This window comes from Haliscomenobacter sp. (assembly GCF_041740695.1).
In the GTDB taxonomy this organism is placed as follows: Bacteria; Bacteroidota; Bacteroidia; order Chitinophagales; family Saprospiraceae; genus Haliscomenobacter.
On the sequence record NZ_JBGSLK010000037.1, the window covers coordinates 1 to 57,671 of the forward strand.

Sequence of the window (57,671 nt, forward strand, 5' to 3'; positions counted from 1 at the left end):
CGAGAGGACGATTTCTTGGCTCATGTGGTCAAGAAGGCTCTCCCTTGATTACGAAGCCGACACCAGAACTAGTGAGACTTTTGTTTTGATTGCTAACATTCATCTCATATTGAGAAAAACGTAATTTTTTACAGGCTCTAAAAGACATCATGGGTAGCAATATTTCCAAGGCTTTGGGAACTCAAATTGCAGAGGGAAGCCTTTCTGAAGAAGATGGAGTAAACGGAGAAATGGAACGGCTGGGACATTTCTCTCATCATTCTTCTAGTTCAGCCTCTTATGTTGAAAAGTTCACCATCATACAAAAAATGTGATCATGGAGCAGGTTCAAAGTGTTGAAATATCAAAGTTGGGTTTTGTTCCCCAAAAATTAGGAGACTTACTTGAACACGAAGGTCCATTGTTGAGCCTGTACGTTGATCGCGATAACCCAGAGAATTATTTTCTGTACAAATGGGTGGACAGTAATGAAGAATGCAATCGTTGGGCAATCTTACCTTGCACAAGTAAAGATTTACTAGCGTTTTTTGAAGGTGAAAAGCCTTTAAGGGAACTGTTTTTGAATAAACCCTTTTGCTTCGTTATCGATTTGGATGAGCATTTGCAAATTCAGTCTATCCAGATTATTGCAACGGAAGCCTTACCGGAAGAATTTTTGCCTAGCGAAAAATCATTTTTCAAAGCAGAAGCTTTTTCAGTTTTTGCAACTTCATACCATAATATTCTCAAGCAAAAAGCTAATGATCCAATGGGGAATGTTTTGAAAGAATTGTCAGAATTAAAAGCCTCTCAAGCTGAAACGACAAGAGCTTTGTACGATTTGATAAAACAAAGAGAGGTAACTCATTGAATTACTCTACTCTCAAATCTTCAAGCGACTTTATCTTGTAATTACGTTAGCCATTTTAATGAAAAAAGAAGACTTTCAAGAAATAAAAAAACTAATTGCAAGTGGAAAGGAAAACTTAGCAATCGAGCATCTATTAAGAAAAAGTGCTAGAACAAAAATAGAAAACGATGTGATCCGCCTTTCAAATCGCTATCAAAAATTGAATAAAGAGTTTTTGAATGGACTAATTACTAAGGAAAGCAGGGATGTAGAACTAAATACGATAAACAGTGCCATATTAAACATTGAAGGAAGGCTTTGGAGTACTAAAAAAAGATCTAAGTCTGGCCGTTTCGCTTTGCTTCTTTTGGTGGTTTTTTTAATTGTTTTCCTGATCTCCAAATCTTTATTTGATGATTCTGATTTGCTAGACTTTAGAGATGGAAAGCGCTATAAGACTACGATAATCAATGACCTTGAATGGCTATCAGAAAACATTAGTTTTAAGATTAATGATGATTCTTGGTGCTACAACAACATGTGCAAAACCTCAAACAGATATGGCAGATTGTACAATTTCGAAGGAGCTTTGTATGCGTGTACTGGCTTAGGTGAAGGTTGGCGCCTACCTACAAAACAAGAGTTAGTTTCACTAAAATCATACCTTGAGAAAGAGCAAAACTCAATGAATTTTGACAATTTTTTAGGGGGAGAAATGGGCTTGGATGGTACATTTTTATACTTGAAGGAAAATGGTATTTTATGGTCTAGCACCCGAAGTAAAGGTGATTACATCTGGGCGATGTACTTACATGGTGATTCCAAGCTCATAGAAATTATTGATCATGGAGCAAAAACTTACGGCTATTCATGCCGATGTGTCAAAAATATAAAGAACTAAGCTATTTTAATGATGAAATCTGTCCCTTTATACTTTTCCAAATTCACTCATACCACCAAAAATCACCCACATGCAACGTCGCAAATTCATCGCTCAAAGCACCCTCGCCACCGCCTCCTTACTCGCACCCGCCAGCCTTGGCTGTTGGCCACACCCCGAAAAAAAACTGGGCGTAGCCCTGGTCGGGCTCGGCAACTACGCCACCCGCCAACTGGCACCCGCCCTCCAACAAACCCAACATTGCCGTCTCGCAGGCATCGTCACGGGCACCCCCAGCAAGGCCGAAAGCTGGAAAGCCCAATACCAGATTCCCGATAAGAATAGTTACAACTACGACAACTTTGACGAAATCCGCAACAACCCCGATATCGATATCGTGTATGTCGTTTTACCCAACTCGATGCACGCCGAGTTCAGCATCCGGGCGGCCAAGGCGGGCAAACACGTCATTTGTGAAAAACCCATGGCACTCAATGTCAAGGAATGTGAACAAATGATTGCCGCTTGTCGGGCTGCCAAAGTGCAGCTGGGCGTCGGCTACCGCTTGTATTACGACCCCTATCACCTGGAAATCCGCCGCCTGGGCACACAAAAAGTACACGGAGCCGTAAAAACCATCGAAAGTAGCCTGGGCTTTTCGATGGCCGACCCCAAAGTATGGCGACTCAACAAAGCCCTCGGTGGAGGTGGCGCCATCATGGACTTGGGCGTCTACTGCATCCAAGGCGCGCGGCGGACAGCAGGGGAGTTGCCCACTGCGGTTACAGCGCAAGGCTTTGTGCGTGACGAAAAGGTGTTCAAAGATATTTATGAAATGGTGATGTTCCAGATGGAATTCCCTGGCGGCGCGGTCTCCAACTCGACCACGACGTATTCTTCCTACGTCGATCGATTGCACGTCACCTCCGGTTACCAGTGGTATGGGCTGCAACCTTCCTACAATGCAACAGGTGCAAGTGGTGAAACTTTTGAAACTAAACTGAATTTTCAGACCCCGGAATTTCAACAAATCGCCCAGTTGGACGCTTTTGCCCAGGATGTACTCAATAACCGTACCCCAGAAGCGTCTGGACAGGAAGGTTTGATTGATTTAAAAATTATTGAAGCCGTTGTTAAGGCTGCAAATACGGGGAAAAGAGTGGTGTTGGATTGGAAGGGGTTTTAGGTGTTTCCGGGATTAATTATTATTGTACGGACTCTCATCCACAGCACCACTATCTTCCTGATCTTCGAGGTCGTAAACATCCTCCGTCTCCGTTTTTTGCGTCAAGTTCTGGATGTCATCCATTACATCCACGGAGTAATCCCAAAAGTCGAGCAGGACGGGTTGAGCTTCTTTCAAAAGCCCCCACACCGTTTTGGGGTAATCTTTCAAATAAGGATAGGTTCGAGATTCGGCCACTGCGTCATTGGTTGTGGCAGAGGAAATCAGCACAAACCACAACAAACTGCTATAAATCAGCACCGAAAAGGCCGCGGATACTACTCCCCCGATGATTTGGTTGATAAAGTTGATGTTGATGGTTTGTAGTACCCCTTCGAGCCCTCGCCCCACGGTACGCAATAAAAACATCGTGAGAAACAAGGTGAGTAAAAACCCAGCCAAAAACATCAGCGGGTTTTGGTAACCCGTAACGTCCTGCAGGAAATTGGTCATCATGGGCGAGAAGCGCAAAGAAGCCATGATCCCTAAGAGGATGGAAACGTATTTGAACACCGTCTCAATGATCCCCCGGGAATAGCCGAACCAAAATCCAGCCGCAGCAACGATCAAAAAAATTACGTCGATGATCATATTTTTTGCTTTCCTTTTGCTTTCAATAGTTTAGAACTTGTACCTTGCTAAGGTGTTGAATAGTTTAATCAACTTCCTTTAGATACAAATGTGCAGTAAAAAGTCACAAGATGGAAATTTTTTCCGACGCAAGCCGTTGATTATCGGATGTATCTCATTAGCTCCTTCTGCGTCATAATCACTACAAGCCGATTAAATTTAAGCAGGGTATCCTTTAATTTCATCATAAATCCTTGAACATGCGTTTAATTCCAATAACTATTTTATTTGCACTGGCTTTGGCCTGTGCACCAGCCTTTATTTTTGGCCAAAGCCAACAACTACCGGTTGTTTTCCTTTTGGGCCAGGATGAAGCTGCTTACGAAAAATTGAGTGTTGACCATCCACGAAATCTTTTGGTGATTTCGGGCAACGATACGGGTAAAGCTTTGAACAATTGGCTGGAATTCATCAAATCCATCCAGGAACACGCCGAAACGGTTAAGTTTGACATCAACGGGTTGAAAGTTTTTTTGCACGTGTTTTGGAATGAAGATGGTACCATCCGGCACATCGGTTATTTCGTAAAACCAGACTCCCGGAATTTTAAACCAGAAGAATTGCGCGCCTTCTTTGGCACTTTTACGCGGTCGTACAAGCCTAAATTCACCAGTGATAAAAAATTCTCACATTATACTTCAGCTACTTTCCCCACGCTGATCGAGCGGAAACAGTAAGCTTACATAAGTAGTAACGAAAGAAAAGTGACGTGTGATAGGTAAATCGCACGTCACTTTTTTTTTGTGTGTAGTAGAATCCACATTTTATTTGATGGTTTTTCTATTTTGTAAGCGCTTAAAAAATTGTCCTGGTCCAATCTCAAAAAACCACCGCATGAAAAAGGGGCTTCTCTGCTTATTGTTACTGCTTACGGCTTTTTATTCCTTTACTCAAAAAAAGCCACTCGTCGTATTTGTTACTGGCGATCATGAATACGGTGGCGAACAGACCCTGCCCTTGATCGCCGCTGAGTTGGAGAAAAATTATGGAATCCAAACCAAAGTATTAAAGGCTTATCCCAATCAAAACGCTGAAAAAAACATTCCCGGACTGGAAAGCCTGAAAGAGGCCGACCTGGCCATATTCTATCTGCGTTGGCGGCAGTTGCCTCCTGAACAATTGGCCTTAATCGAAGACTACCTCAAGTCGGCCAAGCCCTTGATGGGATTTCGCACCACTACGCATGCCTTCAATTTCCCCAAAGACGACCCCTCCGTACGTTGGAATGCCTTTGGCGAATTTGCCCTCAATGCGCCTCCGGGCTGGGGTGGTAAAGCCGGGCACACTCACTACGGGCACGAGAGTACCACTGAAGTTTCGGTCATTGAGGCGGCTAAAAAACATCCTATTTTACGCGGTGTTGCGCCCAATTTCAGGGTAAGTTCCTGGTTGTATCGTCTTTTGCCTGATTATCCCACGAAGGGTTCCGAGTGGTTGTTGATGGGCAAATCCATCAATCCTGACAAAGCAGCGATTGACAATCCAGTAGCCTGGGTTGGGACCAACTCGTACGGGGCAAAAATCTTTACCACTACCCTCGGGCACCCCGAAGATTTTCAAGTTGAATCCGTTCAACGTTTGATCATCAATGCCATCCACTGGGAACTAGGTAAAAAAGTGCCTAAAAAATGGAAGGGAAAAATTGACATCAATGTGCCTTACCGAGGGATTGTGAAATGATCTAAATGCTCAACTAGTTGCATTTTTCACCATTATAAACAACTCAACAGATGCTCTTCAAGCGCAAGTCTTTCTATTCTGTTTTTGTGCTCGTTTTTATGCTATTTAGCGTTTTACAGTTCCAACAACCAGTCAAACTTGAGCTCAAACAAGATGCACATATCGCCCTGATTGGAGGCAACCTGGGTTCCAGAATGATGCACTACGGCCATTTTGAAACTGAAATGCATATCCGTTATCCTGAAAAATCGCTGTTCATCCGCAACATGTGTGATCCTGGCGAGACGCCCGGATTCAGGCCCCACGCTTCCCGTTTTTCACCCTGGGCTTTTCCGGGTGCGGAAAAATTCCAAACCGAGTATGCCAACAACTCCGACAGTGAGGGGCATTTCGATAGCCCGGATCAATGGTTGACCAAACTCAATACCGATATCATCATTGCTTTTTTCGGCTACAGTGAGTCCTTTCAAGGCGAGGCAGGTCTGGAAAGCTACAAGCAGGAACTGGACGCGTTTATCAAACATACGCTTAGTCAAAAATACAATGGCAGCTCCGCGCCTCAATTGGCCCTGGTTTCCCCCACTGCCTTTGAAGATTTAACCAGCATTCACGACTTGCCGAATGGTGAAAAAGAGAACAAAAACCTCTTGCTTTACACCAACGCCATGAAGGCAGTGGCCCAACAAAACAAAGTCCAATTTGTGGATGCCTTTACCCCATCTAAACAATGGTACGAAACCACCGCCGAACCCTTGACCATCGATGGCGCACAACTCAATGAAGCCGGGTATAAAAAACTAGCCAAACTGCTGAGCGATGAAGTTTTTGGCAATGCCCCCACCAAAGCCGAATCGAATCGCAACCTGATCCGTGAAATGGTGATGGAAAAAAACTGGATGTGGCACAACGACTACAAAATCCCCAACGGCGTACACGTGTATGGCCGTAGATATGACCCCTTTGGCCCCGATAACTACCCCGCTGAAATCGAAAAAATCCGCCAAATGACGGCGATTCGCGATAAGGCAATTTGGCTGGCTGCACAAAAAGGAGAAAAAACCGATCTGGCCACTACGGATAAAACCACCCGCAGTTTGCCCGAAATCAAAACCAATTTTAACCCCGAAAAAAATGGCAGCCTGAAGTACCTCTACGGCAAAGATGCAATGGAGAAACTCAAAGTGCCGAATGGGTACAAAATTGAACTTTTTGCCTCCGAGGCAGAGTTTGCCGACCTGGCCAATCCGGTACAAATGTCTTTCGACAACAAAGGTCGGCTTTGGGTAGCCACGATGCCCAGCTACCCCCATTACAAACCGGGCGATGCCAAACCCAACGACAAACTGATCATCCTGGAAGACACCAACAACGATGGTAAGGCGGACAAACAAACGACTTTTGTGGAGGGTTTGCACTTGCCCTTAGGATTTGAATTTGCGCCAGAGGGCGTGTATGTTTCTCAGGGCATCAACCTAAAATTATTCACCGATACCAACGGTGATGACAAAGCCGATAAGGTCGAAATCATCCTCAGTGGCTTTGATGACCACGATACCCATCACAACAGTAGCGCATTTTGTGCGGATCCATCCGGTGCCATTTATACGGGCGAAGGGGTGTTTTTACATACCAGTGTTGAAACCGCTTACGGTACGGTCCGAGCTACCAATGGTGGTTTTTACCGCTACAGTCCACAATTGCACAAACTGGATCGGATTGCTCAATTGGCCATTCCCAATCCCTGGGGCATCGCTTTCGACAATTGGGGACAGCCTTTTTTTGCCGAAACCTCCAGCCCTGATGTGCGCTGGATGACACCTGGCACGGTATTGCCGCGTTATGGTGAGGCAACCCACAAAGGGGTACAACTCATCGAAAAAGACCACATGGTGCGCCCCACCTCGGGTCTGGAATTTGTGTCCAGCCGCCATTTTCCGGATGAAGTCCAAGGCGATATGCTGATCAACAATACGATAGGCTTTTTGGGCACCAAACAGCACCAGATCTGGGATGATGGAACGGGCTACAAAACCAAACACCGTCAGGATTTGCTGGTAGGTGAAGACCGCAATTTTCGCCCTGTCGACATGGAATTTGCACCCGATGGTTCTCTTTACATCATAGATTGGCACAACATCCTGATCGGCCACATGCAGCACAATGCCCGCGATCCGCTGCGCGACCATGTACATGGCCGGATTTATCGGATTACCTATCCCTCTCGACCACTGGTTACACCCGCAAAAATCGATGGTGCCAGCATTGAAACCTTGTTGGGGAACCTGAAACTGCCCGAATACCGTACCCGTTACCGCACCCGCCGGGAACTGAGAGGAAGAAACGCAACGGAAGTTTTATCCAAAATGGACAAGTGGCTGGCGGCGCTAGATAAAAATGATCCCCAATACGAACACCATCAGTTGGAAGGCCTTTGGGTAAGTTGGGGTTTGGATAAAGTGAATCAATCCTTGTTGAAACAACTCATGAAAGCCAAAGACTACCGAGTGCGGGCTGCGGCCATTGAGGTCTTGCGCTTTACGGGCCATCAGGTCAAAGACCAGGCGGAATTGCTGATGCAAGCCGCTCGGGATGAAAACAGTCGAGTGCGCTTGGGGGCTATCGTTGCAGCCTCCCGGATTAGTGCGGAAAAAGGTTTGCCCATTTTGGAAGAGGCCAAAAAGAAGCCGCTCGACGATTGGATGGTACATGCCCATGAGACCGCCGTGGCACACCTGAGTGGCCGGGCCGTAAAAAAGGTCAAAGAAGTATACAGCACGACCAACCTCAAAGGCAAGGACTTCGAGGCGTTCAACCAGGGTAAAGCCCTCTATTCCAAGGAAGGTTTTTGCATCACCTGCCACCAAGCGGATGGCAAGGGCCTGCCGGGTTCTGGATTTCCACCACTGTCTGGCACCGAATGGGTGACGGGCTCGGAAGATCGACTCATCAAAATCATCCTCAAAGGGATGATGGGGCCGATTGTAGTGGATGGAAAAAATTACGAAGGGATGGTTCCAATGACGCCCTTTGAAGGCATGCTCAACGACCAGGAACTGGCCGCCGTAGCCACCTACGTCCGCAATTCTTTTGGCAACCAGGCCTCGGTCATTTTGCCAGAAAAAGTAAAGGAAGTTCGGGCCAAACTCCTAGGAAAAAAAGCTTTTATTCAGAGCAAAAAACTGTTGAAAGAACATCCCCTGGGGCGATAAAAAAATAAGTGTTCATTTTGCCAAAGGATTAGATAAGTAAACGGTTCATTTCAAGTGTCTTAACTAATCCTTTGGCCTAACAAAAATGAACACTTGTTTTTGCCCCACTACCTTGGCGAGCAAATGCTGGCAAATAGGTGCCTGGTTATTGTTAATGGCACTTAATACTTTTGACAAACACCAAAATCAGATAAGCATGAAACTGGCGATACACAACTGGATGCGCGCCGAAACAATCGAAAAAACGATTGAACGAATTGCAGCCCTAGGCTACCACAAACTTGAAATTCAAGGCACCCCCGAGGCCTACGACACCAAATATGTTGGCAAACTACTACAGGATCACGGCCTCACTTGTTGGGGTTCCGTAACCCTGATGCTGGAAGAACGCAACCTCCTGGCCAAAAACAAAGCCCAAAGAGCCAGCTCGGTCCAGTACGTCAAAGACGTGGTGACGATGGTCAAAGAACTCAATGGCACCATGGTTTCGGTAGTGCCTGCCACCGTGGGCAAAATCATTCCCGATGGCCGCCCAGAGGAAGAATGGCAATGGGCCATCGAAGGCATGCAGGAGATTTACGCCTATTCTGAGAGCATCGGCATTTTATTGGGCATTGAACCGATCAACCGTTTTGAGACCTATTTCATCAACCGTGGTGATCAGGCCTTGGCCCTGGCCAAAGCAGTCGGTCCCAATTGTGGGGTTTGCCTCGATACCTTCCACATGAACATCGAAGAAGACGACATGTTTGAAGCCATTCGCCGCGCCAAAGGTCGTTTGGTCGGGTTCCATGTTGCCGACAACAATCGGATGGCACCCGGCATGGGCAAGCTGGATTGGAAAAAAATCATCGCCACGCTCCATGAAATTGGCTACAATGAGGTCTTGTCGGTAGAGTTTTGTTCGCCCTTAGATCGTACTCCTGCCAACCCACATCCCAATTCCATCGAAACCAACCCAGAAGGACTCAGTCCTGAACAAAAGAAATTCCTGGAAGACCACGGTAGCTCGGCGGTAACCGAAGAGTTTTACACCATGTTGACCCGGAAATCCATAGAAACACTTAGTGCACTGATATGAAAATCACCAATGTAGAAGCCTTTTGGCTGCGTTGTCCCATTCCCAAAGAAAAACAGCATCGCTCCGATTACGGCCTGCTGACCGATTTTGACATGACCCTGGTGGTGATAACAACCGACAACGGGCTACAAGGTTTTGGCGAAGCCAAAGCTGCCGTAGGCTCATCGGGAGTCTGCGCATCCATTGTAACTTGTGTAGAAAAGGAGCTAAAACCCTTGTTGGTCGGGAAGGATGCCCGCCACATTTCGCGCATCTGGGAGCACATTTACAACGGCACTCGTGATCATTACGCCTTATCCAGGGGGCGCAAGTTTCCCATTTTAGGCCGTCGGGGCCTGACCATCTCGGCGATGAGCGGAGTGGATACTGCGCTGTGGGATCTCAAAGGTAAAGCACTGGGCGTACCCGTCGTGGAACTTTTGGGTGGTGCCTGCCGCGATACCATGGAAGCCTACGCCAGCGGCGGCTGGGCAGGTGCGGATAAAATTGGCGAACAGCTCAACAGCTACATCGAAAAAGGATTCAAGGGCGTAAAAATGCGGGTGGGCATCATGGACGACACGGTTGGCGAAAGTGTCAAGCGGGTGCGCGCAGCCCGGGAAGCCATCGGCGACCACATCAAACTCATGGCGGATGCCCACGGTACCTTTAGTGTGCCGGAAGCCAAACAGTTTTGTCGCGGGGTCGAAGACTGCAACCTCTACTGGTTTGAGGAACCCATCAGCCCCGATAATCGACACGGTACCGCTGAAGTAAGATCTTCTACCGCCATACCCATTGCCGCAGGCGAAAGTGAATACACCGCATTTGATGTGCGCGATTTGATCGAAGTACGGGCCCTGGATGTTGTCCAGCCTGACTCCGCCATCATCGGCGGCATCACCGAGTCGATGCGGGTCGCGCAATTGGCGCATACGTATCAGTTGGAGTTGGCACCGCATTGTTGGGGCTCGGCTTTTTCTTTTATGGCGGGGGTAAATGTGGCCTTTGCGTCCCCGGCAGCGGTGGTGATCGAGTTTTCATTGGGGGGAAATCCGATGATGTACGATTTGGTAAAAGAAAAAATCACAGTTGAGGATGGGATGCTTTCCGCACCTACAGCGCCGGGCTTAGGACTGACCCCCAACTGGGATTTTGTACATGAGTTCAAGCAAAAAATCTAGTGTTATGGCAAAAGCAATCGGCATCAATCACGTGGCACTTGTGGTGAGCAACCTGGAAGCTGCCTGCGAATTTTATGAAAAAGAACTGGGTATGGAAATTATCCCAGCCTTCTTATTCGACTACCCCACCGCCTTTTTCAAAATCAACGAAACCCAGCAGCTCCACCTGACTGAGTGGGACGACACTTACTCTTTCCGCGGGCATGTTTGCATGCAGGTGGACGACATCAATGCCATCTTTTGGCGGATGAAAGAGTTAGGGGTAATTGATACTTCACCCTGGGGGAAGGTTCGGCAATTGCCTGATGGCCCAATTCAAATGTTCGTGCGGGATCCTTCGGGGAATCTGCTGGAGTTGTCCTGCAAGCCTGGTTCTGAAATTGATCCGGCTATTTTTGAAGATGAGTTGTTTCAGGCGGGGATATACGTTTCCGGGCGCAATGATTTCCGGGGGTATAAGTCTAAGGACGCGACTTTGTACCACAACTAATTTTACTTTTACTTAGGTGTGTCTTAAGTGTCTAAGGTTTCTTAGGTGGTGAAAGATATTTTTTTCTTTTTCACCACCTAAGAAACCTTAGACACCTAAGACACACCTAAGCTGCAAGATAGCCTAGCCATAAGCACACCGAAGCATGAAAAATATCCTACTGCTCGAAACCATTGCCGAAGAAGCCAATCAACTGCTCAGCGAAGCAGAAGACGTTGTGGTACATACCGCTTTTGCCGGACTGCCTTCTGCCGAAGTGTTATCCAAAATTGATGCCGTTATTACCCGCGGCCTGGGTCAGGTCAACCAACAATTGATGGATGCCTGCCCTCATCTTATAGTTGCCGCCCGCTGTGGCGTAGGCCTCGACAACGTGGATGTAGCCGAAGCGAGCAAGCGAAAAATCAAGGTAGTCAATGCCCCCGGCTCCAATGCTGCCACCGTAGCCGAACACGCTATTGCTCTGATGCTGATGCTGCAACGCAATCTTTTTCAGGCCCTCAACGATGTCAAAAGTGGCAATTGGGCCGCACGCAGCACCTTTAAAAGTGACGAAGTAGGAGAAAAAATGCTGGGCATTCTGGGTTTGGGGAACATTGGATTAAAAGTGGCGAAAATAGCCGAAGCCTTGGGTATGCGGGTTATTTATTGGTCAAAGTCACCTAAGGATGTTCCTTATCAATATGTCCCAAAAGGCGAATTGTTGGCCACTGCCGACCTCATTTCCATCCATGTGCCCTTGACTGCGGAAACCACTAACCTAATCAACGCCGAAGCTTTGAGCCAGGTAAAACCCTCCTGTATCATCGTCAATACTGCCCGCGGTCAGATTGTGGATAAAGCAGCGCTGGTTGAAGCCCTCAATAGCGGAAAACTGGCCGGGTATGGTGCGGATGTACCCACTTCTCCTGCCCCCACTGCCAGTGATGAACTGATCGCCCACCCCAAAGCACTCATTACCGCACACATCAGTAGCCTGACCGCCACAACCTATAAAAACATGTGTGTGAGTACGGTGAATAATGTACTGGCCATTTTGCGTGGACAGGAACCACAAGCGGGTTGTATTTTTAATTCAAAAGACCTTTAATTTATCAATAATGAAACGATTAGCTAGAATGCCTTGGTACCTTTGGTTGCCGATTGTGCTGTTGAGCACAGGTTCTTTACAATTCTTCCGGTATCCCCTTCCGGCTAATCCCCCCAAAACCGATAACCTGAAACTGCCTCCCGGTTTTGTAGCTGAACACCTGTACAGCCCATCTGAAAGTAAGGAAGGCTCCTGGGTATCGATGTGTTTTGATGACAAAGGGCGCATGTTGGCTTCTGACCAATATGGGGGTATTTACCGATTGGAAATTCCTGCGATTGGTGCCAAAGACCTGACCCCTAAAATCGAAAAAATAAAACTGGAGAACGACTCCCTCAATTTTGGGGCAGCTCACGGTTTGTTGTACGCCTTCAACAGCTTGTACGTGATGGTCAACAACCGCTCCAATAAAAACCTGCCCAAAGGATCCGGCTTTTACCGCTTGCAAGATACGGATGGCGACGATCAGTTTGATAAGCTGACCCTAATTAAAAATCTGGTCGGTGAAGGTGAGCACGGCCCTCACAGCATCAAACTTTCCCCCGATAAAAAATCGCTGTACGTGATTTGTGGCAATTATACCGATTTGCCCACCATGGATGCCTACAAATTGCCTCAGACTTGGAAGTACGACAACCTTTTTACCGAAATCAAAGACCCGCGTGGGCACGCCAACGACCGCAAGGAACCCGGAGGCTGGGTGGCCAATGTCAACCCAGAGGGCACCAAATGGGAATTGGTTTCAGCGGGCTACCGCAATCCTTTTGATATGGCCTTCAATGATGTCGGCGACCTTTTTGTGTACGACGCCGATATGGAATGGGATTTTGGCCTGCCCTGGTACCGGCCTACCCGGATTTGTCATGCCACCAGTGGTTCCGAATTTGGCTGGCGAACGGGCGACGGCAAGTGGTCGGCTAGTTTTCCCGACAATTTACCGCCCGTCATCAACATTGGTCAGGGCTCGCCCACCAATTTACTCTATGCCAAAGAAGCAAAATTCCCTGCCAAATACAAACAAACCCTGCTGGCTTTTGACTGGAGTTTTGGGATCATTCATGCCATCCACCTCAAGCCCAGCGGATCAACCTACACGGCCACCCGGGAGGAGTTTTTATCAGGAGTGCCCTTACCATTGACGGATGGGGCCATCGGCCCGGATGGCGCTTTGTATTTTTTGACCGGAGGCCGCAGGCTTGAATCGGATTTGTACCGGGTGTATTACAATGGCACAGAAGCTACCGCCAGCTCAGAAACCACGCCATTGACCGAAGAAAATAAGCTGCGCCGGAAACTGGAAGCTTTTCATACTCCTGGAAATACAGCAGCGATAACTGACGCGTGGCCCCACTTGGGGAACCCCGATCGGGCCATTCGTTATGCCGCCCGAATTGCACTGGAGCACCAGCCAGTAGGGGACTGGAAAGCCAAAGCCTTGGCGGAAACAAACCCCGTTGCCTTGACGAATGCCATGATCGGTCTTATCCGCAACGGAACGGAAAATGACAAGGCTCCCATTCTGAATGCCCTATCCAGGATCAATTACCTTAAAAGCTCCCCTACTCAGCAATTGGATGTGTTGCGGGCCTATGAATTGGTTTTTGCCCGGTTTGGCATGCCTGAAGCAGCCCAAAAAGCCAAAATTGTAGCCTTGCTGGATGCCCAATACCCTAGTAATTCAGCCGAACACAATAAAGCCTATTGCAAGTTGCTCGTTTTTTTGGAAGCACCATCAGTTTTGCCCAAAACCTTGGCCTTGATGGCAAAAAAAGAGCAGTACAATCCAAACGAAGGACTCGCCACCAGTTCCGAAGACTTGATCCTGCGAAACCCGCAGTACGGCCTGGACATCGCCAAAATGTTGGAGAAAATGCCTGCACCTCAACAAACTTACCTGGCCATGATGTTGGCCAAAGCCAAAGTGGGTTGGACGCCGGAGCTGCGGGAGCAGTATTTTGCCTGGTACAAACAAGCCTTTGCACTCAAAGGTGGCAATAGCTACGTCGGATTTATTGATAAAGCCAGGAAAATAGCCTTGGAGAATGTTCCATCCAACAAAAGAGAGTATTACGACCAAGTTTCGGGTGGGGAACTGCTGACCAAGTCTGGTAATGATATAGCCCAGGAGGATTACCCCAAAGGCCCCGGGAAAAACTATAAAGTAAAGGACATGGATACCATTTTTACGGCTGAGTTGAGTGGAAGAGACTTCAAAAGGGGAAAGGCGATGTATGTGGCTACCACTTGTTCGCGCTGCCATGCAATCAAAGGTGAAGGAGGCAACATTGGCCCTGATCTCACCCAAATTGGTACGAGATTCAGCACCAAAGACATCCTGGAGGCCATCCTTGACCCCAGTAAAACGATCTCTGACCAATACGCTGCTACCCAGTTTCAGTTAAAAAATGGGAAAAGCCTGGTCGGCAAAATCGCCAATCAAGACAGTAAGTATTATTACATCTCTCAAAATCCTTACGCCCCCGATTTTTTGGCCAAAGTCAACAAGAAGGACGTGCTGACTAAAAATTATTCGACGATCTCGTCAATGCTTCCCGGGTTGGTCAACCCCTTGAATGTGGAGGAGTTGAAGGATTTGGTGGCGTACTTGAAGGCGGGGGGAGATGAAGAGCATGAGGTTTTTAAGGGGAAGTAGAGTGCTCAGTGAGAGAAACCTGTATGGTATCAGTCGATGGTGTAATTTTCATCACCCTACTACAACCAATCAGGATAATTCTGCAAGCACTACTTAAAAAAGCATCATGCACATCGACCGAAGAAATTGGCTAAAACAGCTTGGCATAGGTGTATCCGGTATTGGCCTGGCCAATTTTGAAACTTTAGTAACCCCCACAGCGGATTTTTTTGAATCGGTTGTGGGGGATTCTCCCATCAACTTAAACTCCAACGAAAACCCTTATGGGCCTTCACCCTTAGCCAGGGCAGCAATGGCCAAAAGCATCAATAGCAGCAATCGCTACAATTGGCAGTTGACTTCTGATTTAGTGGAGGTCCTGGCCAAAAAAAATAAAGTCAGCGCTAAGAACATTTTGATAGGGGCTGGTTCTACTGAAATCATTGATTTGGTGGTTCGGCTCTCCGCTTCTACCAAAGGTAATCTGGTCACGGCCAATCCAAGCTATGACAATTGGATCCCCACCGCAAAAAAGCTGGGATTACAAGCCATCAAAGTTCCCTTAAATGCCAATAAGGAACTGAATCTGGAGGCCATGTTGCAAGCAATCAACTCCGACACCCGCCTGGTGTATGTCTGTAATCCCAACAACCCTACCGGAACCATTTGTGAGTACAATAAGCTGCTCAATTTTATCCATGAAGCGAGCAAAAAAGCCATAGTGCTGGTTGATGAAGCCTATCTTGACTTTAGCAAGGAGCAATCTTTAGGCCCGCTTGTGGTGGGGAATAAAAACCTCATTGTAGCCAAAACCTTTTCAAAATTGTATGGCCTGGCTGGTGCAAGGATTGGTTATGCGATTGGAGAGGCGACAACGCTGGAACAACTCGGCGGATTGCAATCCTGGGTGAGTGGAAGCATCAGTGTAGTATCAGCGGCAGCTGCCTTGGCATCTTTGACTGACGAAAAATTTATGGCTGAGACCTCGGCTTTAAACGAACAAGTGAAAAAATACACCATCGAACAATTGAAGCAACTCAATTTGGCTTGTATTCCCACTCATGCCAATTTTGTTTATTTCTCCTTGGAGAATTACAAACAAGATTATTTTCAAAAACTGAGCAGCAACAAGATCATTGGCACCAGGATTTATGAGGAAGCGGGCCAGTGGACTCGGATTACGATTGGGACGAGGGAGGAAATGGAAAGGTTTATTGGGGGGATGGGGTAGGGATCAGATTTTTTTAAAAGCAGCTTGCTTTTTCAATTCCCCAGACAGTGTCTACGGAATCATAGTCTCCTGGTTTTCAATTTAGAGGAACCGCGTAGCGCACAAGACTTCATCGTATAGCTATCCAACTAAATTATAGGTTTTTCATCACCCCGTAGAAACAAGTAAACCTAATTTTTTCATCGCCTGACACTAGTCCACAATGACCCATCCAAGACCCATCCACCCAGATTTTCAATCCCTACTTGATTTTAAGGAGCAAAACCTGATCGCGCTCTTTAACGATTTAAGGGCCTACATTTTGGCTTTGTATCCAGACAGCAATGAGCTGATATACCATACTCACGCCCTAACGGCGGTATTTTCCATCTCGGACAAGCTATCCGACGCATTTTGTATGATCCCGATTTACACGAACCACTTAAACCTGGGCTTCAACAAAGGCACATTGTTAAAAGACCCTCATGGCCTCCTCACCGGAACAGGAAACTTAATCAGGCATATTGATGTAAAAAAAACGAGTGACTATCGCAATCCACAAGTAACGGAACTGATCAAAGCAGCCATAGACTTTGCCATCCAAGACATGGACAAGCCCACAAAATCAATCGGCAAGACCATCTCAAAAATTAAGGGGAAATAAAATAGACTACTGGCTATAAAATTTACAAGGTCAAAATTTGATTTAATTTAGGTTTTTACCCGAAAGTAAACTTAACAGCCTCAATTTATTGACCCACCAACTTTCCCCCCTTAATCACCACGCTTTCAAAAAAAATCCTTTTCTTTGCGGAGAATTTCAAAATTAGGGTGAAATTTTTTGAAAAATCCTATCAGAATGATCAAGATCCTTGCCAATGATGGCATCAGCCCAGACGGTCAAACACTACTTGAAGAAGCGGGTTATGAAGTAGACACTACCCGGATTCCACAGGCGGACCTACCTGGCGTTATCGGCCAGTACGATGTACTGATCGTACGCAGTGCAACCAAAGTCACCAAGGAAGTAATCGATGCGGGGACCAACCTCAAAATCGTTGCTCGTGGTGGTGTTGGCTTGGACAATATTGATACAGATTATGCCCGCTCCAAGGGCATCACCGTGTTCAATACACCAGCAGCCTCCTCACAAGCAGTTGCTGAATTGGCGTTTGCACACATGTTCAGTCTGGCGCGTTTCCTGCATGGGTCCAATCGGGCCATGCCAGTAACAGGCGGCACTGAGTATGACAAACTCAAGAAAAAATTCTCCGACGGCATTCAGTTGCGCGGCCGTACCCTGGGCATCATTGGCTTTGGCCGAATTGGACAGGAAGTAGCGCGCATCGGGATTGGACTGGGGATGAATGTACTGGCTGCCGATCTCATGATCGACGAAGCCCGCATCGACATCAAACCTTACAATAGCGAGTACATCACGATGGCCGTAACCGTGCCTACCGTGGAAATGGAAGAACTCCTGGCGAAGTCTCACTTCATCACCCTACACGTTCCTTTCAGTGGCGGTACCCCCATCATCGGTAAGGCACAGTTTGACAAAATGAAAAAAGGGGTTTGTTTGATCAACACCTCTCGTGGTGGTACTGTAGATGAAGAAGCATTACTGGAAGCAATGGCTAGCGGCAAAGTAGCTGGTGCAGGTTTGGACGTATTTGATTTCGAACCTACTCCACGTCCGGAAATCCTGACGCATCCCAATATTTCGCTCACTCCACACATCGGTGCTTCTACGCTGGAAGCTCAGGCCAACATTGGTCTGGAATTGGCCGATCGGATTTTGGCTTTCTTCGGCGACGATAAGTAACGAAGTATACCCAATTCGAGCGAATTGAAAGGCCCCATTAGCTGCAACATTGCTAATGGGGCCTTTACTATTATGGCTTTTACCATTGAAAAATTTACTCCACCTTCAGCACTTTCCCCCAAGCTTCTTCATTGCCATTGTGCAAGCGAACCAGGTAGAGCCCTTTCGGCCAATCATGAGCCGTGATGGTTTCTTGCAGTACCGTATTGCCAGGTATGGCTAAAGTACGGGCATGGACTATTTGGCCCTGGGCGTTCCATACTTCCAACTGAGCTTTGGGTGCGCTGGTAGGCAACTTGAGGCTCACCACAAATTCATCACCAAATGGATTGGGGAAAATATGCAGTTGGCTCGCCGGACTTACCGTTTTGATCGAAGTAGAAATGAGGTCAATGTTGACGCAATAATCTTCTATTTCGCCATAATAATTGCTGCTTCCTGAAAAACAGGTGCTGGGTTCAGTGTTGTACCGCAGTGCTACCCGCATCCGAGTTGGCCCGGAAGGAGTACCCGCAGGAATGTTGATGATGCCACTAAACACAGTATCTTTTTTTGCACCCGAATTGTAAAGGGCTTCATTGTTCCCAAATTGCCCATCCTGATTGAGGTCAATCCAGGCTACGACAAACTCGTTGAACAATGTCCCCTTGTAACCCATGGTCAATTTGAAATTGTAGCTTTGACCCGAACGCAAATCAAGTCCTTTTAGCCCAGTATAATCCCCATAACCGTCGCGGGTACTCAGGTTTTTGAAGTTGCCTACTTGTACCCCGGTAATCCATTCCTGATCAGCTTGATCAATCAGGATCGTTTCGTTACAATAGTCTTTATCCAGGCAAGCACCACAGTTACGGGTCTTGAAGGTGTAACTTTTGCTAAATACGGAGGAGGTACCATCCAGGCATTCCGAACGAATTTGGAATTCATACTCGGTGCAAGCCGTCAAGTTCCGCAAATTGGCTGAGGTGAAAGGTGGACTCAAAGAAGACCAAGCCGTGGCACCCACTATCCGATAGCGGAAGGTATACGAACTTGCAGCGGTTACCGGCTGCCAACGGATAATCACGCTGGAGATGATGCCCGTAGGTATTGTCACCTGAGAGGGAGGCTCGCAACAACCGTCGGTGCGGAAACTGAAGAGCTGATCATAATCAACAGTGGTACTGCGGCAATACGTTTTGAGCTGAAACTCGTATTCCGTGCAGGCTTTTAAATCGGTAAAATTATAGGGAGGAAGCGCTCGTTCGATTGTTGTCCAGGTCGTGGTGCCCTTGACTCGGAAACGTAAATCAACCCTTTGAATACTATCATTACTCGTCCAGCCCAGTCGTGCACTATTGACCGTAATGTTGTTTACGGCTACACTAACCAAAGAAGGGCAGGAACCACATTCTTTGGCCAATGCCAATAAACTGTTGTACACCTGGAGGTGGCCTCCGGTACTGGTTGTATTTTTTAAATTAAAATGGGGTTTGACATTTTCCAGGATCAAACGCCTGATCCATAAAGCCGCAGCTTTGGGGTCTCGCCTGGCCAAAGATGCCAAAGTAGGACAGGGTGCAGCATACAACAAACCTACCGCTCCTGCTACTTGTGGGGCCGCAAAAGAAGTGCCCGAGATCGTTACAAACCCATTATTCTTAGCTGTAGTAATGGCTTGTTCCCCGAAAGCGGCCAAATCAACCGTGACTTTTCCGTAGCCATGGGGAGTAGTTCCTGTTCGGCTCATACTTGTCACGTTGATGATATAAGGGCTGCCGCAACTACCGGGCATATCGCCAATAGCATCCACATCGCGGGGGTCATTGTGTGTTGCACAAACATTCATGATACCCTGATACCCTAAACTATCAAAAAAACTACACCAAATGGGGTATTCTATAGGTGTGGCACGTGGAATACCCCAGGAGGCATTGGTGGCTACAACGAAGGCCCCTTTTTTGCCTCCGCTTTGATTGTAGAGCCTTCTCTGAATAAAAGGGTAGTTATATGCCTGGATGATGATGTCTTCTGTGCCGGAATTGTATCCTCCAAAAACACCCATGATTTTCACCTTCCAGTTGACCCCGGTGACTCCATAATTGTTGTTGCCCACTGCACCAATAAACCCTGCAACTTCCGTACCATGCGAAGCATCTTCACTGATGTCGTCATTCTTGCGGCGCACACTCCAGCCACGGTAATCGTCGATGTAGCCGTTTTCATCATCATCGATGTTGTTGTTGGGGATTTCGGCTCGGTTGACCCACAAATTGGCTTTCAAATCGCGGTGGGTCGTATCAATCCCGTCATCAATGACGCACACTACAATGGTATCACCACCAGGAGTGAGCCCACCCTTTGTGATGTCCCAGGCTTGAGGCATTCCCAGATCGAGGCCCAAAAAACCTCCATCCTGCCCGGTATTGGACAGGTACCATTGTTTGGCAAACTCGGGATCGTTGGGCGTTGCTGAACGTAGTTCGATGTAATGATTGAATTGGGCTGCGATGATGGCTGGATCGCGCCGAAGCCGCGCCAGGAGTTCATTTTCATCCTGGGTATTGGGATCAAACCGCAACTTCCAAATGTGCATGGGCTCGGATAGGGGAGCTTCATCCAATACAAAGCCCGATCCAGCGGCGCGTAAACTAGCTTCCTGACTCGCCCAGGCACTCGCCCGTACAGTAGCACGAAGCTGCACCAGGATTTCGCCAGGAACGTGATCATTCTGATTTTGTGCAAAAGCTGGGGTAATAAACCACAAAGAACTCAGGGCAAAACAAAACAAGGCAAAGGTTTGTCTCATGGGTTGAGAATTTTTCACAAAAATATAAACCAGCAGCTAGAAGAACAGAAAATTCGCAACTTGTGTTGGGGAAAGTACACTTAGAAAATAATTACCTTTAGCGCTTTCGCACTACCTTTAGAGCTTGTTTAAGTTTTTAGCACAAACAAAGAGCTTAAACAAACTCTCAAACAAACATCAAACAGCAATGAGCTACATCAAACCAATTCTGCAAGTATTGAGCGCAATCCTAATTGTGCTTTTTTTTAGCAATTCCGTCAGCGATTCCGCTCTGAAGCGGGAGTACTACGAAATCAAAATTTACACGATCAACGGGCCAGAGCAAGAAGCAAAGGTGGATCAGTTTTTACAAAAAGCCTACCTGCCTGCCTTACACCGCGCTGGAATCAGCAAAGTAGGGGTATACAAACCCATAAAAACGGATACCACCTTCGGAAAACGCATTTTTGTCTTCATTCCCTTAAAAAAACTGGATCAGCTTAGTTCCCTGCTTACCGCACTGGACAAAGACGCTGCTTTCCAAAGTGCTGGTGCGGAATACCTGAACGCGCCCTGGGATAAACCCGTTTATGTGCGCATGGAATCCATTGTGATCCAGGCTTTCAAAGACATGCCTTTTCACCAATTACCCAAACTCGGTGGAAACATCACTGACCGGGTCTACGAATTGCGGAGTTACGAAGGCGGTACCGAGAAGTTGTACCAAAAAAAGGTACACATGTTCAACGAAGGCCAGGAGATCAGCATTTTTAGCCGCCTGGGCTTCAATGCAGTATTTTATGGAGAAGTGTTGGCAGGCCGCCGCATGCCGAACTTGATGTACATGACTTCTTTTGACAACATCGATAAGCGCAATGAGCTGTGGAAAGCTTTTGGAGCGGATCCATTTTGGAAAAAAATCTCGGCGTTGCCGGAGTATCAGCACACCGTTTCGAAGTCGAATGTTTATTTGTTGAATCCGGCGGCGTATTCGGAAATTTGAAACAGAGTCAGAACTTAGGTGAATCTAGGTGTCTAAGGTTTCTTAGGTGGTAAAAGAAAAAACCTGCGGAGCAGGGTGCTCTTTCACCACCTAAGAAACCTTAGACACTCAAGGAATCACCGAAGGCATGTTTACCAGCCCGGCATAAAGTTCAACCCAAACGCGCCCTTCGCCCCCTTAAGCAACGGAATCGCGTAATAAGGCTCCAGAATCAAGGCCCCAAACAAGTTGACCCGCAGCGAAGCACCCACCGAAGACAGCGGGCGAATCAGGCTTTTACCATTTGGAGCTTCGAAATTAAACTGATCAAAGCGCGTCCAAATGATCCCGCTGTCGAAGAAGAAGTTTAAGTCAGCCGGAACAATACTGGTAGGAATCAGCGCCAATTTTTTTGGCCCCAGGAGTGGAATCCGTACCTCGGCATTGAACAAGCCCATTTTAGTGCCCACCAGATTGTCAAAGGTGATTAAGCCATCGCGCTCCAGATTTTGGGCCACATTGCCCTGAAAACCACGTATCCACCAAGGAGATCCCAGGAAGAGTGGCGGAAATATATCCGTATTTTCGGAATCACGACCATAGCGGCCCGTATGCATCACCCGCGCTGCAAAAGTAAAGGGCTTTTTACGCAAGTATCCCCGGAAGTCAAGCGTGGGGTTTAAGAACTGAATATCCCCCAAATATTGCCGGAAACCTACCCGGAAGCGGTATCCCTGCAAGGGTGCGGTGAGCCCAAAATTGGACTTGTCTCCTACTATGGCTGCTCCCACACCAGGCAGAGTAAAGCCAGGCAAAGAGCCTACTTTTTCCTGGTCTTGTCCAAGTGGCCGGCCCCGGCCATCAAAGAAAAAAGGATCGTACTGGCTGTACTCCTTAATTCGGCGCAGCGACTGGCTGATGCGAGAAAAATCAAGTTCTGCCTCAGCCCGCAAAGTAGAAGAAAATGGATATTGTACAAAACCAGTGACTCCACTCTGGAATATCCGGTAAACGCTATACTGATCCACTACCACTTGGCCAATGTCCGAATTCTCTAAATAAGTAGAATCGTAGGCGTAATAAGGATAAGGAATGTGCATAATCGAGCCACCCCACTGAAATTTGCCCTTGCGGTTGAGGTAAGTGACCATGCCACCGAAGTCCTGAATTTGACCATTCAGCGCAACGTTGGCCATAATTTGGTTGTTGCCCAAAATGTCACTGAACAAGGCCTGTACCCCACCAGCCAAACCAGCGTTGGTACCAAACAGGTTGTTCCCCACGCCAATGCCACCACCACCAGTGAGGAAGTCGAGTTTGAACTTCGATTTAAAGGGTACTTCCTGCAAAGCCGCCGTTTCACCAGCAATGGCCTGATCGATGGAACCAATTTGTTGGTCAATTATACTTTTTACGGCAGGGTTGAGCCGTGGTAGCTGTGCTGCCGCGTAGGTCACTACTTTCGGATCCACTTTTTTGTCCAAAAAGTCCTTTGAAGTGCCCCGGTAAATGCTGTAACCTCTTTTGTTGTAAAGGGTATACAAAATCCGATCCCGCTTGCGATCCACCGAAATCGCTGGAGAATACTGGGAAATCCCGGTAATGCCTACGGCCAAATCAGTCAATTGGGTTACCTCTTTGGAATCTGGATCATAGCGGTACAAGTTGCGGTATCCATCACGGTTAGACAAAAAGACGATGTTGCCCGCCGTATCCACTTGTGGGTTGAGGTTGTCCGCACCTGGAAATACCTCATCGTAGTGGGTTACAGCATTATTTACCATATCCATCGAAGCCAGATTGAAAGTCAAACGGCCATAAGTCCGCCCATTTTCCCAGGCTTTTTGATCCGTGGAAAAATACAGGGTTTGGCCGTCCTCCGACCAGGTAGGCTGGATTTCTGAATACTTATCGTCCGTCAACTGCTTCAGGGTGCGGGTACGGATGTTGAAAGCATACAAGTCCGTATGGCCTTCTTTCAATCCGGAAACCACGATAGTTTTGCCATCGGGTGACCAACTTGGGTTGGAAAAAGCGGGCAAATCACCGAGGTTAAATTCATCCACTGTTTTGCCCGTGAAAGGACTTTTGATCAGCAATACATTGCGGCCACGTTTGAAACCGATCAAGGCTACGCGTTTGCTATCCGGCGACCAGGCACCAGAGGATTCAAGGAAATCAAAGAAATCCACGTTGCCGCCTCGGGCCGTACTGGCCACGGTTTTCATGATTTGACCGTTCGTAGCATCAGCCAGGAAAATATCGGTAGAAAACAGGTTGCGCTCAGAGGTAAACAGCACATATTTCCCATCGGGGCTGATCGAGGGCGAAATGTTCATTTCTCCGCCATCCTTGTTGTCCAAAATGGGTTTGCCATAAGTGTTTTTCTCCTTGCCCTCAACCATCGGTTTGAACTGCGTCGTGATGGCATCCTGCCAAAGTTTGCTGAAGTCCTTTTTGTTCATGCCCAAAACCCCGGTAATGGCATTGTCTACCCCAAAAATGGCCACCGATTTGAAAAATGGCTCAATGATGCGGTCACTTTTTAATCCGGTCAAAAAAGACCAAAAAGCATGGCCATAGCGGTACGGAAAGTATTTGGGATTGTCCAGTTGATCAATCGTAGGGACATCATCATTGAGTACAGCATCGCGCATCCATAAGGCAGTATGCGGATCCACACTTCCAATCGACATGTATTCGGCCATACCCTCCACGACCCAGAGCGGCAAGTTGCCCAGGCTTTGGATGCTGGTGGAATCGCCATTCAAAATGCGGTTGAACTGGAAGGCGTGCACCAATTCGTGCCCCAATACCTGATAAGTTGCCTGATTGGTAAGGGCGATGGGCATGATGACCCGGTTTTTGAAGGCCTCGGTCACCCCACCTGTACCCACTCCCACACCACCACTGATGGTATTGGTTTGTTGGAAATCGGCATGGTCATTGTAAAAGATCAAGGGGTTTTTGATGGAAAAAGTATCTCCCAGCAAATTCCGGTGGTAGTTGTACCATAGCTCGGCATGATCGGCCAAATCCTTGCGCCGTTCTGCATTTTTGAGGTAATAATAAATCTCAAAATTGGGTGAGCGATACACGTCAAAATTGAAGGACTCATAACTGGGCTTGTTGCGGCCAAAATATTCCTGGGCCTGCAAAGTGGTTGTTCCGGTAAAGGCCAGCAAAAAAGCCGCAAGGGTCCAAAGCTTACTGTGGTGTCTCATACGGTATGTTTTTCTTTGAAACGATCTCATGTTGCTCTCTAGATTGTCTAAATTACAAACTATTAACAATTCGACAGACCACTTTGTAACGCATTGGGCAAGTGGATTTTGGTTAAAAATCTCTTAAACTCAATTTCAAGGTAGTACAAGTGACAAAAAAAGGGGATCAAACGGGTGTTTTGGAAAATCGTAACCTTCTTTTAACTTTACCAAAACCACGAATGTTCATTCTTTCTAAGTAGTGGGGCAAAAATAAGTGTTCATTTTTTTTTAAGCCAAAGGATTAGATAAGACACTTAAAATGAACCGTTTACTTATCTAATCCTTTGGCAAAATGAACCGCTTATTTTTTTGTCGCCCCTAAAACACCCAATTAGCATGTATACCAAACGCAATTACAACTTTTGGATGACCTTCAATTGGTCTCGACAGCCCTTTTTTATTGCGGTAATTTATGCTTTACCGATTACCGCTTTGGCTCATTTTAGCCACTGGGATATCTCTCTACCCTGGCAACCGATTAGTGTACTGGGGATTTCAGTAGCCTTTTATCTGGGTTTTAAAAACAACAGCTCTTACGACCGAACCTGGGAAGCGCGCAAAATCTGGGGCGGGATTGTCAACAGTAGCCGCACTTTTGGGGCTGCGGTTACCTCTTTTATTCAGGGAGAAGACAAAGCAGAAGTGCAAAACATCCGCCGTCGCCTGATTTACCGGCACATCGCCTGGCTAACTGCCATGCGTTACCAACTGCGACTCAGCCGTGATTGGGAACACAAGGAAGATCGGGTAAAAGGGCTGTACTCACCCATCATTTGTGAAGAGTACTTCAACAATATGGACCAGGAGGTGATGAACCTGATTGATGAGGAGGAGTTTGAGCGCTATAAAACCAAAACCAATATTGCTACGCAAATTATCGCCTCGCAGGCCCGTGAATTGCAACATTTGCACGAATTGGGTTATTTCGATTCCTTCCGCCACATGGAGTTTCACCGCCTGATCAGTACTTTTTATGACGACCAGGGGCGGAGCGAGCGCATCAAAAATTTCCCCTTTCCCCGGCAGTATGCCTCAGTAGCGTTGTGGAATACGATGGTTTTTGCAGCTTTATTGCCCTGGGGTTTGCTGAATGTTTTTGCTGGAATGGAAAACTCTTGGCGCATTTGGCTGACCGTACCGTTCAATGCCCTGATCACTTGGGTATTTTTTTTGATGGAAAAAATTGGAGATTATTCCGAAAATCCATTTGAGGGATCTTATAACGATGTGCCGATTACGTCCATCTCCCGGGCGATTGAGATCGATCTGCGGGAGATACTGGGGGAAACGGAGGTGCCGAAGTCGATTGCAGCGGTGGATGGTTTTTTGATGTAATCCTATTTCAAAATACAAAACTAAATACTACTCAATGGCAAACGTCCACCTCCACCTCACTGAAAAAAACGGATACTTCTACATCGAAGGCGAAGGTATGATCCAGGCACAAATGACCTTTGTCTTTGCTGGTCCCGAACGCATGATCATCGACCATACCGAAGTACAACCCGGCAACGAAGGCAAAGGCTATGGCAAACAAATGGTCAGCGCGGCCGTGGATTATGCCCGCGAAAAGCACATCAAAATCATTCCACTCTGTCCCTTTGCGAAGAGTGTATTTGATCGGACGCCAGAGTTTCGAGATGTGTTGTAGAGGCTCACATAGGTGGATGCAGTCCAGCCATTTTTAATAACCGTCGTAGGTTAAGGTTGCCTTCTCGATTGAGCTGCAATAATTCTATTGTAGTCCTTCCTATTGGTGTAATACCAAGGATGAGCAAATCATCTTCACTCCAGGTGAAATGTTGATGCCAATTGTGTTGGCGCGGGTGAAACAATCGGGAAATTTTACCTGTCAATGGATCAATGAAATGAGTTTTGTTGTGCTTATGGCCGTTGCATCCGCCACATGAATAGGCGAGATTATCCAGTTCCGAATCTCCTCCAAGGCTAGTTGGAATAATATGATCCAAATGGAAAGAGTCTGGCGAAAAAGACGATGGGCAGGTACAGTATTCGCAATTTCCTTTAGCAAGCTCTTTTATTGCTCGTTGAAGAATGAGTGAAATCTTTTCTGCCATTTAATCCTGGATTAATCCCATCCGTTCCATCAATTCAAGCAGGCTCAAATTATTTAATTGAGCAAGTTCAATTAAATAGCTCAACCTTTCGTTTCGCAATTTTTCATCCTTTTCAGTGAGGCTAAGAAACTCAAGATGTTCTTCTGAGGAAATAGAGCTATTTTCAAGTTTATCTACCAATACTAGGTAGCGAGACCGTTGGTCAGCATCCAATACAGTTTGATTGATCAGCCGGATTAACTCTCTTTCCTTTAAATCTTTGGCCAAGCTTTTTTTACGTACAATTACTGCATCTAATTCACGGACTAATTTTTCTAATTCGCTTAACTGTAGATTAGCCGCTCCAAGTACAAATGAGTCAGTGTCAATAGTCGTCTCAATTTGAATCTTTGACATATCGTTCTATTTGATTCCTTACAAATATAAGACTTCCTTATCAAAAATGCACGTCTTGCTAGTTCCTAATAGCATCTCTGTTAGAAAATCCCAGAGTTTATTGTTTTTAACCACTCACGAATCGGGAGGATGTGGGCGGTATCGATTTTCGATTTTGCTACTGCCTTAAATAAAAAAGCAAAAAAATCGACATTCTACTTAATTTAACACAGCATAGCCATTTATATTTTGTGACGCCCGTATATTGTGGCAAAAACAAAGATTTATGCAAGTTAAACATTCCTCATGCTCAGTAAAATGGGCTTTGTGTCTCTTGATGCTATTGCCCATCACCCTCTTTAGTCAGGCAAAAATCATTTGGACTGACCTGGCTGGCAACATTTCCAAAGCGAATGCCGATGGCACCAAAATTGAAAAAATTCTGAGCCGTCAGATTCCACTTGATTTGGAAACCAACGTAAGTGAACAAAAACTGTATTGGTCTGAATCCGGTGGAAATGCCATCTGGCGAATCGGATTAAGTGGCGGTGTGCCTGAATTGGTGTACAAAAGTACTGATAAACTCCAGGGTTTAACATTTGATCAAAACAAGCTCTACTTCATTCAGGGAACTTCCATCTTAAGAATGAATACGGATGGCACTCAACTGGAAACCATCGTAACCGCGGTTTCCGATGCCCGGGATGTTGTAGTCATCAATGGTTTAGTTTATTGGAGTACTGCTTCAAATAGTAAAATCCTTAAACAAAATGCCAACGGGAAGGGAGGGGTAGCCATCCTGAGTGACTTGGCCAGTGCCAATAACCTCATTTACCATCCCCGCGAGAAAAAGCTCTACTGGCGTGAATACTGTGGGGCTTCAGTTTGTTCTGGAGTGCGCAAAGCGAATCCAGATGGAAGCAATAAAGTAAACGTTATCGATGCTTTTGTGGATGGATTTTCATTTTCCAGCGATAGTTCTAAACTGTATTGCACTTACAACATCTTTGATGAAATATTCTCCATCAATACGGACGGTACTGGACGTGTAAAATTAGCTGGCATAACCTCCACACCTACAAGCATGACCCTCTTGGGGAATAAGTTGTGCTGGTTGGATTTGGCTTATGGCGACTACTTGTACACCGCTGATCTGAATGGAAGTAACCGCAAAGTATTGGCAACAACCCCCGTTTATCAACCCACCAGATTTGCCATTGACACGGTAGACAAATGGATTTATTGGGTGAACCAACACAGTAGTTTTTCGGACGACCGCTCTTCTTCCACTTCAATCAGAAAAGCAAAATTGGATGGAAGTCAACAGCAAGTGATTATTCCTTCCAGTACGGTGAAAAGGCCATTTGGAATCGGTCTTGATTTAAAAAACAAAAAACTGTACTGGACAGATAGAGACAATTCAGGGTTGTATCGTTCGAACCTTAATGGTACTAGTGTAGAAAAGATCGTGAGCGGAGCTTCCAACCCCACCGATCTGGCACTAGATGTTGAAAGGGGCTATTTGTTTTGGTCGGATTGGGGAACCCAAAAAGTGATGCGTGCCAACCTGAGTGGAGGTCAACAAAAAACGCTGGCTCAAAATTTGAGCACCCCTATAGGTTTGGCGCTAGATAAAATTGGCGGCTACCTCTACTTTGGTGAGCGAAGTACTCCTAGAATCAAAAGGGTGCCCATTGATAGTGGGAATGTAGATATAGTATTGGTTAGACCAACTGCTTCTGACCGGGTAGAAGGGATTTGGGTTGACAATTCCAAAGGGCATTTGTACTGGACTGATGATGGTTCTGGCATCCTTTACCGTACTAGCTTAAATGGGAGCGACATTACCAAGCTTGCAGATAAATCGGCAGGTTTGAGTTCCCCCGCTGGAATCCAAGTGTTTAATTCCAGCTTTATCGTACCCACAAAAAATCCGAACAAAGTTGGCACACTCAAAATATATCCCAACCCTTTTAACTCAAGTTTCCAGGTGCAAGGACTCAAGGCTGGTGATGAGTTGGCCCTTTTTGATCATTTAGGTCGTCGAAGTTTGCAACAAAAAGTAACTTTGGATGGTACAACTTCCATTACCTGTGCTAGATTGCCTGCCGGAATGTATTATTTGACTGTTCGACATAAAGATGGTCAAATTTCGGTCGAAAAACTTTACAAGTATACTGACGAATAAAAGCCAAACAGTCCAATATGAACTCTCTTATCCTCCAAAACGGTACCATCTACCAACCCCATCAAATCATCCAAGGTGGCCACATCTGGCTGGAAAATGGCCGCATCAAAGCCATTTCCGCCGAACCTTTCCAAAATGTAAGCCCGGACACCATGGTCATCGATGTAGAGGGACGTATTGTCTCTCCGGGGTTCATCGATCTACACATTTATGGCGGAGGGGGAGCTTCGGTTTTGGACGCTGATCCCGCGTCGGTAGAAACCGTTTTGCATACCCACGCCCAATTCGGCACCACGGGCATGTTGGTTTCTACCGTCACGGCTGAAATTCCGTTGTTGCACCGCGCCCTAAAGGCCATTGACCAGGTTGCGCAAAAAAGCCCAGCCCAGACCCAACGCGCCAAGGTATTGGGTGTTCACCTCGAAAGTTGCTTCCTGGCACCCGAACGGCGCGGTGCGCACAAGCTGGAATGGTTACAAACGCCCAGTATTGAGTTGTTTCAACCCCTACAGGACTCCAGTGGTGGTAGGATAAAATTGATGACGATTGCCCCCGAATTACCCGGTGCTGCTGAATTAATCGAATACGTTTGGCAACAAGGGGTTGTCGCTAGTTTTGGCCACTCTGCGGCCGATTACGATACCGCTACCCACTGGATTCGCAAGGGCATGCAGATCTGCACGCACTTGTTCAACGCCATGAATGGTTTTGGCCATCGTGCGCCGGGTGGCGCAGGCGCTTTTTTGACCGAACAATCTGCCATGGTACAAATCATTCCCGATGGAGTACACGTTCATCCGGCTGGTTTGGAATTGGCCTATCAGGCTAAAGGAGCCAGTAAAATTTGTTTGGTCACCGATTCTTTGCTACCCGCTGGGACCGACATCAAGGAATTTTACTTCTTTGATCGTTTGGTCAAAGTGACTGATCGCGCGTGTTTTTTACCCGACGGCACTCTGTCTGGCAGCCGTTTGACCATGAATCGGGCGGTGCAGTTGTTTGTGGAATACACCAGTGCAACATTACAGGAGGCCCTGCACATGGCTTCCCTCAATCCGGCCAAAGCCATCGGTTTGGATCAACAAAAGGGTTCCCTGGAAGTGGGCAAAGACGCCGACGTGTTGGTTTTGGATCAAGACTTGAACGTTCAGCTGGCTTTGGTGGAAGGAACGGTGGTGGCTGGTGTGCTATAAATCAGATAAATAATTTTTTGACCAAATCAAAAAAAGGTTTATTTTTACAACTGCCTTACCTTTGGCTCATGGATCAATCCAGGGCTTTATGACAATTTCCACAACTTTTTATTGAAACAGCATTTGTTCAATGGATCAGACTTTACTATGCATAAAGTCTAGTATCATCAATTGAGCCACACCTTATTTATGTCATAAAATATGTTGGTCAAAGCATTTGCCAGTGCGGTTCATGGAGTGGACGCCCGCACCATTACAGTGGAAGTGAATTCAGGTGGACAACCCGTAGTTGGTACCAATTATTACCATCTGGTGGGTTTACCGGATAATGCCATTCGTGAAGGATTTCAGCGCATTGAAGCGGCCATTTTTTGCAGAGGCTACCGCATGCCTCGAGCCAAAACCGTCGTCAATCTCGCGCCTGCCGATATTCGCAAGGAAGGTTCCGCCTACGATTTGCCCATCGCGATGGGGGTTTTGGCTGCCAGTGGACAAATCAACGGAGACCGCCTGAGTGAGTTCATCATCATGGGCGAATTGTCATTGGATGGTTTGTTGCGTCCCATCAAAGGTGCTTTACCGATCGCCATTCAGGCGCGTAAAGAAAAATATCGAGGCATCATTTTGCCCAAACAAAACGCTCGCGAAGCCGCCATTGTCAGTGGCATAGAAGTGTATGGCGTAGAAAACCTGGAAGAGGCAACCGACATTTTGAATGGACATTCAAGTTTGGAACCAGTGGTGGTCGAAACCCGCGATGAGTTCTTTAACAACTTGAGCAATTACGATGTGGATTTTTCGGATGTAAAAGGCCAGCAAAACATCAAACGTGCCTTGGAAATTGCCGCAGCGGGAGGCCACAACGTCATTTTGATCGGACCTCCGGGAGCAGGAAAAACCATGCTGGCACGGCGTTTGCCTACTATTTTGCCGCCATTGAATTTACAGGAGGCCTTGGAAACGACCAAAATTCATTCTGTAGCTGGAGTATTGGCCAGGAATGCGGCCCTGGTTACCACGCGCCCTTTTCGTTCACCACATCATACCATCAGTGATGTGGCCCTGGTAGGCGGCGGATCTAACCCGATGCCCGGGGAAATTTCCTTGGCGCACAATGGCGTACTTTTTTTGGATGAATTGCCGGAATTCAAGCGCAGCGTGCTGGAAGTGATGCGCCAGCCGATGGAAGAACGGCGCGTCACCATTTCCCGCGCCAAAAGCTCCGTGGATTATCCTTCCAGTTTTATGCTGGTTTCTTCCATGAATCCCTGTCCTTGTGGGTACTACAATCACCCGGACAAAGAATGTGTTTGTGGGCCTGGTGTAGTAAAACGGTATCTGACCAAAATCTCTGGCCCCTTACTGGATCGCATCGACCTACACGTGGAAGTTACGCCCGTCAGCTATGATGAACTGGCTAGTGATGAACGCCCCACCGAAACCAGCAAAGACATTGCCGCTCGGGTGGTGGCTGCCCGAGAATTCCAGGCTCACCGTTTTACAGGGATGAACATTTACAGCAATGCCCAGATGCCGGGCAGAATGGTACAAGAGGTGTGTAAGATAGATCCGGCTGGACAAATTCTGGTCAAAAAAGCGATGGAGAAACTGCAACTTTCGGCACGGGCTTATGATCGAATTTTGAAAGTCGCGCGTACCGCGGCGGATTTGGCAGGCTCAGAAAAAATCTTGATTGAACATTTGGCGGAGGCGATTCATTTCCGGAGTTTGGATCGGGAGAGTTGGGCGGGGTAAATCAGCACGCCTACTTCTATCTCCTGAGGTGAATCCTTTAGTGCCTTAGGTTTCTTAGGTGGTAAAATAAGTTCTTTTCACCACCGAAGAAACCTAAGGCAATAAAGGATTCACCTCAGGAGGTAGCACGAAGAATTTATTCAATTATTTCAAAACCCACCTGTTTCAAATCCCTCCAAAAATCAGGATACGACTTCACCACTACCTCTGGCTCATGGATTTTAACTTCTCCCAAAAAGGCCAGCGGTGCAAAAGCCATTGCCATGCGGTGGTCTTCATAAGTTGCAAATTCCGGCGCAGGGCTTGGCATTTGAGCTTTCCCTTCAATGAGGAAATACTCCTTCCCGTCATTGGCTACCCCTTCTTCGATCACTTTAACCCCTACTTTGGCCAATTCCTGATCCAGTGCCGCAATCCGATCCGTTTCTTTGATGCGCAGGGTTTCCAGCCCGGTAAAACGGCCAGTTACACCCAGACCAGCACACACTACGGCAATGGACTGCGCCAAATCGGGACAAAGCAAAAAATTGTATTCAAACACCTCCAGCAACGGTTGCCCACTTTTGCTTAAGTGAATTCCTTTATCGTTGAAGGCAGTTTTTACCCCCAAATGCGCCATGATCTCAGTCAAAACCGCATCCCCTTGCAAACTTTCGGTAAATAACCCATTGAGTTGCAAGTCAACCTCTTCTGCAAAAGCTGCCATGATGTAATAGTATGAAGCTGCCGACCAATCGGCTTCCACCACAAATGGCCGCGCTTGGTATTGCTGCGGGGCCACCCAAATGTACTGCCCTTCCCATTCGTGTGCTACGCCGAAATAAGCCATTTGGGCCAAAGTCATCTCGATGTAGGGCCGCGATACAATTTTGCCCACCAATTCTAGCTCCAGTCCATTGGACAAAGTGGGGGCAATCATGAGTAACGCAGAGATGTATTGGCTGCTCGTACCCGCCGAGATTTGCACTTTATTGTTGATGCCGAAATTGTCGGGCGGGCCAATGAGCAAGGGGGGATAACCTTCTTTTTCCAGGTATTCGATGTGGGCGCCTAAGGTACGCAGGGCATCCACCAGGACCCCAATGGGGCGTTGCTTCATCCGCTCGGTACCCGTCAGGGTTTGAGTGCCGGGCTGGGTAGACAGATAAGCGGTCATGAAGCGAAAGGTGGTGCCTGCCGCACCTGCGTCCCGAATTGGATCGGTGCTGGCTAGCAGGCTCTGCAAAAGATCAGTGTCTTTGGCATTAGCCAAAAGGGTAATGGGGAAGTTTTCGCCGCACAATGCCCGAATGATGAGGCTGCGGTTGCTGATGCTTTTGGAACCAGCGAGGGTGATTTCGCCGGATAAAGTAGCGTTGGTTTTGCGTATAGCGTACATGGTGCTTGGGTATTCTTGCTCACCGCCCACGATTAAACGTGGGTTGGGGCGAAGTGTGGCCTCCCACGGATGAATCCGTGGGTTGGCTGCGTTACACGGCTAAAGCCATGGTTTATGTGTGCTTAAGGCCAGATGAAGGTGATGGCCTGTTCGATATCGGGATGCAGACTTTTGGCAACGGGGCAATTGTAGCCAATTTGCTCTAAAATTTGCTTTTGTTTGTCATCGTAGGTTTTGCCCTCGGGAAAAGTGATGGTCATTTCAATTTTGGAAATGCGCCGAGGGTTGGCAACCATGTGTTTGGTGATGCTGGCCTCTGCGCCATCCATGTCGATACCGCGCTCCCGAGCACCAATGCCCATCACGGTGAGGGCACAATTGGCCAAGGCCGTAGCCACCAGGTCGGTTGGAGAAAATGCTTCTCCTTTCCCGTGGTTGTCTACCGGTGCATCAGTAATGATGCTAGTACTCGAAGCCAGGTGGGTGGCAGTGGTGCGCAGCTCACCCAAGTAAGTAACGGTTGAAGTCATGTTGTTTATTTTGGGTTCCAGGGTTCCAATCCGGTCACTGAGCGTAGTCGAAGTGCCGAATGGAACACTGAAACCCGCTTTTTTATTCCTCTTCCCTGGGTAGTTCTTTTTGCGCAGCTTTTTCTTCCCGTTCGGCTTCTTCCCGCTCGGCCCTATCCCGCATCGCCTTGTCCGACTTTTCGTACGCGTTGATGATTTCCTTTACCAGGCGGTGGCGAACCACATCGTCGGCGTTAAGCTCGACTTCGGCAATGCCATCTACATGGCGCAAGATCTGGAGCGCCCGGTACAAACCCGATTTTTGGTTAAAAGGCAAATCGATCTGCGACAAGTCGCCAGTGATGACACATTGAGCACTGGGCCCAAGGCGCGTCAGGAACATCTTGAGCTGGAGCGTGGAGCAGTTCTGCGCTTCGTCCAGGATGATAAAAGCATTGTCGAGGGTACGCCCCCGCATGAACGCTAGTGGCGCGATCTCGATGATGCGGTTGGCCATGAATTGCGCCAGTTTGTCCGGGGCTATCATGTCGTCCAGTGCGTCATACAGCGGGCGCAGGTAAGGATCGATTTTTTCCTTGAGGTCGCCGGGTAAAAAACCCAGGCTTTCCCCCGCTTCTACTGCCGGGCGCGTCAGGATGATCTTTTTGACCTTGCGGTTTTTGAGCGCGCGCACAGCCAGGGCAACTGCGGTGTAGGTTTTGCCTGTACCAGCGGGACCTACTGCAAACACAATGTCATTGTGCTCGGTAGCCTCAACCAATTTTCTTTGGTTTACGGTTTTTGCCCTGATCGGTTTGCCATCGCGGGTGTGCAGGATGGTGCGGTTGTTGTCCGACTCCGGCAAGCGGGTTTCCCACAGGTTTTCCCCCAGCAATAAGTCTTCTACCGCTTGTGTCGAAAGGGCATGCTGCTCTTTGAGCAACTTGACCATCATTTCGAATTTGGCTTTGGCAGCCTGGGTGAATTTCTTTTCGCCGGCCAGTTTCAGATTATTACCCCGCGAGGTAATGGTGATTTCTGGAAATGCCTTGCGTAAGAGGTTCAGTTTTGCGTTGTTTTCCCCGAAAAGTTCCAGTGGATCAACGCCGTCTACGGTTAAAATGATTTCGCTCAATAGTCCCTCCGTCGTTTTAGTTTATGAGCAAAAAGGTTTTAGAAAAGTATTTATATACAAGCAAAGGTTTGAAACAATAATTTTGTTCCATTACTTGCTCAAATCTTGGGTAAAATTAAGATTTTAGCGCCGATCGAACTAGGATAAAATCATTTTTGTGCCTAAATAAATGGAAAACGCTCTAGGATGGCTATTGTAACTTTGACCACCGATTTTGGCTTACAAGACTACTACTCCGCACTGGTCAAAGGTGCTTTGTTGTGTGCTAAACCCGATTTGATGATTGTGGACGTGTCGCACAACATCAACAATTATGACATTGTCCAGGCTGCTTTTATTCTGCGCAATACCTGGAAAAATTTCCCCGAAGGCAGCATCCATTTGATTGGAGTCAATGATTTGGCCAGCACGGAACAACGCTTTTTGGGGTTGGAATACGCTGGGCACCATTTTATTGCGCCTGACAATGGCTTGTTTGCCTTGTTGTTTGACCAGTTGGAAGAGCCGGTTTATTCCTTACCAGTGCCCGAGGCCAGTGTTTTTCCCATCAAAGATGTCTTTGCTCAAACGGTTTGGCACCTGACCCAAGGCCAAAAATTCGAAGCGTTTGCCGAGCCCATCACCGATATGGTACAACGGATCACTTTCCAACCCGTGATCAGTCCCAATCGCATCCGGGGCGCGGTCATTTACATCGATCAGTACGAAAATGTGATCAGCAACATCAGTCGGGAATTGTTCGAACGGATCGGCAAGAACCGCGAATTTGAGCTGTACTTCAAACGCCATGACCCCATCCTCAAATTGAGTCGCAATTATTTCGATGTCGCCGTAGGTGAAACCCTCTGCCTGATCAACTCTGCCGATTACCTGGAATTGGCCATCAACATGGGCAAAGCGAGTAGCATGCTGGGGTTGAAATTGGAAGATACGATCCAAATTGACTTTAAAAATTAGCTTTTATGCTGAAACGAATGGTGAAAATGACCTTCCAAAAAGACCGTATTGCGGACTTCCTGGTCATTTTTGAAGACAGTAAGAACCTGATTCGCAATTTCCCTGGCTGCCAACACTTGGAACTTTTACACCTGGAAGACCAACCCGAGGTGATGTTCACCTTTAGCCTCTGGGATGGCCCCGAAGCATTAGAAGTGTATCGGCAGTCGGACTTGTTTCGAAATACCTGGAGCAAGACGAAGGTTTTGTTTGCAGGGAAGCCAGAAGCCTGGAGTATGAGGGTGGCAGCTGAGGTGTGAAATCGAAGTTGGCCTATTTCATCCGCCGAAGCCCCGCACTACAGCGATACCGTTCCTCATGATAATAAGCAAATAAGTCATCCATCGATTGTACACAATGGGCAATGCTCCATTTTTCCGCCCATTCTAGGGGCCCTTTGGGGAAGTTCATCCCCTTCATCATCGCCAAATCGATGTCCTCCCGCGAAGCAATATTCCAATGCAGTGCATCGGCCGCTTCATTGATGAGCATCATTAGAATGCGTTCAAAAACCTGTTGCAATAAAACTTCATCGGTGCTAGCCTTGGGCATTTCCCGACTGTAATCATAAAAGCCCCGACCTGTTTTTTTACCCCAATAGCCTGCTTCAAACAATCGTTTTTGGGAAAAAGAAGGCCGGTAACGCGGCTCCTGGTAACAACTTTGGTACAAACTCTCGGTCACCCGAAAATTCACATCGTGGCCAATGAAGTCCATCAATTGGAAAGGGCCCATGCGGAAGCCACCCAGGCTGGTCATGGCTGCATCAATGGTGGCACAATCGGCAATTCCTTCGTCCAGAATGCGTATAGCCTCGGTATAATAAGGGCGGGCAATGCGGTTGACGATGAAACCAGGGGTGTCTTTGGCCACCACGGGCATTTTCCCCCAGCGCTCCAACTCTTCTTTTACCCAATCCAGCCATTGTTCATTTGTCTGAATCGCCGGGATCACTTCCACCAATTGCATCAAAGGTACCGGGTTAAAAAAGTGCATACCCAACACCCGTTCGGGCCGCTCACAACTGGCGGCGATGGCACTCACGGAAAGTGAAGAAGTATTGGTGGCCAAAAGGCAGGAGGGGTTGACTACTTTTTCCAAACGGCTGAACAATTCTTGTTTGATGGTCAAATCCTCTACAATGGCTTCGATGACCCAGTCGCAGGGACGAAATTTTTCCAACTGATCCACCCAGGCGATGCGTTGCATAGTGGCCATGACCGCAGTGGGGTTTGAGCGGCCTTTTTCCACTTCTTTTTGTAGGCTTTGGTCAATTCGGGCCAAAGCTTGTTGGCCAACCTGGGGTTGTGCATCGTACAAAAAGACCTCATGACCAGCTTGAGCCGCTACTTGAGCAATCCCTGCTCCCATGGTTCCAGTTCCTACTATTCCTATTTTCATTCGTCTAGCGCAAGCATTTGAAATAATCGAAGGGCTCCAGGCATTCCTCGCAGCGGTACAGCGCCTTGCAGGCCGTGGAACCAAAGCGGCTCAGCATAATGGTATGTTGGGAGCTACACTGTGGGCAAGATACGATTGGCTCGGCACCAAACAAAGCTTTGGTGCTGGTGAGTGGTTCAACCGGGGGGGCAATGCCGTAGGCCAGGAGTTTTTGTTTGCCTGCTTCGGAAAGCCAATCTGTTGTCCAAGCAGGTTGCAGAATCAAACTTACTTTTACCATTTTGTATCCCACTTGTTCCAAAGCGCTCTTGATGTCCAGGGCGATGGTATCCATAGCCGGGCAGCCGGAGTAGGTAGGGGTGATTTTGATTTCCAGGCCTGTTTCATTTTGCGCTACGCTGCGCACAACGCCTAGGTCTACCACGCTGAGGACCGGGATTTCCGGGTCGTGGACGGATTCCAGGATTTGCCAGATGTCGTGATCGTTTTTTTGCATTTTATATTTGATATCGTCACCATTCACAATTGGGGTAAGCCCGTTGTAAAAATTGCATTTCGGCCAACAAGAAGCCCAGGTGCTCGGTATGTATGCCATTTTTACCCCCTTTTTGCATCCAGGCCCGATTGGGAATTTCAAGGGTAGCTTCCGCCAAAACGGCTTGAACTTGTTGTTCCCACAAAGGGCGGATCAAACTCAAATCGGGCGTTAGGCCCATTACCGCAAGCAGTTGATCGGTCGCATTTGGAGTCGTCAACTCTCCGGTGAACTCCCACAATTCCCGCAATGCATTTTCCATCCGCCGATGGCTTTCCTCGATACCATCCCCCAGGCGGATCACCCATTCTGAAGACCATTTTAGATGATAGGTAGCTTCTTTGAGGGATTTGATGGCAATATTGGCTACGTTTTCATCTCCAGATTCCGTCAAGGCCTGTAAATAATGGTAATGGTAGGCGTCGAAAAAAAACTGCCGCAGTACAGTCTGCCCAAAATCACCATTGGGCACTTCCACCAGCAACAAATTTCGATATTGACCAGCGTCGCGGAGATAGGCTAAATCGTCTTCACTTTGCCCTTGTCCAAGTTGGGTTGCTGCCAATTGGTACCAGTTGCGTGCTTGCCCGATCAGGTCCAGCGCCAGATTGGACATTGCAATGTCCTGCTCCAGGATCGGTCCATGCCCACACCATTCCGACAGGCGGTGCCCCAAAACCAGGCTCGTATCAGCCATGCGTAGCAAAAAATCACTCAGCGCGGCATTTACTTCCTCGGGATAACGATTGGCCACAAACATAGTCCAGCTTTAAATGTGGGTGAGTGAATCGGGTACTTCATAAAAAGTCGGATGCCTGTAAGCCTTGTCGTCAGCCGGATCAAAAAAGGCTTCTTGTTCGTCCGGGTTTGAGGCGTGAATGTGTTTCGACTCCACCACCCAAATGCTCACGCCTTCCCGGCGACGGGTATACACATCTCTGGCGTTTTCCATCGCCATTTGTGCGTCGGCAGCATGTAGGCTTCCCACGTGTTTGTGGTCAAGCCCTTGTTTGCTGCGGATGAAGACTTCCCAAAGGGGCCATTGTGTGTCCATAAGAAAGTGAAAAGTGAAAAGTGAAAAGTGAAAAGTGAAAAGTGAAAAGTGAAAAAAATGTGCTTTCACTTTAATTCCAAACTTTAAACTCAGAAAAATCAATTCAAGCAGTTGAAAAACGAATGGTGTACCAGCTTTTCACTTTTCACTTTTCACTTTTCGCTTATTGGCGTATGCCGTTGCTGCCTCCCGCACCCATTCCCCTTCCTCATGCGCCTTGCGGCGAGCTTCCAGTCGTTGGCGATTGCAAGGGCCATTGCCTTTGACTACTTCCCAAAATTCGTCCCAGTTGATGGGCCCAAAATCGTAGTGGCCGCGGGCTTCGTTCCATTTTAGTTCCGAATCGGGGATACTCAAACCGAGGTATTCTGCCTGGGGTACGGTCGCGTCCACAAATTTTTGCCGCAACTCATCATTCGTAAATCGTTTGATTTTCCACTGCATGGACAGCGCCGTGTTGGGCGATTCGTCGTCTTTGGGGCCAAACATCATCAGTACGGGCCACCACCAGCGGTTGAGCGCATCCTGGGCCATGGCGCGTTGTGCTTCTGAGCCTTTGGCGAGGGTCATCATGATTTCGTAACCCTGGCGCTGGTGAAAACTTTCTTCCTTACAAATCCGCACCATGGCTCGGGCGTAAGGGCCATAAGAAGTGCGGCATAAAGGCACCTGATTCATGATGGCTGCCCCATCTACCAGCCAACCAATCACCCCCATATCTGCCCAGGAGAGGGTGGGGTAATTAAAAATGCTGGAATATTTGGCCTTGCCGCTGTGCAGGTCATCGATCATTTGTTCCCGGCTGGTGCCCAGGGTTTCGGCGGCGCTGTAGAGGTACAATCCATGCCCGGCTTCATCCTGCACTTTGGCCAGGAGCACGGCTTTGCGCCGCAAGGATGGAGCTCGGGTGATCCAGTTTCCTTCCGGCAGCATCCCGACGATTTCGGAATGGGCGTGCTGGGAAATTTGCCGAATGAGGGTACGCCGATAAGGCTCGGGCATCCAGTCTTTGGGCTCGATGCGCTGGTCTTCGGCAACCCGCAGGTCGAATTGGGTTTGTAAATCCAGATGAGCTACCATGGTCATTTATTTATTTTGCATCAAAATCCAAAGTCACCTGCTCCGAGCGCGGGTGGCTTTGACAAGTCAAAACATACCCTGCGGCAACTTCATCCGCTTCGAGGGCATAATTGACTTGCATTTTCACCTCCCCCGACAATACCTTGGCCCGACAAGTGCAACAAACGCCACCCTTGCAGGCAAAGGGTAAATCAGCGCCACTGCGCAAAGCCACTTCCAGCACACTTTCTCCATCGTAGGCAACGGGGATTTCAAAAATGCTGCCATCCAGGTGGATTTTGACTTTGCTTAATGGGCCTTTAATTTCGTTGATTGGAATGGGTTTGGGGGCATTGTTTTTTACACCAAACAATTCAAAGTGAATTTTTTGGGGATCAAGCGCGGCTTCAATCAAGGTTTGTTTTATAGTATGGATCATGTCTTCAGGGCCACAAATAAAAGTTTGGTCAATTCTATCGAGGGGGATCAGTTTTTGAAAAAATGAGCGACATTTTTCCGCATCAATTCGCCCATGGAATAAGGCAGCATCAACCATTTCTTTACTTAAGATGTGGTATATGCTCAGACGCCCCATGTAGCGGTTTTTCAAGGCTGCCAATTCTGCTTTGAAGAGAATGGAATGCCGGTTTTGATTGCCATAGAGCAAAATAAAACGGCTTTGCGGTTGGGTAGCGAGTACCGTTTTGAGGATGGATAGGATAGGGGTGATGCCACTTCCGGCGGCGAAGGCAAGGTAGGTTTGGGCATCCTGACCTTCAATTTGTTGGCCAAATCTGCCCATCGGGGGCATGACCTCGATGGTGTCTCCAACCTTTAAATGCTCATTTGCAAAAGTAGAAAACAGACCTCCGGGTACTTTTTTGATGGCCACCCGCCATTCCTGGTCAAGGGGGCTACTACAAATAGAATAAGAGCGACGGATTTCTTCACCGTGCAAATTCACCCTAAAAGACAGGCATTGACCTGCCGAAAACTGGAATTGCTCCTGAAGTTCAGCCGGTATATGGATGGCAACGGAGACACAATCAGTGGTCTCACGGCGGATATCGGCGACTTTTAAGGTGTGAAATTTCATGTTTCTTTTCCTGATGCGGCAAAAGGGCGTTAAAAAATAAGTGTTCATTTTGCCAAAGGATTAGATGAGGAAACGATTCATTTCAAGTGTCTTATCTAATCCTTTGGCTCAAGAAAAATGGACACTTATTTTTGCCCACTGCAAGTTAAGGGGATTTTATAAACTAACAAACGTTAGTACGTTTTTGTTTTTAGCAAAAAAAATGGATTCAGGTGTGTGAAAATGGGAGAATGGCCTACTTTTATTTTTTTAATTTCATTGAAGCACATGCAAACAATAGCCCTTAGTGACTACAACATTTACGTTGGTCCGATTGAAGCGGGATGGCAAAACTTTCTAGCGGAAAAAAAACACAGCCAGATCTTGGTCATTGCCGATGAGAACACGGCTCAACATTGCCTGCCACGTTTGACAGCCGCCCTTGGAACTCAAAGTTACCTATTGATCAAAATCCCACCCGGCGAACAGCATAAACACATCGGGACTTGTCAGGAAATCTGGCAGCAAATGTTGGATGCAGGCCTGGATCGCAAGGCATTGGTCATCAACTTAGGTGGGGGAGTGATTGGAGACATGGGCGGTTTTTGTGCAAGCACCTACAAGCGAGGCGTTGATTTTGTACAAGTTCCTACCACCTTGCTTTCACAAGTAGATGCATCGATAGGAGGTAAGTTGGGCATCGATTTTGGCATGGTCAAAAACAGCATTGGGGTATTTTGTAATCCCCAGGCGGTTTTTGTCGACCCAGCATTTTTGAGCACCTTGTCCTCCCGTGAGATTCGCAGTGGGTTTGCCGAAATCATCAAACATGGCCTGATCCAGGATGGGGAGCAATGGAACAAAATCAAAACCATCAGCGACTTGAGTATAGTCAACTGGGCAGAATTGATTGTGCCCTCCTTGCTCATCAAAAAACACGTGGTAGAGGAAGACCCCTTTGAACGAGGCTTGCGTAAGGCGCTGAACTTCGGTCACACCATCGGCCACGCGGTGGAAGGATTTGCGCTGGAAACAGATCGCCCTTTGTTGCATGGTGAAGCGATTGCAATTGGGATGATCACCGAAGCCTGGTTGTCTCAGCAACAAGGATACCTTACAACCGCCGATTTGGCCGAAATCACTGCATTTTTCATCAAAATTTATGGCCATTACGTCCTTTCCGAAGAAAACTTTTCAGCGTATTTGCGTTTAATGGGAAACGACAAAAAGAACGAAGGCCAAAAGATCAATTTTTCCTTGATTGGCGCACCGGGGCAGGTGCACATCAATTGCCATGCGGAAGCTCCGGCGATCATGGATAGCCTCCGGTATTACCAACAACTAGGGCATTAAGGAGAAAAAATTGTATCTTTGGGTATCTGTTTTTAAGCAAAAACTTATGCGCACAATCATCGAATATCTTTTTAGTGGAGCAAACCATCCTACTCACTTGACCATTGTCAAATGGGCATGGCGACTCACCTTATACGGGTTGCTCTTTGGATTTTTGTTTTTTGTGTTGTTGTCTTTTACCAATTTGCCTTCTTTGCAGCAATTGGAAAACCCTCGCAGTGAGTTGGCTACCCAAGTTTTGGCCGACAATGGTGAATTGTTAGGGGTTTTTGCGTCGGAAAACCGAATCCCAATCACCTACGATTCACTCTCACCATACCTCGTCCATGCTTTGATTGCTACAGAAGACAAACGTTATTATGAGCATGCGGGCATCGACTTTGAAGCATTAGGGCGGGTTCTGGTCAAAACCGTTTTGTTGCGCGATCGCAGTTCTGGCGGAGCTAGTACCATTACCCAACAATTGGCTAAATTATTGTTTACTCAAAAACCAGGCTCGGGTTTGGCTCGGGTTATGCAAAAATTTAAGGAGTGGATTATTGCGGTGCGTTTGGAGCGAAAATACACCAAAGAGGAAATTCTGTCGATGTACCTGAACAAGGCAGAATTCGTAAACAATGCCTACGGCATCAAGGCTGCTGCTGACACTTACTTCAGCAAAACACCTAAAAATCTGGAGCTTGAAGAAGCCGCTATGTTGATTGGTATGTTGCAAAATCCTTCCTACTACAATCCAATCCGTCGGCCAGAGTTGTGTAAAAAACGCCGGGAGGTTGTGCTGAACCAAATGGTCAAAAATGGCTCACTCACCGAAACCCGTTACAACGAATTGCGGACCACAGACTTGGGGATCCAATTCCGCCGCAAATCACATATCGATGGCATCGCTACTTATTTCCGGGAGGAGTTGCGCCAAGACCTCAAGACAATTTTAGCCAGTAAAGAATGCCAAAAACGCTCGGATGGTACACCTTATGATTTGTACCGGGATGGCTTGAAAATTTATACCACCATCGATGGCGAAGTACAAAGGTTGGCTGAGCGGGCGATGATCAAACACATGTCTAGCTTGCAAAAAGCTTTTTGGAATGAATGGCGGGGCAAGGATCCCTGGACTTATAAAGGAGGTTCAGACGCTAATATTCCCCAAGTGCCTACTCGCCTGGCTGCACTGGAAAACAACGTTCGGGCAACGGATCGTTATCAGGTCTTACGAGACATCTATTTGGGTGAAATCACCCGCCGCATTGAAACCGATGCTGTTGGGGAAGGTTTTTTCCATGAGGACGACCGCGAAATCGACCGGATGGAACAAGAAAACCTCAAGTCAGGCTACCTGGAAAAACTAGTAGAACAACAGATCATTGGGGTGGCATTGGCTGCTCAGTACCGCAAAGTGATGAACCACCAGGACTTCCCCCAATTGCTGACCCAATGGCGGCGTTTGCAGGAGGTGGTCAAACGTGATTTCCGTCGCCCCGTACGGATGAAGGTTTTTACTTATGAACCTGGACGCAATTTTGAAAAAGACACCGTGATGTCGCCAATCGATTCCATTAAATACCATCGCATGTTCTTGCAAACGGGGATTTTGGCCGTAGAACCTCGCAGTGGCTACGTCAAAGCCTGGGTAGGCGGCATCAACTCCAAATATTTCCAATACGACCATACCCGGATCAGCCGGCAGGTCGGATCTACCTTTAAGCCTTTTGTATACGCAGCGGCGATAGCGCTTAATCGACTCTCGCCTTGTTATACCGTTTACGACGTCCAACAAACCATTGAACCAGGTGAAGGTGATTTTGATTTGTTCACCCGTTGGACGCCTCGCAACTTCAACAACGAATATTCGGGCCGTTTGATCAATCTGAAAGAAGGACTGCGCAAGTCCAAAAACTCGGTATCGGTCAAACTGGTCAAAGAGCTCAATAGCACGGTGCCCATCCGTACCCTCATCCACGCGATGGGGATCGATAGCAGTACGCGTTATCCCAATGGGCAGTATCGGGTGCCTAAAAGCCCCGCCATTGCCCTTGGTGCTGCCGATTTGAGCGTAATGGAAATGACGGGCGCATTTTCCACCTTCGCCAACAATGGGCTTTATGTACGGCCCACTACTGTTTTGCGCATCGAAGACAAAAATGGCAAGGTGATCTACGAATCCGAAATTCGTGAAGAACAAGCCATCCGAGCAGCTCCCAACTACGTCATGGTCGAATTATTGCGGTATGCGGCCAATATCAGTGGGATCAAAAGTGACGTGGGTGGTAAAACCGGTACCACCAACGACTTCGTTGACGGCTGGTTTATGGGCATGACCCCCAATCTGGTCGTTGGCACCTGGGTAGGTGGTGAAGACCGCTGGGTGCATTTCCGCTCTTCTACCTATGGCCAAGGTGCACGGATGGCCAAGCCGTTTTTTGTAGAATTCATCCGCCAGTTGGAAAGCGCCAAAGACCTGCGCTTCGACTCCTCCAAACGTTTTTATCGCCCTCCTGGAGACTTGGGCATCGAACTGGATTGTTCTAAATACACCCAAGGTGGTTTGAATTTGAATGATCCAGGTGCGGGAGCTGGGAAGGAGGATCAATTTGGGGATGAATTGAACAATTAAGGCGGGAGCTTGAAATCAAACTTTGAGGCAACACCAAAAGCATTCCTTTTTTTTTACTTTTGCACTAGTGTTTCTCACTGGATTAAACGACCGTGCTAATGCCATACCAACGCATCGCTTATTTTGTTTTTATCGGGATTTTCATTTTGGTGTTACAAGCTTGTACGCCACCTTCCGACAAAAAAGTTTCCGCAGTAGTCCGTACCAATATTTTTGAGGATGCTACAGCTCAAGAAATTTATCAATTGCAAGATGCCCGCAACATCGATAGTTTGCTCTTTTACTTGCGCGATGCAGATCCCAGCTACCGTTATGCTGCAGCCATGGCTTTTGCCTCCATCAAAGACAGCAGCGTTGTGGAGCAATTGGGCGAATTGCTCAAAGATGAATCGCCCGATGTGCGTTATGCCGTGGCCTATGCCTTGGGCCAAACCAAGGCCAGAGCAGCAGAACCCTTGCTGATCGCAGGCTTCGATCGTTTTGACAGCACGGGCACTTCCATGAAAGTCAATGCTGCAATTTTGGAAGCGATCGGCAAATGTGGTTCCAAAAAGGCACTGCAACAAATGAGCGCAGTGAGCACTTATAAACCCAGTGATTCAACCTTAGTAGAAGGCTTGGCCTGGGGTATTTACCGCTTTGGGCTCCGCGGCATTACCGATAGTACGGCTACCAAACGGATGGTGGAAATGCTCTTGAACCAACAATTTACCCCCCGAATTCACTACGTAGCTGCTTATTTTTTAGCCAGATCCAATGTCCGACTTGATACTTTTGCGGCCCAATTGGCCCCCCTGGCCCCTAAAGCAAGTAGTCCATTCATTCGGATGGCCCTGGCCAGCAGTCTGGGCAAAACCTACAAACCTTATGCGGTGGATACCCTGGCCCACTGGTTGCCCAAAGAACCCGATTACCGGGTGCGGATCAACATCGTACAAGCCCTGGGAAAACTGGACTACAAACTTACCCGTATTGCGCTGTTCAATGCACTACGGGATCCCAATAGCCACGTAGCGGCAACGGCTGCCAAAACCTTGTCAACCTATGGCCAGGGGCGTGATGCCACCTATTACTGGCGACTTGCCAAAGATTCAACCCTCAACTGGGCGGTGCAAGCCAATTTGTATGCCGCCGCACAACGTTTGCTGCCACCTTTGTACGCTGACTATCGGGAGACGATGAACTTCCAGTGCCGGCGGCGCTACGAACGCAGCCAACGTGCTGAGGAAAGAGCTGCTTTTTTGGATGCGCTCAGTGAATTTCCCTGGAATTACCGTTATATCCAACAACAGGCTGTGGCAGTAAAAAGCCCGGTGGTGCGGATGGCCGCGTGGAATGGTTTGAAAAAAATCGCCAGCCGCCCAGATTTTGAACGATTTTTTGGCTTGGGTGGGCGTAAAGTCGGTAAGGAATTATCGATTTTTTTCAAACAAGCTGTGCTTAGTAAAGATGCTGGTTTGATTGCAGTAGCTGCAGAGGCACTGCGGGTGCCCCAACGCAATTTTGGGCAATACTTTACCCAGGTTGGCTTTTTGGATACTGCCCTGACGAGCCTCAAATTGCCCCGAGACATTGAGACCCAATTTGAAGTCCAAAAAACCATTAGTTTCCTAAAAGGCCAACCAGAACCCAAGCTCAGCAAAACTGACCCTAAGAAACACCCCATCAATTGGGAAACACTAGCCAACCTGCGCGAACGCCCAATAGCCATCATCAGCACCAACAAAGGGACAATTCGGGTACAATTGATGCCGGAGGTAGCGCCAGGTTCGGTGGCCATGTTTGTGGAGCAAGCCCGCAAAGGGTATTACAACGGTAAATCTTTTCACCGGGTTGCACCCAACTTTGTCGCTCAAGGCGGTTGTCCCCGTGGCGATGGCTATGGTAGCCTCGATTTTACCTTGCGCACCGAAGTGCCTGCACCTATGCGCTATGACAACGAAGGTATGGTTGGTCTGGCTTCAGCGGGCCAGGACACGGAAAGTGTGCAGTTTTTTATCACTCATTCGCCTGCGCCTCATCTTGATGGAAATTACACTATCTTCGCAACTGTAATCGACGGCATGAGTGTGGTTCACGACTTGCATGTCGGTGATGTGATTAATAAAATTAGCATTCAGTAATACACTAAATTTCTCATCGGGCACCTCGGCTTCGCTCGGCGACCGACGAGAAATTTGGACCCCCGGAACTTTGGAACCTTTCAAATAAACACACACATGAAAAATACTCCACTCACTGAAAAACACATTGCCCTTGGGGCGAAGATGGCCCCCTTTGCTGGCTACAATATGCCTATTTCTTATACGGGTATTCAGGAAGAGCACCATACGGTACGGAATGGAGTGGGGGTGTTTGATGTGTCGCACATGGGAGAATTTATTGTAAAGGGCAAACAAGCCCTGGAATTGATTCAACACATCACGACCAATGATGCTTCAAAGCTAGGCGTAGGGCAGGCGCAATATTCTTCCTTGCCCAACGACAAAGGTGGGATCATTGATGACTTGTTGGTGTACCGTTTGCCTGAAGACGATTGTGCCGAGGGCGAGCGTGCCTACATGCTGGTCGTGAATGCCTCCAATATTGAAAAAGACTGGAATTGGGTCAATGCACACTTGGAGCCAACTGCTGAATTTGTACGGGGTTTTGATACCCGGGTGATCAATATTTCGGACCAGACTTCATTGATTGCGGTACAAGGTCCGAAAGCTTTACAAACCTTACAGCCCTTGACTGGCATTGATTTGGGCCGCATCAAATACTACAACTTTGCCAAAGGTAAGTTTGCTGGATTTGACAATGTAATTGTTTCTGCCACCGGGTACACTGGTGCGGGTGGCTTTGAAATTTATGTCGACAATAAAAATGCGGCAGCGATTTGGGATGCCGTCTTTGAATCGGGCAAAACCCTGGGCATCGCACCGATTGGTTTGGGTGCGCGGGATACTTTGAGATTAGAGATGGGATTTTGTTTGTACGGCAACGACATCAACGAGACTACTTCCCCCCTGGAAGCTGGACTGGGCTGGATCACCAAACTGGCTAAATCCAGTTTTATTGGCAAACCGATCTTTGAAGCACAAAAAGCTGCTGGGGTCAGCCGTAAATTGGTTGGTTTTGTCCTCGAAGACCGCCGGATTCCCCGTCACGACTACGAAATTCTGGACGCACAAGGCCAGGTGATTGGCATCGTGACTTCAGGTTCTCAATCGCCAACCCTGGGCAAACCGATCGGAATGGGCTATGTGAAAACGGAATTTGCTGGAACAGGGACTGAAATTTTCATTTCCATTAGTGGCAAAAGCCTGCCTGCAACCGTGGTCAAAATGCCTTTCCTTCATCAATCTTAAACAAAAGTACCCGCTTTTACATTTAATTATGTACTTTCAAGAAATTTTGAAACTATTGGACAAATGAACCTGCCCGAAGGAAAGGATAAATTTTTGCAGTCGTGGGGAGCACTTGGCTCAAGTTGGGGTGTCAACCGCACCATGGCCCAAATCCATGCCCTATTGATGATTGCTCCACAAGCGCTCAGCGCTGAAGACATCATGGAGGAACTGAAAATTTCACGTGGCAATGCCAACATGAATTTACGAGCTTTGATCGATTGGGGATTGGTGTTCAAAGAACTCAAGGCCGGAGAACGCAAGGAGTTTTTTGTGGCGGAAAAAGACATGTGGAAGGTGGTCAAGAACATCATCATCCAACGCAAAAAGAAAGAACTGGAGCCCATGCTCAAAGTACTGGATGAATTGTCGAGTGTAGAGGGCAATGACCCGGAAACCGAAGAATTTGTCCGAATGATCAAAGAAATCAAACTTTTTTCCAGCAAAGCAGATTCCACCCTCGACACCTTGGTGAAAGCGGATTCCAACTGGTTTGTAGGGACTTTCATGAAAATGATCAAGTGAAAAGTGAAAAGTGAATTTTTACATCGCGACCACTTTTTGTACTCCAATCGTTCCATTTACATTTACCTGGCAATAATATTGTCCCATCGGAAGGTTTTGGCGCTGTAGCAAAAACTGATGAGTACCCGCCGCATAATACCCTTCTGCTACGGTTTGAACCATTTTTCCCAAGCCGTCCAATAAACGAATAGACACCTGACCGCCGTTGATTTGCAGGCTTATGGTGCTGCTTTCGCGGAATGGATTAGGCCGGGCATTTAGCTCAAATTGCTCCACTGTTCGAATATCACGGGTAGGCGTAGAGATCGATTTGAAGATGGGTAAAATGGGGAATTTTTGGCCCAAAATGGATTCTGGCTGTTCCAGCCCAAACCAATCTTTAAGAATAGTGGTATAAATAGCCCGGAAATCGTGCTCCATCGGCAAGTCATCCGATTCACTCAAATCCGTAGGCACCTGAGGGTTTTTGCCAATGATGCCCGGATTGACGGCTTTGCCAAAAACAAACAAGGGCGCCGCAGCTCCGTGATCTGTACCAAAACTACCATTGGAACCAATCGTGCGACCAAATTCCGAAAAAGTCATGCCCGCCACCTTGTCATCAATGCCCATCAATTTGAGGTCGTCTTGAAAGGCATAAATGGCCTCTGACAGCATTCGCAACAACTCTGCGTGGTTGCCTTCCAGCGGATTTCCAGAGGAACTAATCTGTCCACTATGGGTGTCAAAGCCGTGCAAGGTGCAAATGTAAATGGGTGTTTTTAGCCCTCCTTTGATCAGCTGCGCCACAATTTTGAGCTGATCAGCCAGGTAGTTTTTGTCATCGGGAGGATACAATGTGGATTGGTTGCGGCCTTTGTCGGCGGCACCTTTTACTGATTTGAAGTACTGCTGCGCCTGTTGGGTAACCAGCCGGATGTATTCCAGTTCATCGCCAAAGAATCCCTCAGGTGCGGGTTCAACCACACTGTTGACAAATTCATAATAAGCCTTCGGGTCGGTAATCGCCATCCCCATCGGCCATTGGCTGCCCACCAAAGCCAGAGACATTACCGCGCCCAATTGAATGGCCAGGGGATCAGGGTTGGCGTCGCTCGGATAACCGATGGGAAATCCGGGATAGCGCTGCTCCAGGTAACGCCCAGCCCAACCATTTTCAATGTTCACATCCGCATCCGAAGCCGACATCCAAATATCGGATGAGCGAAAATGGGAATAATCCTGTTCAGGATACCCTACATTTTGCACTACAGACACCAGGCCATCGTTGTACATTTTTTGGAAAGGTACCATCGAAGGGTGCAGGCCGCTGACTTGAGTGCCCTGCAAACGTAATACATTGCGCTCGGGAATGAGCAGGTTGCGCCGGAATTTGCTCAATTTCGAGTATTGATCCAGGGGGATAAAGGTATTGATCCCATCGTTGCCACCATTCAGTTCAATGAGGACCAATACGCGGTTTTCGGGATTGCCATTGAAGTTTAGGGCGTCCAAAAAAGATTTTTGTGGAGCGGTATTCACGGGCATGCCCTTCAATGTAAAGGAGGCACCGGCTGCTGCTGCACAACTATGATAGAGGAATGATCTGCGTTCCATGCATTTTGGGTTTGGGGAGGTGCTTAAATCAATTGGTATTCGGGCTGGCCCATCAGGTATTTGTGCAAGGCCGCCAGGCGGTACCAAACTGTATCGCGAGCAGCTTTGTCCCCGGGATTGGCCGTGTAGTTTTTCCAGGCCACTGTCCAGTAATAATCTTGAGCTTGGCCGGATAACAAAATGCTCTTCAATACTTGTTTTTTTGCTGTAGAAAAAGGCATTGGCATCAAAACTTGCAAAATGGAATCAATCAGCAAATTTGGATCGTCTGGGCGGGGGAATTGGGCTGCAAAAGCAATGTGATCAATAAAAACCCGATAACCAGAATCGGTCTCATAACGCCAATAAGTCATTACATCGGAATAAATGTTGCGGTTGCGCAAAGTATCGCTGTTGATCCAGTTCCGATAATATTTGGGTGCTTGCCGAAAAGCTGGCCAACCCGCTACATTGGGCGGGTCGCCGGGCAACATTTGTAAGTCGTTACAAGTCCAACCCAAACTGGTCAGGATTTGATACTGATCGTACAAAGTAGGGCCTTTGATGTAGACGTTGAAATTGCGCAATACGCCTATGACCAAATCCAGGGGTGTTTTGATGAAACAACCCTTGTTCACCGCATCAAAAAAATGCTCGCTGCGCAGCAATGTAGAGAGTACGGGTAAAATCTGGTAATTATTTTGGCGCAGGATTGCTGCCAAAGGCTGAATGACGTTTTTTTCTACCTGCTCGTCAATTTGGTAATACACAAAAAAGCGGTACAACTTCCGGCAGATGTACAGGGAGACTTCATCCTTTTGGAAAATCATGTCGATTAACTCCCGAAGTTCCCGCTCTGCATCAGCCCCACCTTTGATGACCCGATTGTTGTAAAAAGCCGAGAATTGTTTATCCGTTTGGTCGTGTGACCACGGGTCTAGGAAAACTTTATTGGTTTCGTATTCCAGTCGCCAGCCGGTCAGCACTTTTGCTGCAGCCACTACGTCCGCCTCGGTATAATGCTCGGGATTGTCCTTGCCAATGGTGAAGAGTTCCTGCAATTCGCGGGCATAGTTTTCGTCGGGCGCGTTGACTCCATTGTACAGGCCATTGAGAAAAAACAGCATATGTGGGTCCACCGTTACATCATAGACCAACTGTTTAAAATCGCCGAGTGTATGTTTGCGCAGGATCAGGTAATGTTTGTAACACGCCTGCCCACTAAAGGAAATATCGGTGCGGGTCGCAAAATGATTGTGCCAAAACAGGATGAGTTTCTCCAGAATATTGGCTTCAGAAGTAACCATCCGCTCCATCCACCAACTGCGCCAGGAGGTGATGCGGAAAAACTCGCCATCGTTGTTGCGCTTGGCATTGATCCAGGTTTTGCCAAAGGGTACGTCAGGATCGGTAAATTCGTCGTTGTTGTAATTGTTGACGGGTGGAGCAGGCTCTGCTTTGGGAACATTTAAAATAGAGTCCACCGCCTTTTGGGCATTACCCAACTTATAGAGTCGATCAATTTGAGCCTGGCTAGAACCAAAAGTAGCTCGCCGCAACAAATGGGCCGCTTGCTCCCGGCCCCAAATGCCACTATACGGAGTCAGGCCTCCTTGAAGGGTAAAGGGGGGTGCAGTTGTGGCGGTTTCTGGTTCAAAATGGGGCGTTTCCAGCAGCGAGCCCTCAGTTGGGAGTTGTAGGAAATTCCGACGAGAAGAGGAGAACTCGGCCATAAGGGATTGATTTGCTTATAGTATAAACGAAGATAAGCAAGATCAATTTTATCTAAGCACCAGATCAGAATTAATCAACAAGTTCCTCTATCTCAAATCCAGCATCCTTCACAGCTTCCAAAACAAGCTCTACATCCACTCCATCCCCTTCTACACTGAGGATTTTGTCTGGATTTTGGGTGTCAACCGTCCACTTACTGATGCCCTTAACTTCGTTCAGAAAGCCAGTTACCGCTTTCACGCAGCCTCCACAATTGATATTGGTTTTAAATTTTAGGGATTCCATGCTTTGTTTTTTTTTGCAAAAATAAAATTAAGCTTGCTTTCTGACACTGACAATAATCACCTCAGGGTTTGATTGGAAACAGCTTCATTGCCTCCGCTACACATTGCACCGCTTTTTTGATAGACGCTTGTTGGTCTTTGTTCAGTGTAATGGTATGGCGGCTGTTTTTGTAATTGATCCGAATTTTTTCAATGCCTGCATAGGATAAAGTGAAGACATGATCCAAGGGGACCAGGCAAGTAAGGGTATAAAGCCGCATGTTGGTATTCTTGTCGAAACTTCCTCGGTCAGGTACGGTATAGAGGCCAATCAGGTCCGAACCCTTTGTATCATCAGCGGGATCAACTTTGGGTACATCTTTGCCCAGATCTACCGTATCCTTCAAAGACTCAACTTTCAAGATCACACTAAATCCTTCTTCGATGGTCAAAAACTCCCGCTCGGCTAGCCCCAAGACCAGGAAAAAAGCGTTCAAGGTGTCGTTTTGGGAAAAAGTAAACATGGCCTTGGCCTCTTCGATCATTTTGTACCCATCCGCCGTTTGAAAATTGCTGGGAATCAGGTAGCCAATATTGATGGCTTTGGTGACCACACTGTGGGTACTGTCGAAATCATCGACTTCATTGATGGCAAAATCACACTGGGCATTCAGGGTATACAATCCAACACTGAAGAGGAAGAAAAGAAACAAACGCTTCATAATTACAGGTACTGATGAAGCACAAAAATAACGGAATCTCAGCTAAGTTGTGGGGCAAAAATAAGTGTTCATTTTTTTTGAGCCAAAGGATTAGATAAGACACTTGAAATGAACCGTTTAATTATCTAATCCATTGGTAAAATGAACACATATTTTTTTATCGCCCTAAAAAGAAACCCCCTGACCGGATTACTCCAGTCAGGGGGGTGATTAGATCATGATGTCGAGGCCAATGTGACCCGAATCGTGTTAACGAATCAAAGTCACGTTGCCTTGTTTGCGGTACGTGCTACCGTCAATACAATTGGCAAGTAAATAAAAACCATATACATCAGGAGGCAATTGCTTGCCCCGGAACGTACCATCCCAACCCACTTTGGGGTCACTGGTTTCAAACATTTTTTGACCCCAGCGATTGTAAATAATAAAAGTCATTCTGTCGATGCCCCGGCCACGTACATACAGCACATCGTTCACGCCGTCGCGGTTGGGGGTAAAGGCAGTTGGTACAAAAATGTAGGGTTCGATGCAGTATGGCCCCGCTACATTGATGGTGATTTTGAGTTCAGTTGTACAGCCATTGCTGGTCACTCTTACGGTGTACTCGGTGGTATCCGTAGGGGATGCAATTACGGTACTGCCCGTAGTGGTATTCAGTCCGGTAGCCGGGCTCCAGGAATACGTACAATCGGGGCAATTTTCCACCCGAATGGTGGTCGATTCCCCATTCTCAATGGTCGTGGGGTTGGCCGTTACGCGTACTTTGTTGGCCAAATCCACCACGTTCACCGTGGTGCGCAAGGTGGCCGTACAGCCGTATTGGTTGGTCAGCAAGACTTGCGGCTGCGCGCCATTCTGAGCCACAATGGTTGCCGAAGGCCCAGTTCGAACATCGGTGATGAACAAATTGGCGGGCGACCAGAGGTAAGTCAAGGTCTGCCGTGGATCGCCATTGGTGACAATCAGGGTCACCTCGTCTCCATTTTCGCAGGCATTGACCGTAGCTGGTAGGCTGGCTCTAACTGGACGGGCGATGACCGTTACTGAATCGATCTCCACACAACCCGCCGCATTGGTGATGCGCACATAGTAGGTTCTCGCTACTGTATCGGGAGTAATCGAGAACTGTGCCCCCTGCCCCAGAACCGGGCTGATGTTGCGGTTGTTGCTCCATTCAAAAATAGCAGCACCATTGCCACTTGCGGTGAGATTAAATGGATTCAAAGAACAAAGTGTCGTATCCTTTCCGGCATCCGCTCGGATCGGTTCCGCTGCCATCACCACTACTTGTCGTACAATGCTACAAGCTCCAAACGGGTCAGAAATCGTAACCGTATAAGTAGTGGGCACCGTAACGATTGTGGTAGGGGTAGCAGAAGTAGAATCATTCAATCCTCTAGCTGGCGACCAGCGGTAAACCAGGTTTGGTTTGCCATTTGGATTGATCGGCGTAGGACGGCCCGCGCAAGTCGTAATCATACTTGGTGGCGCGCCAGAGGTAATGTCTACCACATCGACCACTGCTGAGTCCAAAGGTGCCCCTTCAAAAGGCCCACCATCCCCGATGGTAGGCCCACCACCTGTTCCAGGGGTTCCCCCGCCATTTCTAGCTGAGTCGATTTGTGCACGAATACACACATCATTGGTATCGGTAGCCACGGCATAAAAGACCGTTTTACCGGCAGCTACATTGACACTGATCCGGTTTCCAGTGCCGATCTGGTTTTTCAAAGCGGCATCACTAAACCAGGTAATGGGGGTTGGCCGTGAAGTAGTAGCGCGCAAAGTCAAGCGACCCGGTTCACACAAGGAGGTGTCTGGCAGCGCAATCACCGTAACCGGCTGTGTAACATTGACCACAATACTCTTGGTTGCAGAACAACCCGTCGCAGGATCTGTTACGGTCACCGTATAAGTAGTTGTATTTGTTGGTGAAGCTAATGGATTGAAAGGTTTGCTCAAATCCAGACCAGTTGTCGGCGACCAGGTGTAGGTATAAGCCGGGTTGCCATTGGGATTCAACTCCACTGAAGTACCCACACAAATATTTTGTGGGGATTTTAAATCACCCGGGTTGAAATCACTGAGGCGTATCCGCGCCGTATCTCTTTTGGAACAAGTGCCCAAAGTTGCTTCTACAATGTACAAGTTAAGTCCCAACCCGGGGGTAACCGAAAGGTTTCTGCCATTAAAGATGACTTGTCCATTGGCGTCTAGCCAACGAATGGTGGCACCTTGCGCGCCACGGGCCGTAAGGAATACGAAGTCACGTTGGCAAAGAACCGTTTCAGAAGGAATGGCTTCCAGGTCACCTAGGTCGGTTACGTTAACCCGGATTTCTTTCTCTATGCTGCAACCCGTAGCAGGATCGGTTACAATCACCGTATAAGTGACGGAGGCAACCAGTGTAGCAATTGGGTTGTGTGGATTTGTCAAATTCAGCCCTATAGTGGGTGACCAAACATAAGTATAAGCTGGATTGCCATTCGGGTTCAGCGCTAGTGGGCTGCCTGCACAAGCTGCCTGTGGCGAACTCAAGTCGCCAGGTTGGAAATCCACGCGGGTCACCCGGCTGGTGTCGCGAGCGGTACAAGAACCCACACTGGCCTCGGCGATGTACAAGTTCAAACCCACGTTCGGGCTAGGCGAAATACTACGACCAGTGCCAATTTGAGTGCCATTGGCATCCAACCAACGGATGTTTGCTCCTTCAGCGCCAGTCACCCGCAGGTTGACGCCGCCAGGCTGACAAACCGTAGTGTCCGCAGGTGCAATGGTCAAATCGCTCAGGTCAGTAACATTGACCCGAATTTCTTTTTCCAAAGTACAACCGCTCACTGGATCAGTAACGGTCACGGTATAGGTAACGGAGGCAACCAATGTAGCTATCGGATTGTGTGGATTCGTCAAATTCAGGCCTATCGTTGGCGACCAAGCATAGGTGTAAGCTGGATTGCCATTCGGATTCAAGGCCAGCGGTTCTCCGGCACAAGCTGCCTGTGGCGATTTTAAATCACCCGGTTGGAAATCAGCTCGAGTCACTCTGCTGGTGTCGCGAGCGGTACAAGAACCCACGCTCGCCTCAGCGATGTACAAGTTCAAACCCACATTCGGACTAGGCGAAATGCTACGCCCGGTGCCAATTTGGGTGCCATTGGCATCCAACCAACGGATGTTTGCACCTGTTGCACCAGTCACCCGCAGATTAACACCACCTGGTTGACAAACCGTAGTATCCGAAGGTACGATGGCCAAATCACTCAGGTCGATTACATTGACTCGAATTTCTTTTTCCAAAGTACAGCCACTCGCTGGATCGCTTACGGTTACGGAGTACGTAATCGAAGCATTCAGGGTGGCAATTGGGTTGTGTGTATTCGTTAAATCCAGCCCTGTGGCAGGCGACCAGATATAAGTATAAGCAGGGTTGCCGTTCGGGTTCAGTGCCAGTGGTTCACCAGCGCAGGCCGATTGTGGAGAAGCGAGGTCACCTGGTTTGAAGTCGGCCAGGGTCACTTTTACAGTATCCCTTGCGGTACAAGTGCCATTTGTAGCTTCCACGATGTAAAGGTTATCTCCCACTGTTGGGTTAACACTGATGGTTTTACCCGTACCAATTTGGGTGCCTGCGGCATTCAACCAGCGGAAGTTAACATTGTTGCCGTTTGCATCTGCACGCAGGGTTAAACCTCCGGTAGCCGTACAAATGGTCGTATCGTTGCTGGCTGTGAAGCCTTCAATTGCATTGACATTCACGACGATTGCACGTTCCTTGAAACATCCCGTGATGGGGTCAGTGATGG

At 47.7% G+C, this 57,671-nt stretch carries 47 protein-coding genes (1 of these 47 running past the window's edge); 28 read left to right on the forward strand and 19 right to left on the reverse strand.

Features of this window, described 5'->3' with window-relative positions; genetic code table 11:
• Positions 1 to 149: 149 nt before the first annotated feature.
• The 4 genes from ACEW9O_RS07720 to ACEW9O_RS07735 all read left to right on the forward strand — a co-directional run bounded on the left by ACEW9O_RS07720 (position 150) and on the right by ACEW9O_RS07735 (position 2,895).
• Positions 150 to 314, forward strand: coding sequence for a hypothetical protein (locus ACEW9O_RS07720; RefSeq protein WP_373549567.1), 165 nt, complete (start codon positions 150 to 152; stop codon positions 312 to 314).
• Positions 315 to 316: 2 nt separating this feature from the next.
• Complete coding sequence (locus ACEW9O_RS07725; protein WP_373549568.1) at positions 317 to 850, forward strand: hypothetical protein; 534 nt, start codon at positions 317 to 319, stop codon at positions 848 to 850.
• Positions 851 to 908: 58 nt separating this feature from the next.
• Positions 909 to 1,730, forward strand: a complete 822-nt coding sequence (locus ACEW9O_RS07730) for an FISUMP domain-containing protein (protein ID WP_373549569.1) — start codon at positions 909 to 911, stop codon at positions 1,728 to 1,730.
• 70 nt (positions 1,731 to 1,800) lie between these two features.
• Entirely contained in the window at positions 1,801 to 2,895 is a 1,095-nt protein-coding gene (locus tag ACEW9O_RS07735; protein WP_373549570.1) for a Gfo/Idh/MocA family protein, read from the forward strand.
• Positions 2,896 to 2,907: 12 nt separating this feature from the next.
• On the opposite strand, the gene ACEW9O_RS07740 is transcribed toward ACEW9O_RS07735, so the two are convergent.
• Entirely contained in the window at positions 2,908 to 3,525 is a 618-nt protein-coding gene (locus ACEW9O_RS07740; RefSeq protein WP_373549571.1) for a CvpA family protein, read from the reverse strand.
• Between the two features lie 239 nt (positions 3,526 to 3,764).
• Here ACEW9O_RS07740 and ACEW9O_RS07745 point away from each other — a divergent pair, with 239 nt between their 5' ends.
• From ACEW9O_RS07745 to ACEW9O_RS07795, 11 genes are all read left to right on the forward strand, one after another.
• Positions 3,765 to 4,241: a hypothetical protein gene (locus ACEW9O_RS07745; protein ID WP_373549572.1), complete on the forward strand. Its 477-nt coding sequence runs from the start codon at positions 3,765 to 3,767 to the stop codon at positions 4,239 to 4,241.
• Between the two features lie 157 nt (positions 4,242 to 4,398).
• Entirely contained in the window at positions 4,399 to 5,244 is an 846-nt protein-coding gene (locus ACEW9O_RS07750; protein ID WP_373549573.1) for a ThuA domain-containing protein, read from the forward strand.
• Between the two features lie 98 nt (positions 5,245 to 5,342).
• The gene (locus ACEW9O_RS07755; protein ID WP_373549624.1) at positions 5,343 to 8,453 is read left to right on the forward strand and encodes a PVC-type heme-binding CxxCH protein; all 3,111 of its coding nucleotides are present in this window, start codon (positions 5,343 to 5,345) and stop codon (positions 8,451 to 8,453) included.
• 196 nt (positions 8,454 to 8,649) lie between these two features.
• Positions 8,650 to 9,534 (forward strand): sugar phosphate isomerase/epimerase family protein, encoded by an 885-nt coding sequence (locus tag ACEW9O_RS07760; protein ID WP_373549574.1) that lies wholly within the window; start codon positions 8,650 to 8,652, stop codon positions 9,532 to 9,534.
• The gene (locus ACEW9O_RS07765) at positions 9,531 to 10,697 is read left to right on the forward strand and encodes a mandelate racemase/muconate lactonizing enzyme family protein (RefSeq protein WP_373549575.1); all 1,167 of its coding nucleotides are present in this window, start codon (positions 9,531 to 9,533) and stop codon (positions 10,695 to 10,697) included. Before ACEW9O_RS07760 ends, ACEW9O_RS07765 begins: the two co-directional genes overlap by 4 nt.
• A 4-nt stretch (positions 10,698 to 10,701) precedes the next feature.
• Positions 10,702 to 11,187, forward strand: a complete 486-nt coding sequence (locus tag ACEW9O_RS07770) for a VOC family protein (protein ID WP_373549576.1) — start codon at positions 10,702 to 10,704, stop codon at positions 11,185 to 11,187.
• Positions 11,188 to 11,332: 145 nt separating this feature from the next.
• Entirely contained in the window at positions 11,333 to 12,277 is a 945-nt protein-coding gene (locus ACEW9O_RS07775; protein ID WP_373549577.1) for a 2-hydroxyacid dehydrogenase, read from the forward strand.
• A 10-nt stretch (positions 12,278 to 12,287) separates the two neighbouring features.
• Positions 12,288 to 14,930, forward strand: coding sequence for a c-type cytochrome (locus ACEW9O_RS07780; protein ID WP_373549578.1), 2,643 nt, complete (start codon positions 12,288 to 12,290; stop codon positions 14,928 to 14,930).
• Positions 14,931 to 15,036: 106 nt separating this feature from the next.
• Positions 15,037 to 16,140, forward strand: a complete 1,104-nt coding sequence (locus ACEW9O_RS07785; protein ID WP_373549579.1) for a histidinol-phosphate transaminase — start codon at positions 15,037 to 15,039, stop codon at positions 16,138 to 16,140.
• 202 nt (positions 16,141 to 16,342) lie between these two features.
• Complete coding sequence (locus ACEW9O_RS07790; protein WP_373549580.1) at positions 16,343 to 16,783, forward strand: DUF1801 domain-containing protein; 441 nt, start codon at positions 16,343 to 16,345, stop codon at positions 16,781 to 16,783.
• Between the two features lie 195 nt (positions 16,784 to 16,978).
• Positions 16,979 to 17,944, forward strand: coding sequence for a D-2-hydroxyacid dehydrogenase (locus ACEW9O_RS07795; RefSeq protein ID WP_373549581.1), 966 nt, complete (start codon positions 16,979 to 16,981; stop codon positions 17,942 to 17,944).
• Positions 17,945 to 18,038: 94 nt separating this feature from the next.
• Here the strand turns inward: ACEW9O_RS07795 and ACEW9O_RS07800 are convergent, their stop codons facing one another.
• Positions 18,039 to 20,732, reverse strand: a complete 2,694-nt coding sequence (locus ACEW9O_RS07800) for a S8 family serine peptidase (protein ID WP_373549582.1) — start codon at positions 20,730 to 20,732, stop codon at positions 18,039 to 18,041.
• Positions 20,733 to 20,919: 187 nt separating this feature from the next.
• On the opposite strand from ACEW9O_RS07800, the gene ACEW9O_RS07805 reads away from it, so the two are divergent.
• On the forward strand, positions 20,920 to 21,714 hold the full coding sequence (locus tag ACEW9O_RS07805) for an NIPSNAP family protein (protein ID WP_373549583.1): 795 nt from the start codon (positions 20,920 to 20,922) through the stop codon (positions 21,712 to 21,714).
• Between the two features lie 131 nt (positions 21,715 to 21,845).
• On the opposite strand, the gene ACEW9O_RS07810 is transcribed toward ACEW9O_RS07805, so the two are convergent.
• Positions 21,846 to 24,917, reverse strand: a complete 3,072-nt coding sequence (locus tag ACEW9O_RS07810; protein WP_373549584.1) for a hypothetical protein — start codon at positions 24,915 to 24,917, stop codon at positions 21,846 to 21,848.
• A gap of 378 nt (positions 24,918 to 25,295) precedes the next feature.
• Between ACEW9O_RS07810 and ACEW9O_RS07815 the strand changes: the two genes are divergently transcribed.
• Both ACEW9O_RS07815 and ACEW9O_RS07820 read left to right on the forward strand, forming a co-directional pair.
• Complete coding sequence (locus tag ACEW9O_RS07815; RefSeq protein WP_373549585.1) at positions 25,296 to 26,294, forward strand: bestrophin family protein; 999 nt, start codon at positions 25,296 to 25,298, stop codon at positions 26,292 to 26,294.
• A gap of 34 nt (positions 26,295 to 26,328) precedes the next feature.
• The gene (locus ACEW9O_RS07820) at positions 26,329 to 26,610 is read left to right on the forward strand and encodes a GNAT family N-acetyltransferase (RefSeq protein ID WP_373549586.1); all 282 of its coding nucleotides are present in this window, start codon (positions 26,329 to 26,331) and stop codon (positions 26,608 to 26,610) included.
• Positions 26,611 to 26,614: 4 nt separating this feature from the next.
• On the opposite strand, the gene ACEW9O_RS07825 is transcribed toward ACEW9O_RS07820, so the two are convergent.
• Both ACEW9O_RS07825 and ACEW9O_RS07830 read right to left on the reverse strand, forming a co-directional pair.
• A complete protein-coding gene (locus ACEW9O_RS07825) occupies positions 26,615 to 27,037 on the reverse strand; it encodes an HNH endonuclease (protein ID WP_373549587.1) in 423 nt (140 codons plus the stop codon).
• Positions 27,038 to 27,433, reverse strand: coding sequence for a hypothetical protein (locus ACEW9O_RS07830; RefSeq protein ID WP_373549588.1), 396 nt, complete (start codon positions 27,431 to 27,433; stop codon positions 27,038 to 27,040).
• Positions 27,434 to 27,698: 265 nt separating this feature from the next.
• Between ACEW9O_RS07830 and ACEW9O_RS07835 the strand changes: the two genes are divergently transcribed.
• The 3 genes from ACEW9O_RS07835 to ACEW9O_RS07845 all read left to right on the forward strand — a co-directional run bounded on the left by ACEW9O_RS07835 (position 27,699) and on the right by ACEW9O_RS07845 (position 32,548).
• Positions 27,699 to 29,600: a DUF5050 domain-containing protein gene (locus ACEW9O_RS07835; RefSeq protein ID WP_373549589.1), complete on the forward strand. Its 1,902-nt coding sequence runs from the start codon at positions 27,699 to 27,701 to the stop codon at positions 29,598 to 29,600.
• Positions 29,601 to 29,617: 17 nt separating this feature from the next.
• Entirely contained in the window at positions 29,618 to 30,793 is a 1,176-nt protein-coding gene (nagA, locus tag ACEW9O_RS07840) for an N-acetylglucosamine-6-phosphate deacetylase (protein WP_373549590.1), read from the forward strand.
• 201 nt (positions 30,794 to 30,994) lie between these two features.
• Positions 30,995 to 32,548, forward strand: a complete 1,554-nt coding sequence (locus ACEW9O_RS07845) for a YifB family Mg chelatase-like AAA ATPase (protein WP_373549591.1) — start codon at positions 30,995 to 30,997, stop codon at positions 32,546 to 32,548.
• Positions 32,549 to 32,684: 136 nt separating this feature from the next.
• Here the strand turns inward: ACEW9O_RS07845 and ACEW9O_RS07850 are convergent, their stop codons facing one another.
• The 3 genes from ACEW9O_RS07850 to ACEW9O_RS07860 all read right to left on the reverse strand — a co-directional run bounded on the left by ACEW9O_RS07850 (position 32,685) and on the right by ACEW9O_RS07860 (position 35,570).
• On the reverse strand, positions 32,685 to 33,926 hold the full coding sequence (locus ACEW9O_RS07850) for a 3-phosphoshikimate 1-carboxyvinyltransferase (RefSeq protein WP_373549592.1): 1,242 nt from the start codon (positions 33,924 to 33,926) through the stop codon (positions 32,685 to 32,687).
• A 122-nt stretch (positions 33,927 to 34,048) separates the two neighbouring features.
• A complete protein-coding gene (locus ACEW9O_RS07855; protein ID WP_373549593.1) occupies positions 34,049 to 34,456 on the reverse strand; it encodes an OsmC family protein in 408 nt (135 codons plus the stop codon).
• A gap of 82 nt (positions 34,457 to 34,538) precedes the next feature.
• Positions 34,539 to 35,570, reverse strand: coding sequence for a PhoH family protein (locus ACEW9O_RS07860; protein ID WP_373549594.1), 1,032 nt, complete (start codon positions 35,568 to 35,570; stop codon positions 34,539 to 34,541).
• Between the two features lie 186 nt (positions 35,571 to 35,756).
• Between ACEW9O_RS07860 and ACEW9O_RS07865 the strand changes: the two genes are divergently transcribed.
• Both ACEW9O_RS07865 and ACEW9O_RS07870 read left to right on the forward strand, forming a co-directional pair.
• Positions 35,757 to 36,527, forward strand: a complete 771-nt coding sequence (locus ACEW9O_RS07865) for an S-adenosyl-l-methionine hydroxide adenosyltransferase family protein (RefSeq protein WP_373549595.1) — start codon at positions 35,757 to 35,759, stop codon at positions 36,525 to 36,527.
• Positions 36,528 to 36,532: 5 nt separating this feature from the next.
• Positions 36,533 to 36,826: a putative quinol monooxygenase gene (locus tag ACEW9O_RS07870; protein WP_373549596.1), complete on the forward strand. Its 294-nt coding sequence runs from the start codon at positions 36,533 to 36,535 to the stop codon at positions 36,824 to 36,826.
• A 13-nt stretch (positions 36,827 to 36,839) separates the two neighbouring features.
• Here the strand turns inward: ACEW9O_RS07870 and ACEW9O_RS07875 are convergent, their stop codons facing one another.
• The 6 genes from ACEW9O_RS07875 to paaE all read right to left on the reverse strand — a co-directional run bounded on the left by ACEW9O_RS07875 (position 36,840) and on the right by paaE (position 41,711).
• Positions 36,840 to 37,967, reverse strand: coding sequence for a 3-hydroxyacyl-CoA dehydrogenase NAD-binding domain-containing protein (locus tag ACEW9O_RS07875; RefSeq protein ID WP_373549597.1), 1,128 nt, complete (start codon positions 37,965 to 37,967; stop codon positions 36,840 to 36,842).
• A gap of 4 nt (positions 37,968 to 37,971) precedes the next feature.
• On the reverse strand, positions 37,972 to 38,463 hold the full coding sequence (paaD, locus tag ACEW9O_RS07880) for a 1,2-phenylacetyl-CoA epoxidase subunit PaaD (RefSeq protein WP_373549598.1): 492 nt from the start codon (positions 38,461 to 38,463) through the stop codon (positions 37,972 to 37,974).
• Positions 38,464 to 38,479: 16 nt separating this feature from the next.
• A complete protein-coding gene (gene paaC / locus ACEW9O_RS07885; protein ID WP_373549599.1) occupies positions 38,480 to 39,262 on the reverse strand; it encodes a 1,2-phenylacetyl-CoA epoxidase subunit PaaC in 783 nt (260 codons plus the stop codon).
• 9 nt (positions 39,263 to 39,271) lie between these two features.
• Positions 39,272 to 39,556 (reverse strand): 1,2-phenylacetyl-CoA epoxidase subunit PaaB, encoded by a 285-nt coding sequence (gene paaB / locus ACEW9O_RS07890; protein ID WP_320028914.1) that lies wholly within the window; start codon positions 39,554 to 39,556, stop codon positions 39,272 to 39,274.
• Positions 39,557 to 39,694: 138 nt separating this feature from the next.
• The gene (gene paaA, locus ACEW9O_RS07895) at positions 39,695 to 40,636 is read right to left on the reverse strand and encodes a 1,2-phenylacetyl-CoA epoxidase subunit PaaA (RefSeq protein ID WP_373549625.1); all 942 of its coding nucleotides are present in this window, start codon (positions 40,634 to 40,636) and stop codon (positions 39,695 to 39,697) included.
• A 10-nt stretch (positions 40,637 to 40,646) separates the two neighbouring features.
• A complete protein-coding gene (gene paaE, locus ACEW9O_RS07900) occupies positions 40,647 to 41,711 on the reverse strand; it encodes a 1,2-phenylacetyl-CoA epoxidase subunit PaaE (protein ID WP_373549600.1) in 1,065 nt (354 codons plus the stop codon).
• A gap of 267 nt (positions 41,712 to 41,978) precedes the next feature.
• Between paaE and aroB the strand changes: the two genes are divergently transcribed.
• From aroB to ACEW9O_RS07925, 5 genes are all read left to right on the forward strand, one after another.
• Positions 41,979 to 43,043, forward strand: coding sequence for a 3-dehydroquinate synthase (gene aroB, locus ACEW9O_RS07905; protein WP_373549601.1), 1,065 nt, complete (start codon positions 41,979 to 41,981; stop codon positions 43,041 to 43,043).
• Positions 43,044 to 43,089: 46 nt separating this feature from the next.
• Positions 43,090 to 45,657: a transglycosylase domain-containing protein gene (locus ACEW9O_RS07910; RefSeq protein ID WP_373549602.1), complete on the forward strand. Its 2,568-nt coding sequence runs from the start codon at positions 43,090 to 43,092 to the stop codon at positions 45,655 to 45,657.
• A 98-nt stretch (positions 45,658 to 45,755) separates the two neighbouring features.
• Positions 45,756 to 47,780 (forward strand): peptidylprolyl isomerase, encoded by a 2,025-nt coding sequence (locus tag ACEW9O_RS07915; protein ID WP_373549603.1) that lies wholly within the window; start codon positions 45,756 to 45,758, stop codon positions 47,778 to 47,780.
• Positions 47,781 to 47,876: 96 nt separating this feature from the next.
• Positions 47,877 to 49,010, forward strand: a complete 1,134-nt coding sequence (gcvT, locus tag ACEW9O_RS07920) for a glycine cleavage system aminomethyltransferase GcvT (protein WP_373549604.1) — start codon at positions 47,877 to 47,879, stop codon at positions 49,008 to 49,010.
• A gap of 63 nt (positions 49,011 to 49,073) precedes the next feature.
• A complete protein-coding gene (locus tag ACEW9O_RS07925) occupies positions 49,074 to 49,574 on the forward strand; it encodes a GbsR/MarR family transcriptional regulator (protein WP_373549605.1) in 501 nt (166 codons plus the stop codon).
• An 18-nt stretch (positions 49,575 to 49,592) separates the two neighbouring features.
• Here the strand turns inward: ACEW9O_RS07925 and ACEW9O_RS07930 are convergent, their stop codons facing one another.
• The 5 genes from ACEW9O_RS07930 to ACEW9O_RS07950 all read right to left on the reverse strand — a co-directional run.
• Positions 49,593 to 51,170 carry a DUF1501 domain-containing protein gene (locus ACEW9O_RS07930; protein ID WP_373549606.1) on the reverse strand — a complete coding sequence of 526 codons (1,578 nt, stop codon included), beginning with the start codon at positions 51,168 to 51,170 and terminating at the stop codon, positions 49,593 to 49,595.
• A gap of 23 nt (positions 51,171 to 51,193) precedes the next feature.
• Positions 51,194 to 52,882 carry a DUF1800 family protein gene (locus tag ACEW9O_RS07935; RefSeq protein WP_373549607.1) on the reverse strand — a complete coding sequence of 563 codons (1,689 nt, stop codon included), beginning with the start codon at positions 52,880 to 52,882 and terminating at the stop codon, positions 51,194 to 51,196.
• Between the two features lie 70 nt (positions 52,883 to 52,952).
• Positions 52,953 to 53,168, reverse strand: coding sequence for a heavy-metal-associated domain-containing protein (locus tag ACEW9O_RS07940; protein WP_373549608.1), 216 nt, complete (start codon positions 53,166 to 53,168; stop codon positions 52,953 to 52,955).
• Positions 53,169 to 53,229: 61 nt separating this feature from the next.
• Complete coding sequence (locus ACEW9O_RS07945) at positions 53,230 to 53,868, reverse strand: hypothetical protein (RefSeq protein ID WP_373549609.1); 639 nt, start codon at positions 53,866 to 53,868, stop codon at positions 53,230 to 53,232.
• 249 nt (positions 53,869 to 54,117) lie between these two features.
• Positions 54,118 to 57,671 carry the 3' end of a PKD domain-containing protein gene (locus ACEW9O_RS07950; RefSeq protein ID WP_373549610.1) on the reverse strand. It continues 4,345 nt past the right edge of the window, so the window shows 3,554 of its 7,899 coding nt (coding positions 4,346–7,899); its start codon lies off the right edge, out of view — the gene reads right to left on this strand; it ends in the stop codon at positions 54,118 to 54,120.

Coding starts and splice junctions, on each gene's coding strand:
- paaE (WP_373549600.1), bottom strand. CDS start 41,711: ATGAAATTTCACACCTTAAAAGTCGCCGATATCCGCCGTGAGACCACT.
- ACEW9O_RS07835 (WP_373549589.1), top strand. CDS start 27,699: ATGCAAGTTAAACATTCCTCATGCTCAGTAAAATGGGCTTTGTGTCTC.
- ACEW9O_RS07745 (WP_373549572.1), top strand. CDS start 3,765: ATGCGTTTAATTCCAATAACTATTTTATTTGCACTGGCTTTGGCCTGT.
- ACEW9O_RS07815 (WP_373549585.1), top strand. CDS start 25,296: ATGTATACCAAACGCAATTACAACTTTTGGATGACCTTCAATTGGTCT.
- ACEW9O_RS07870 (WP_373549596.1), top strand. CDS start 36,533: ATGCTGAAACGAATGGTGAAAATGACCTTCCAAAAAGACCGTATTGCG.
- ACEW9O_RS07795 (WP_373549581.1), top strand. CDS start 16,979: ATGATCAAGATCCTTGCCAATGATGGCATCAGCCCAGACGGTCAAACA.
- ACEW9O_RS07755 (WP_373549624.1), top strand. CDS start 5,343: ATGCTATTTAGCGTTTTACAGTTCCAACAACCAGTCAAACTTGAGCTC.
- ACEW9O_RS07855 (WP_373549593.1), bottom strand. CDS start 34,456: ATGACTTCAACCGTTACTTACTTGGGTGAGCTGCGCACCACTGCCACC.
- ACEW9O_RS07760 (WP_373549574.1), top strand. CDS start 8,650: ATGAAACTGGCGATACACAACTGGATGCGCGCCGAAACAATCGAAAAA.
- ACEW9O_RS07940 (WP_373549608.1), bottom strand. CDS start 53,168: ATGGAATCCCTAAAATTTAAAACCAATATCAATTGTGGAGGCTGCGTG.
- ACEW9O_RS07915 (WP_373549603.1), top strand. CDS start 45,756: ATGCCATACCAACGCATCGCTTATTTTGTTTTTATCGGGATTTTCATT.
- nagA (WP_373549590.1), top strand. CDS start 29,618: ATGAACTCTCTTATCCTCCAAAACGGTACCATCTACCAACCCCATCAA.
- ACEW9O_RS07935 (WP_373549607.1), bottom strand. CDS start 52,882: ATGGCCGAGTTCTCCTCTTCTCGTCGGAATTTCCTACAACTCCCAACT.
- ACEW9O_RS07850 (WP_373549592.1), bottom strand. CDS start 33,926: ATGTACGCTATACGCAAAACCAACGCTACTTTATCCGGCGAAATCACC.
- ACEW9O_RS07865 (WP_373549595.1), top strand. CDS start 35,757: ATGGCTATTGTAACTTTGACCACCGATTTTGGCTTACAAGACTACTAC.
- ACEW9O_RS07730 (WP_373549569.1), top strand. CDS start 909: ATGAAAAAAGAAGACTTTCAAGAAATAAAAAAACTAATTGCAAGTGGA.
- ACEW9O_RS07750 (WP_373549573.1), top strand. CDS start 4,399: ATGAAAAAGGGGCTTCTCTGCTTATTGTTACTGCTTACGGCTTTTTAT.
- ACEW9O_RS07805 (WP_373549583.1), top strand. CDS start 20,920: ATGAGCTACATCAAACCAATTCTGCAAGTATTGAGCGCAATCCTAATT.
- paaC (WP_373549599.1), bottom strand. CDS start 39,262: ATGTTTGTGGCCAATCGTTATCCCGAGGAAGTAAATGCCGCGCTGAGT.
- ACEW9O_RS07925 (WP_373549605.1), top strand. CDS start 49,074: ATGAACCTGCCCGAAGGAAAGGATAAATTTTTGCAGTCGTGGGGAGCA.
- ACEW9O_RS07830 (WP_373549588.1), bottom strand. CDS start 27,433: ATGTCAAAGATTCAAATTGAGACGACTATTGACACTGACTCATTTGTA.
- paaA (WP_373549625.1), bottom strand. CDS start 40,636: ATGGTAGCTCATCTGGATTTACAAACCCAATTCGACCTGCGGGTTGCC.
- ACEW9O_RS07735 (WP_373549570.1), top strand. CDS start 1,801: ATGCAACGTCGCAAATTCATCGCTCAAAGCACCCTCGCCACCGCCTCC.
- ACEW9O_RS07720 (WP_373549567.1), top strand. CDS start 150: ATGGGTAGCAATATTTCCAAGGCTTTGGGAACTCAAATTGCAGAGGGA.
- ACEW9O_RS07800 (WP_373549582.1), bottom strand. CDS start 20,732: ATGAGACAAACCTTTGCCTTGTTTTGTTTTGCCCTGAGTTCTTTGTGG.
- ACEW9O_RS07775 (WP_373549577.1), top strand. CDS start 11,333: ATGAAAAATATCCTACTGCTCGAAACCATTGCCGAAGAAGCCAATCAA.
- ACEW9O_RS07820 (WP_373549586.1), top strand. CDS start 26,329: ATGGCAAACGTCCACCTCCACCTCACTGAAAAAAACGGATACTTCTAC.
- ACEW9O_RS07930 (WP_373549606.1), bottom strand. CDS start 51,170: ATGGAACGCAGATCATTCCTCTATCATAGTTGTGCAGCAGCAGCCGGT.
- ACEW9O_RS07790 (WP_373549580.1), top strand. CDS start 16,343: ATGACCCATCCAAGACCCATCCACCCAGATTTTCAATCCCTACTTGAT.
- ACEW9O_RS07740 (WP_373549571.1), bottom strand. CDS start 3,525: ATGATCATCGACGTAATTTTTTTGATCGTTGCTGCGGCTGGATTTTGG.
- ACEW9O_RS07845 (WP_373549591.1), top strand. CDS start 30,995: ATGTTGGTCAAAGCATTTGCCAGTGCGGTTCATGGAGTGGACGCCCGC.
- ACEW9O_RS07725 (WP_373549568.1), top strand. CDS start 317: ATGGAGCAGGTTCAAAGTGTTGAAATATCAAAGTTGGGTTTTGTTCCC.
- paaB (WP_320028914.1), bottom strand. CDS start 39,556: ATGGACACACAATGGCCCCTTTGGGAAGTCTTCATCCGCAGCAAACAA.
- ACEW9O_RS07780 (WP_373549578.1), top strand. CDS start 12,288: ATGAAACGATTAGCTAGAATGCCTTGGTACCTTTGGTTGCCGATTGTG.
- ACEW9O_RS07910 (WP_373549602.1), top strand. CDS start 43,090: ATGCGCACAATCATCGAATATCTTTTTAGTGGAGCAAACCATCCTACT.
- ACEW9O_RS07875 (WP_373549597.1), bottom strand. CDS start 37,967: ATGAAAATAGGAATAGTAGGAACTGGAACCATGGGAGCAGGGATTGCT.
- ACEW9O_RS07945 (WP_373549609.1), bottom strand. CDS start 53,868: ATGAAGCGTTTGTTTCTTTTCTTCCTCTTCAGTGTTGGATTGTATACC.
- aroB (WP_373549601.1), top strand. CDS start 41,979: ATGCAAACAATAGCCCTTAGTGACTACAACATTTACGTTGGTCCGATT.
- gcvT (WP_373549604.1), top strand. CDS start 47,877: ATGAAAAATACTCCACTCACTGAAAAACACATTGCCCTTGGGGCGAAG.
- ACEW9O_RS07770 (WP_373549576.1), top strand. CDS start 10,702: ATGGCAAAAGCAATCGGCATCAATCACGTGGCACTTGTGGTGAGCAAC.
- ACEW9O_RS07785 (WP_373549579.1), top strand. CDS start 15,037: ATGCACATCGACCGAAGAAATTGGCTAAAACAGCTTGGCATAGGTGTA.
- ACEW9O_RS07765 (WP_373549575.1), top strand. CDS start 9,531: ATGAAAATCACCAATGTAGAAGCCTTTTGGCTGCGTTGTCCCATTCCC.
- ACEW9O_RS07810 (WP_373549584.1), bottom strand. CDS start 24,917: ATGAGACACCACAGTAAGCTTTGGACCCTTGCGGCTTTTTTGCTGGCC.
- paaD (WP_373549598.1), bottom strand. CDS start 38,463: ATGCAAAAAAACGATCACGACATCTGGCAAATCCTGGAATCCGTCCAC.
- ACEW9O_RS07825 (WP_373549587.1), bottom strand. CDS start 27,037: ATGGCAGAAAAGATTTCACTCATTCTTCAACGAGCAATAAAAGAGCTT.